Genomic DNA, 55,851 nt, shown 5'->3' on the forward strand with positions numbered 1-55,851 from the left:
GTTCACCAACCACGCCAACTTCGAAGCCCGCGGCATCCTCGCCACCTAACCTGATGCCACCGATCCCAGCAGCCCCATCCCACAAAAACGCGAAGGCTCTCATTGTTGTCCTCCTCCATGTGCGTGTATGGACAACGCAGACCATGACGGCCGAACCTGTGAGAACCCTCAGATGGGCCTGAGAGACAGATGCGAGTTGTGGCGCGGTACGGGGATCGCGCCCTGCAAATGCGGGTTAGCTCGCCGGGGGTCCGGCGCCGAGGCGCCGCAGGTGGCCTGACCGGATGTCGGCGGTCTGGCCCTGCACGAGCAGGAAGAGCGCTTCACGGGCAAGACGCTGTGCGTGGTGGGCGAGCGTGATCGCCCGCCCGCCGACGGATGACACGAGAGCGCTGGTTGCTCGAACGCCGATGTAGCCCACTTGGGCCCGGCGATCGGGCATCTCTTCCACCTCGGCGGCTTGCAGCGCAGTGCGTGCCGCATCCAGCTCGGCGTCGAGTGGGGACGGGCCGAGCAGCTTGAGCGCCCGCCCGGCCACGCCGAGCATCAGGGCCCCGTTGGTGCGCAACCCGGTCCGGTAGAACGACAGCCAGTCCTCGTAGTCGATGACTTCCACGACATCGTCGTGGCCCACGACGTGGCCGTCGAAGTGCAGCTCGACGGTGACCGATGAGTCCACCGCCGCGAGGCGCAGCCGCTGTGAGGTCAGCGTCGGGGCTTCGTCCGCGGGCAGCAGCATCCAGACCAGGCGGTCCGCCTCGTGGGCCGCCACCAGCACTGCGTCGATGTGGCCCCACCCGGTCACGAACGGCGCCACGCCGCGCAGCACCCAGCCGTCGCCGGAGCGCTCGGCGAACAGGCACGGCTCGGGCCGCAGGATGTGTGCGAAGGCCACCCCGCTGCGAGCCTGGCCGGTTGCAAGGGCTCGGGCCCAGCGCTCGTGCAGCGGCGATCCGGACGGCATCCGTGCCGCATTGGCAGAGCCGCCGCCGTGTTGCGCCCACACGAATGCAGTGGTGAGACAGCCGCCCGCCAGCGCTTCGAGAATCGGGAGCCGCTCGAGCTCGTCGAACCCGCAGCCGCCTACCTCGCGGGGTGTCCACAGGCCGTAGAAGCCGGCGTCGCGGAAGAGGTCCAAGTTCTGCGCAGGCACCTCACCGGACATATCCACGTCGAGGGCACGCTCGAACAGCACATCGTCAGCGAGCTGCTGCGCAGCGCTCAGGAATTCGGCGTGCACCACATCAGCGCATTGCGGCGCATGATGGCCACCAGCGTGTCGTCTTGGTTGTAGGCGCGGTGCTCGAACAGCACGATTCCCTGGCCGGGCTTGCTCTTCGAGGCGCGAGCCGAGACCACTTCGCTCTCGACTCGCAGCGTGTCGCCGTGGAAGACGGGTGCAGGGAAGTCCATCCGTTCGAAGCCGAGGTTGGCCACGGTGGTGCCGTGCGTGGTCTCGTGGACCGAGATGCCGACCACCACCGCAGCCGTGAACATCGAGTTGACGAGCGGCTTGCCGAACTGGGTCTCGTTGCGGGCGTACTCGAAGTCGAGGTGCAGGGCCGCCGGGTTCATGGTCATGGTGGTGAACATGACGTTGTCGGCTTCGGTGATCGTGCGGCGCAGCCGGTGATGGATCACGAGTCCGGGCGTCAGCTCCTCGAACCACAGCCCTCCGTGGGGACGGGGTGCGTCGTTCATCAGGCTGTTCCTCCTGCAACGTCGGCCCAGGGCACCTCGCACGCTTGGTCGAGGTCGATCTCGGCGTGGACGACTGGGTTCTGGTGCGGGCCGGCGCACCACGACGGCATCACCATCGTGTACAGGCCCGAGCCGCCCGCCTGGAACACCACGATCCGGCTGGGGTCTTTCAGGATCGGGACCAGCTCGTCAGGCGGGCCGTCCCGGTTGAGGTAGAAGGCCGACCCGACATGGGCGAGCGTGGCTGCCGTGTTGGTTGCACGGGCAGCCAGCTCGGCCTGGATGTCCTCGCGGGTCAAACCCGCGCGGGCCAGCACCGTCGTGTGATCAGGATTCATGATCACCGTGACCGCGCCGTGTCGCAGGTGCGCATTGTTGCTGCCCGGGTTGGCCATCACGGCGGCGATCACATTCAGCAGCCTGTTGGCTGATTCGGGATCGTCGGCGTCGCCGGTGAAGATCGTGGAATGTGGCGCCTCGGCACCGACGACGACCGCTGCGCTGGCGTCCTCGTCGTACCCGTAGGTCGTGTGCAGCGGCGGGAACGGGCTGTTCTCGGTGTCCTCGGCGAGGCAGTAGGTGAACTTGCCGGGATGGCCGTGCAGCGCCATGTCCGACACGCCGGGTTGGGCACCGCCGATGTTCATCATCGCCAGCCGCAGCGCCCGGCCGATGGTGGCATTGGCCCGATGGCCGGGTCCGAGCGCTCCGAAGCCAGACGCCACCTCGCCGCACTGGTGCCGTGCCGGCCCGCACACCACGATGAGCGGCGCGGTGCAGTGGGTGGTGCTCTGCATCTCGGTGAGGTCGAACTCTGGCTGGCATACCGCACGCACCGCGGCCACGACCACCGGGATGTGATCGGGAAGGCAACCTGCCATCACCGCGGCAGCAGCCACCTTCTCGACGCTCGCCACGCCGTGCGCGGGTCCCATCACTCCCAACTCGAGGTCGGGGTCGAGGCCGGTGGCCAGCGCCATCATGGCCACGCGCTCAGGAGTGGGGATGACGACCGGCAGGCCGTCGGTGAGCCCCAGCGCGTGCAGCTGCTCGAGCGCGTCGGCCTCGTTGCGGGCCTCCAGCAGCGTCACGACTGTTCTAGTTGGAAGAAGCGCCGGTCAGGATCGAAATGATCTGCGGCGCGATGTCGGCGGCCACCTTGGCCATGTTGTCCTCGCCGCTGCCCGCAACCGGGTGGGGAAGGCGGACGCGGGGAACGCTCGGCATGCCGGTGGCGTTGGCCACGAAGTCGCCCTGGGGCCAGAACGCATCGGTGACGAGTGCGATGGACGGGATGCCCGCTCGGGCGGTGGTGATGCTGTCACGCACGGTGCCAGATGTGCAGCTGCCTCAATGGCCGTACGCGGCGATCACCGCACCGCACTCGGAGCTGATGTCGCTGAGCATTCCCTCGCCGACCACCGACGACGCGTCGCCCTTGTCGTAGCGGTTGAACGACGCCGACGGCAGACGCTCGGCCAGCGCCTTCTCGACGTGGTCGAGGAAGCGGACGCTGTCGGGGAAGCCATTGGCGACCAAGCCGATCGTGATCGGCTGATCGAGTGGTGTGCTGAGCGTGTAGGGCTCAGGCGCAGTCTTGGCCTCGCCTCGCGGATCGTGGAAGGTGAGGGTGCTCATGGGTCCAGTCTGACACCCGCGCAGCGCAGGCGCGTGCTGTGCGGCGGCACGATTACTGGCTGCCGGGATCAGCGGCCCGGGCCACGCCGATCATCGAGTCTCTGGTCACTAGGTCGGCCAAGCGTTCGACAGGCCATCCCTCAGTACCTGCGGGCCGCTCCGGCAGCACCAGAAACCGGGTCTCAGAGCTGGAATCCCAGACGCGCAGCTCGGTGCTCGGGCTGAGTTCCAGGCCCATTTCGGACAGCACAACCCGGGGTTCGCGCACCACGCGAGCCCGGTATTCGGGGCTCTTGTACCAATTGGGCGGAAGACCCAGCAGCGCCCACGGGTAGCACGAGCACAGCGTGCAGACGACCACGTTGTGAACGCCCGGCTCGTTGAACTTCACCTCGATGTGCTCGATCTCAGCGCCGCGGATGTCCATATCGGCCAAGACGGCATCAGCGTCGGTCAGCAGCTGCTGTCGCAAGCCAGGGTCAATCCACGCTTGGGCCACCAATCTGGCGCCGATCATCGGGCTGATGTCGTGCTCGAACCGCTCGATGATGGCGTCGATCCGTCCCCGGTCGGCGATGCCGCGCTCCACCAGCAGGTCTTCCAGCGCCTCGACGCGGATGTCCGGCGATGAGGCGTCGTGCCGATTGCGGTGGTCGTGATCGCCGTGGCCGCTGCCGTCGGCATGGTTGTCGTTCATGCTCTCCTCCGTCAACCGCGCCTCAGCAGTCAGCCTTCACCGCAGTCAGGTAGCACTCGTAGAGGTCGACATGAATGGTGGTGTTCGGCTCAGCCTCATCGCCCCACAGCGTCTGGGCGTCGTAGCCCACGCAATAGACGTGCTGGGGCCGCTCACCCCTGTTGTGCGCTGTGCTGTCGGGCAGCACCTCCGCGGGGTGGAGCTTCACGACGATGCCGAGCTTGTTCTCTGCATAACCCGGCAGCCGTGTGTGGCCCGGTTGCGCAGGCGCCGCAGCGACGACGTGATCGCCGACGTTGAATCGGGGCGGATCAGCGAGTTCGCGCCGAACCGTGCGGCGTTGCGGCGTCGGAGTCGGTCGGTCGGGAGGCAGCGATGCCGGATTGCGGTCAGCGACGGGGGCGACCCGCCGTGCCGGCGTCGCCTGAGAGGTCGCGGTAGGGATCAGGTCTCTGCGTCCGGCCTCCAGCAAAGCCACATCCCTCAGCTCGGCCATCCGGAGGGCCAGATCGCTGCGACTGACTACGCCGTACTCGTCAAGCAGTACCTCGAAACCGGCCAGCCAGCGCCCGAAGTAGCCGTTCTTGAAATAGTCGTCGGGATGCAGGCGCTCCAGGGCGTACCGGAATTCGCCGGGTCGGCGAGCGGTGGCGGAGGTGACCGCGCCTAGCAGGCCGAACACGCGCTTCTCCCAGTCGGCGTGGAACGGCGGCTCCGCCGGATCGTGCGGCACCGGCCCGTATCCGGTCACGCCGCCGAGGTCGTGAACGCTGCGCTCTCCGGCATCGGTCTGCATCCGCCACAGCTTCGCACCCCGGCGGCGTGCAGCGCCGCCGAATGCGCGAGTGGCGGAAACGGCGGCGACCGCGCCGGTGCAGGAACCACGGCAATGCGCCCGAGCGAACACAGGCCGCGTTGTTAGGTTGCAGAGATGCCTGCGTTCGTATTGGCAGTGGACCTCGACGGCGTGTGCGGGATGCACACCGAGGCCTTCCGCCGCGTGGTGGCGGCCGAGCGCGGGGTCCCGGAGGACTCGCTGCCGCTCGTGCGTGGCTGGAACTTCACCGAATGGGGTCTGGCCGACGGCGAGTTCGAAGAGCTCCATCGCATCGCCGTCATCGACTACCGCATGTTCCGTGAGATGAAGCCGATGGCGGGGTGCTCTGAGGCGCTGTGGCGGCTGTCTGACGCAGGGGTGTGGATTCGGATCGTCACCCACCGCCTGTATGTGAGCTGGGGCCACCGCGTGACGGTGAGCGACACGGTCGAATGGCTCGACCGCGAGCGCATTCCCTATCGCGACATCTGTTTTGTGGCTGACAAGGCGATGGTGAACGCCGACGCCTATATCGAAGACGCTCCGCACAACGTGATCGACATCCGTGCCGCGGGCGGGCACGCGATCACGTTCGACCAGCCCTACAACGCTCAGGTAGACGGACCCAGGGCGCATGACTGGGCCGAAGTCGAGGAGATGGTGGTGGAGCTGCTGGCGAAGCACAGCGGCTACGTCTCGCGCCCGCTGCCCGGCATGGACGCCGGCTCCGATCGCTTGGAGTTGCGAACCCGGGATACCGCGTAGGCCGGCCGCATGACTGATGCCCCCGCAGCGCCGCCCGCGCCGATCGACGCGGCGACCGTCGTGGTGCTGCGCGACGGCACACCTGCGGCTGCGCCGGGTCACGGTTTCGACGCCGCGGCGAGCGACGCGGGAGCGCACATCGAGGTGCTCATGCTCCAGCGAAACTCACGAGGGTTCTTCGGCGGTATGTGGGTGTTTCCCGGCGGCCGAGTGGACCCGCCTGATCGTGACACCCCCGGCGATGTGGTGGCCGCGTGCGACCCTCGCACCGCTGGCGCAAGTGGCCTGCATGACGGCGACCGGCGCGGCTTTCGAACCGCAGCAGTGCGGGAGGCGCACGAAGAAGCCGGCATCGACTTGTCTCGCGCCGAGCTGACCCACTTCGCCCACTGGCTGCCACCGCCGATCCGCCCCAAGCGGTTCTCGACGCACTTCTTCATCTGCGAGGCGCCAGCCGACCTTGAGGCGGTGCGCGTCGACGGAAGCGAGATCCTCGATCATGCTTGGGTGTCACCGGCGGCCGCGTTGGAGCGGCGCGCAGCGGCCGAGATCGAATTCGTCACGCCCACGTTCGTGACGCTCACGTGGCTGTCAGGGTTCACCCGCACTGCCGATGTGCTGGCCTCGATCAATGGCCACACGTGCTTCCACACGCAGATCATCCCGTCGCCGGATACCGATCCGGGCCACATTGCCGTCTATGTCGGCGATACGGCCTTTCCCGACGGCGATCTGGATGCCCCCGGCCCGCGCCGCCGCTGCATCATGGTCCGCTCAGGCTGGCGCTGGGAAGAACACGACGGTGCAGACACCGCCGTGGCTTGAGCAGCCTCAACTGCTCGGGCGCAGCTGTCTGGCTCTGGGGACGAGGCGAGCGATCTGGCGTTCTTGGGGAGGACCGTCGGGACCTCCGCCGGGACGGGCCGCCCGGAAGTCGACAGCAGCGATGGCCGGGTCGGCGCCGAAGGCCACCATTGTCAGGATCCCGATCACCGCCGTGCGAGCCATGCCGGCACCGCAATGCACGAGGACGCTGTCGCCGCGGTCGAGCGCTGCGACGACTGCCTCTACGAGTTCGAGCACCGGCCCGTCCGTCGTCACGCCGCCGTCGGGCGTGGGCAGCCAGAGTGCCCGGGGGCTTCCGGCGCTGTCGCTGTGGGTGGCGAGCCACTCGCCGTAGTCGGGATAGCGCAGCTCGATCTCGTGCGGCGTCAGCATGCACGCCACGACCGATGCGCCCACGCGATCCAGCGCGCCGCCCGGATCTGGCCCGACCGCGGAAAAGTTGGTCACGAACAGGCGGCCCGTCCGCACAGCGGCCCGAAGCGGGATCTCGTCGATGCGGTGCAGCACGGTGTTCGCTACTGGTCGCCCTTGCGGAACCGTGCGAAACGCCGCTTCGGCTCCTCGGGCGGCTCTGGCAGGGGCGGCCAGGCTCCCGACAGCTCCTGCTGGCCGGAACGGCGCACCTCGTCGAGCTCGTCGCGGGTGTAGGGCTCCGGACGGGGATCGAGTGCCCGGTAGCGGGCCTCGGCACTCGCGAAGTTCTCGTCGGTGATCAGTCGGTGCCGCCTCGCCCTTCGGGCGAGCGTGAGATCAGCTCCTCGACCCGTTCGGTGGCGGCAGTGTCGGCCACAGTGCCGTGGAACACGACTCGCCGGCATCCGTCGGCCATCCAGCGCCACAGGAGGTTGCCTGCGGACGTCGTCGGTGCGCCGTCGACCCACTCGACGAGGCCGGTGGTGGTGGCGGCGGCGCTCATGTACACGAGCGCACGCTCTCCCCGGCGGAGTACCTCGGCGGTGAGCACGCTGGCGGCATGAAACGCGGACATGTCGCGGTAGTGCCCGCCGAGCGACCAATTCCGCAGCCCCAGCTCGGCGGCAGAGCGGCCGTCGAGCAGGTCGGGGTCTTCCACGTAGGTGGGCAGGCCGAGCGCGATCACGCGGATGGGCCGCCGGTCGTCATCGCGGCAGCGCTCTGCTTCGTTGTGCTTCCAAACCGCGTGGAGCACGTCGGCGTACTCCTGGTAGCCGAACCCGGCACCGAGCAAGTCGACGAAGAGGTCGGCGCAGGCTCGTCGGTCCCACTCGGGCGCTTCGATCAGGGCGTCAAGCTCGGCTTGGCGGCGTGAGTTGGTGAACTCCCAAGCGAGATTCTCCACGCCGTTGTCGGCCAGCTCGGCGAGCGCGCTCGCCAGAAAGCCCAGGTGCTGGCGGACTCCGACCTGATCGCCGAGCAGGACGATCTGGTGGCGACCGCAGAGGTCGCCCAAGTACTCCTCAGGCGACTGGAGCGCGGACGTGGGCCGCTCGTCGTCGGTGGGGTCTTCGGGCGGCACCGCCCATGAGTCTGCCCGCTGGCGGCCCGGAATCTGACAGTGCGCCGAACTAGAGCACTTGTGTCCAGGCCAGCTCTGCTGCCGCTGCCGATTCGGACACGGCCGCTGCGAAGTCGCCAGGAGTAGATTTCTCGTCTCGCAGCGCTGGATCGAGGGCATACCGCCGGGCGTAGTTCACGTACACCGCAGGCACCGGCTCGGCCAACGGGGTCGGCGCCCGGCGCTCGTAGTCGGGTTCGAGGTAGATCCAGCCGGTGGCCAGGCTGCCGAGCGGCCCGCGATCGAGGCTCGTCGTGCAACCGAGCCGGGCTGCAGGCCCTTGATCGACGTCGAAGGCGAGCGGCACGGCCAAGTCGTCGTGCATGGCAAACGCCGCGTCGAGCACACCGTCGGCAACCAGCGCGTAATCGCACAGCTCGCCGTCGGCCGGCAATGGTTCGTGGATCAGCACAGTGACGGCACGGTCGGCCACCACTTCGTACACGCGGTTCGCTGCGCCCACCACGTGACCTCCCACGATCTCGGCATCGATGGCGTCCCACACCCGGTGCGGCAGCCGCCTTGCCCGGGTCAGCGCGTGAGCCGTGCGGGCAAGCACGAGCGCGCGATGGCCCGGTTCGATGACCTCGGCGAGCAGCACGTCGCACATGTGCGCCGACACCGGGCCGCGGCTGCGCAGATGCGGCCACGCGTACGAGGTCCGCAGGTCGGCTGTGTCGGTGACTGCGTCGAGATCCAAGTCGTAGTCGAGCGCCAGGACACGCATGGGCGGCCCGTTGCCGACGAAGCGGCGGTTCACCTCCCAGACAGCGCTCAGCACATGGAGGTATTCGCGGTAGGCGAAGTTGTGGCGAATGCCCCAGCGGAGCAGTGCATCTCGCGCAAGCTGTTCGTCGAAGGTCGCGCCGGTAACCACGGCGTCAAGCCGCGCTTGGTCATCGACGCACGCGTACTCCATCGCCACGATGCCCACGCCTGACCGGTACGCCGCGGCCACGAGATCCTGCAGGAACAGCCCCGCGCGGCGCGTGGGGGTGTGGTGGCCGACGAAGACCACCTGGTGACGCTCAAAGAGATCGCACACATAGGTGAGCGGGTCGGCGCCGTGGGTTCTCAGCCATTCGGCAAGCTCATCGATGACCGCCGGTTGCAGTGGCGGCAGCCCACGACGATGCCGGTACAGGGCGATCCGCTCGAGCAGCGCCCGATCGCCTCCACGCTTGTCCACCCGCTCCGACAGTACCGTGTCGGGCCGTGGGAATGCGCATCTACGACACAGCGCAGCGCTCCATCGTCGAGATGGAACTTGACGACCACGTCGGTATGTACGTCTGCGGCATCACGCCCTATGACGCCACCCACCTCGGGCACGCCGCCACCTATCTGGCCTATGACCTGCTGATCCGCCGCCTCGAAAACATGGGCCACACGGTCACGCTGGTACGCAACTACACCGATGTCGACGACAGCATCCTGCCCAAGGCGGCCGAGCTGGGCGAGCACTACTTGTCGCTGGCCGAGCGGGAGATAGATCGCTTCGAAGCCGACATGGCCGCACTTCGAACACGGCCCGCGGCGCACGAGCCGCGGGCCACCTGGTCCATTGACGCCATGATCACCATGATTTCCCAGCTGCTCGATGCCGGGCATGCCTACATCTCGGAGGACCGGGTTTTCTTTGACGTCACCACCTTCCCCGACTTCGGGAAGCTGTCCGGCTACAGCGCCGACCGCATGATCGAGCTGGCCGCCGAGCGCGGCGGCACCCCCGATGACCCCCGGCAGCGCAGCCCGCTCGACTTCGTGCTGTGGCAGGCCAGCGCAGACGGCGAGCCCTCATGGCCGTCGCCGTTCGGCCCGGGACGGCCTGGCTGGCATATCGAGTGCTCGGCCATGAGCTACGCGGCGCTCGGCGAGACCATCGACATACATGGCGGGGGCGGCGATTTGGTGTTTCCCCACCACGAGTGCGAGATTGCCCAGAGCGAGGCACTGCACGGTGCTCCGCTGGCCCGTTACTGGGTGCATGCGGCTCTGGTCTCGTACCAAGGGCACAAGATGTCGAAATCGCTCGGCAACCTGGTTTTCGTCTCGGATCTTCGTGCCCGCATCGATCCCAGGGCCATCCGGCTGGCGCTGATGGCGCACCACTACCACACCGAATGGGAGTGGTTCGATTCGGAGGGTCTTACTGCCCAGCGCGACTTGGACACGCTGGTGTCAGCCGGCGCGGGCGCCTCGCCTGCCGCTGGATCAGGTGACGGGTCATCGGGCCTGCTCGCCGAGGTGCAGGCTGTGCTGGATGACAACCTCAATGCACCGATGGCGCATGCTGCGCTGCTCGACGCCGCCGCTGCGGTTCAGCGCGGGGCCGCGGGCGTCACGCTGCGACGCGAGCTGGCGGCCGCGGCGGACCTGTGCGGCATCGACTTGTCCTCGCCGCTGGCCACTGCAGCGCCGTGACATGGTGCTCGCCCACGCTGGGGTAGGGAACTGGCGATGACGACACTGGCTGTGGTCAACCAGAAGGGCGGCGTGGGCAAGACCACGGTGGCACTCGGCATCGCCGAGGCAGCATGCGCTTCGGGGCTGAGCGTGCTCGTCGTGGACCTCGACCCACAGTCCAACGCGTCGGCTGGCCTCGGCGTGTGGAACGGGTCGCCGAACGTCGACGACGCACTCGCCGATCCGACGCCGGGTGCGGCGCTCGCGGCGGTCACCGACGCTCGCTGGCCGCCCGAAGGCCCGTGCCCGCAGCTGGTACCGGGCAGCTATGCGCTGGCGAGTCGGGAACCGCAGATGGCTGCCGACCTGGTGGGTGCACAGGATCGGCTGCGAATCGCGCTCGCCGGCGTGAACCACGATCTCGTTCTCATCGATTGCCCGCCGTCGTTGGGGCTGCTGTGCATCAACGGTCTCTTCGCAGCCGACCGTGCGCTGGTGGTGACCGAACCGGCTGCCTGGGCAGCCGACGGCGTCGACCTCATGCGTTCCACCGTCAGTCGAGTCGCGCAACGCCAAGGCACGCCCACCATTGCCGGTGTCGTGCTGAACCGAGTGGGGCGCACCCGTGACAACGCCTATTGGGCCCAGCAGCTCGTTGAACGCTTTGGCGCGGACATGCTGCCGCCCGTCCCGCAGCGGGCCGCCATCGCCGAGGCCTCCGGGCAGTCGCAGCCGCTGCGGTCGCTCGGCCGCCGACCTGGTGCACCCGAAGCGGTGGGGGCGTTCAACGAGCTCTGGGCCGACCTGCAGAGCCGATTGGCATGACGGGTCGGCGGTACGCTCGGATTGCTCGTCGCTGCAGGGTTTGACCATGGCCAACTACGACCCGAACCGACCCCGACCGAGCGTCGACGGCACGGCCGCGCTCCCGGGCGACTTGCCCGCGGCTGAGCCCGCCGAGACACCAGCTGCCCCAACCGCCGCAGGTGCTCCGGTTGCCGACACCGATGCCGATCCGGCTCCGGCGCCTGCATCGCACCTCCTGCCGCGCCAGGCCGAGCCGGTCGACCGGCGCCTGCTCGCCGCATTCGGTGGGGCGGTCGCCGTCGGATGGCTGATTGCGGCAGTCGTGGCGTGGTGGCTGTGGCGGCGCTGGCGACGCCGTCCCTAACCCATCCACGCGCTCCATGATCGGATGGGCCACGCTGTGAAGGTGGAACCCCGCACCGGCAGCGTCGCTGCCGACGATGCGCGAGAGATCGAGCTTCCGCGGAGCCTGAGCCCTTCAGGCGCGTCGACGTTCCGGCAGTGCGCGCGGCGCTGGAAGTTCCGCTACGTCGACAAGCTGCCCGACCCTCCCGGAGAGCCGGCGCTGCGCGGCACGTTCGTGCATCACGTGCTGGAGGAGCTGCTCGCGGTCGCACCCGCGCAGCGAACGCTTGAGCGAGCTCGTGCCATCTGCCGGGATCTGTGGCCGCAGCTTGCGACCCGCCCCGATTTCGCGGCACTGGAGCTGCCCGAAGCCCAAGAACGGGCCTTTCGATGGAACGCATGGACCGACATCGAGGGGTACTTCCAGCTGGTGGATCCCGCGGAGGTCGACGTGCTAGATCGCGAGCGCGATGTCCATACGTCGCTGGAGGGTGTGCCGTTTCGGGGCATCGTGGATCTCGTCGACCGGGTGCCCGAAGGTGTGCGCGTCACCGACTACAAGACCGGCCGACCGCCCCCGCGGCGCTTCGTCGACAGCCGCCTGTCGCAGGTCTGGCTGTACGCAGCTGCGCTGGAATCGGTCGGCGACGACGTGAGCGAAGTGCGGCTGCTGTACCTGGGCGAGACGGGCGCTGGCCGCGACGAACGTCGGCCCACCGAGATCGCCCGCCCATTCGATGCCGACGCCGTCTCGGCGGCGGTCGGCGAACATCGCGACACGTGGGGTCGGATCACGGAGGCCGCTGCCACCGACTGCTTCGAACCCACCCCGGGCCCGCTGTGCAGTTGGTGTCCCTACCGCCACGACTGCCCCGAAGGCCAGCTCGAGCACCAGCGGAGGACCGGGTTGGCTGCGTGAGACAGCCCGCATTGAACACTCATCGCTGCGTGAGCAATGCTGCGCGCACAGCGGCCATGCTGTAGCCCGATCCTGCGAACTTGGGAGTATCGACATGGAGTACGAGCAGATCACCGTCGCCGACCGCGACGACGTACGGGTGGTGACGCTGAACCGGCCGGAGAAGCTGAACGCGTGGACGCCACGCATGCACGTCGAGCTCACGCACGCTGTGAAGGCCGGCAATGCCGACCCGTCGGTCGGCGCATTCGTCGTGACCGGTGCGGGCCGCGGCTTCTGCGCCGGCGCCGACATCGCCGAGGTCTTCGCGGCCCGCATCGACGCAGCCGACGAAGCGGGCAGCAGCGTGGGCGAAGCGGCTGCCCACGACGACTCCGCCGCAGACGACTGGGTCGAGCTCGTGCGCAGCTCCAAGCCCATGGTGGCGGCAATCAACGGCGCATCGATCGGCATCGGCCTCACCATGATCCTGTCGATGGACTTCCTCATCGCCCACAGCGAGGCCAAGCTGTCGTGCCGTTTCGTGAAGATGGGCGTCACGCCGGAGCTGGCGTCGTCGCACATCCTCATCCAGCGCTGCGGTTGGGGCTCCGCGTCAGACCTCGCGCTGTCGGGCCGGATCGTCACGGGTGCCGAAGCGGGCCAGATGGGCCTCGTCGACGAGGTCACCGACGGCGACGTGCTCGAAGCGGCGCTCTCACGGGCGAGCAGCTACGCGGAGAACCCGCCCACCATGTTGCAGCTCACCAAGCAACTGCTTTCTGCCAATGGTTCCGACACCGATCTGGGTGCCGTGCAGCGCCGTGAGCTGGAGGCGCTCAACGTCGCCCGTGCTTCGGACGATCACCGCGAAGCCGTTGCCGCATTCTTGGAGAAGCGCCCGCCGAGGTTCCGGTAGGCCCATCTGCGAGTCCGCGTTCGCCCGCCGCGGACTCGCACAGTGCCCCTGAGTCGCCGGCGGCGCAGCGATGCCTGAACTGCCCGAAGTCGAGGTGATCCGGCGCCAGCTCGCCGGGCCGCTGGTCGGACGCCGGATCACCGATGCATGGGCTCATCCCTCGCACAAGTTCGCTTCTGGTGCCGATGCCGTCGGCAGCGAGTTCGAGACACTGCGGCGGCGCGGCAAGTACCTGATCGCCGAACTGGACTGCGGCCGTGACCTGATCGTGCACCTCGGCATGACCGGACGGCTGTGCTTCGCGGCGGCCACTGCGGCTGGCGACGTGCCCTCGATGCCTGCGGTGCAGCCCCGGGACGGGCCGGCGGCCGAGGTCATGGCACAGAACGCAGTGAGCGCTGGCGACCCGTATGTGCGGGCGTGGTGGCGTCTCGACAACGGCGAGACGCTCTGCTTTCACGATGTGCGCCGCTTCGGCCGCATCGCCGTTTGCGACCGGGGCGATTATCGAGGTCTGCCCACCCTTGCCGCCATGGGTCCTGAGCCGCTCGAGGGGGGCTTGGACGCGGGCACGTTCTGGCAGGCGAGCCGGCGGTCCAGCCAGCGCATCAAGACCCAGCTGCTGAACCAGCGACTGGTCGCCGGTGTCGGCAACATCTATGCCGACGAGGCGCTGTTCCTGGCACGCATCAACCCGTCAGCCCGGGCGATCTCCAAGCCGCGAGCCGAACGGCTGCTGGCAGCGCTGCGAGATGTGCTGACAGCGAGCATCGAACGCGGTGGCAGCACGCTGCGCGACTACTACAGCCTCGAAGGCGCAGGGGACAATCAGAAGTACTTCGTCTGCTACGGCCGGGTGGGCGAGCCGTGCGTGCGCTGCGGCACCGAATTGCGCCGCCGGGTGCTGGACCAACGCTCCAGCACCTGGTGCCCCCGTTGCCAGCGACGCTGAGAGAGCAGCGCGCCTGCTGACATCCCGCGGGCAACACCAACAAGCACGGCAGCACCGTTGACGCGGCAACGGCCTCGTTGGGGCGGGGCATACTGGCACCACGTCCGACGAGGGGGTTCGGGTGGACAACGAACTGTGGCGATGGGTCTGGGTCGCTGTGGCGATGGTCATGGGCATCGGTGAGATCTTCACCGCGGGCTTCTTCCTGCTGCCGTTTGCACTCGGTGCCGTGCTGGCGGCGGCAGCGGCATGGCTGGATTTCCATGGCGCCGTCCAGTGGCTGCTGTTCTTCGGCGGCACGGCAGTCTCCATGCTGGTGCTGCGCCGCTTCATGGGTCGCCAGGACCGCCCGGATGACCTTCCGGTGGGCGCGAACCGGTACATCGGCATGTCGGGACGCGTTGTTGAGGTCATCGATCCGGTGAACAACACGGGCCGGGTGCGCGTGGAATCCGACGAGTGGCGGGCGGCCTGCCAGGAAGCGGGCCGCATCGAGGAGGGCTCGCTGGTGCGGGTTGTGGCGCTCGCCGGTACCAAGCTGCAAGTCGAGTTCGTCGAGCCGCCCCCTGACGACTACGTGCCTCATGTGGATCCGACCGCGGCAGCGCCGAGCTCAGATGCTCCTGTGTCACCGGCCGACCACGATGCCGGTGACGGCGGCAGCGACGCCGCCGGCGCCGACCAGCCGACCGCCCCAGACGACGAGACCGCCACCCCAAGGAGCGACTGATGGACAGCATCAGCCCCGGAGTGATCCTCCTGGCAATCATTGCGCTTGCGATCTTCGTGATCGCTGCGAAAGGCCTGCGCATCGTGCGCCCCTTCGAGCAGGGCCTCATCGAGTTCTTGGGCAAGTACCGGATGACGGTCGAACCAGGACTGCGCTTCGTGATCCCGTTCGTGCAGCGCATCTTGAAGGTGGACATGCGCGAGCAGGTCGTGGACGTGCCGCCGCAGGAGGTGATCACCAAGGACAACGTCGCGGTCACCGTCGATGCCGTCATCTACTACGAACCCACCGACCCGGTGAAGCTGAAGTACGCGGTGGGCAACTTCATCATCGCCGTGACCAAGCTGGCGCAGACGAACCTGCGAAACGTGATCGGCGACCTGCAGCTCGACGATGCGCTGGTGTCGCGCGAGGTCATCAACTCCAAGCTGCGTCAGATCCTCGATGACGCCACCGACAAGTGGGGCACCCGTGTGGTGCGCGTGGAGATCCAGCGCATCGAGCCGCCCGCCGACGTGACCACCGCAATGCACCGCCAGATGAAGGCCGAGCGCGACCGGCGTGCCGCTGTCACCGAGGCCGAAGGCGAGAAGCGTGCGGCAATCCTGCAGGCCGAGGGCGTGAAGCAGTCGCAGATCCTGCGGGCCGAAGGCGAGGCTGAGGCCATCAAGCGGGTGGCCGACGCCGACAAGTACCAGAAGCTCACCGTCGCCGAAGGCGAGGGCCAAGCCATCGAGCGGGTGTTCCTGGCGATCCACAACGGTGATCCCACCGACGACCTGATCGCGATCAAGTACCTCGAAGCGCTGGAAGGCGTTGCGAACGGCCAGGCCACCAAGATCTTCCTGCCGCTTGACACCAGCGGCGTGCTCGGCGCCGTCGCCGCGATGGGCGAGATGTTCCGCGAACGCAGCGACGCCGCTGCCGTTTCCGGCGGCGCTGAGCCCCCCGAATAGCCGGCGAATCAGTCCGAGCGGAGGGCTTCGGTCGGCGACACTCGGGCGGCCCGGATTGCCGGGTAGAGGCCGGCGATCGCTCCGATCAGGACCGCCGCGGCGAGCCCGCCGACGAGTGCCGCCGTCGGGATGATCACCCGCCATCCCTGCGCGGTCGCGTACACGTAGGTCACCGCCACTCCCATCAGCACACCGACGGCACCGCCCAGCGAGGCGAGCGTCAAGGCCTCGGTGAGGAACTGGCGACGGATGTGCGCCCGAGTCGCTCCGATGGCTCGGCGCAGGCCGATCTCGCCTCGTCGTTCGATGACGCCGATCACCATGACGTTCGCTACGCCGATGCCGCCCACGAGCAGCGCAACTGCACCCAAGCCCAAGAACAACCCGGTGAAGGAACTCTCGGCCGCCGATCGTGCCTCCAGCAGGTCTGACGGCCGGCTGATCTCGACTTCTTCTGGATTCTCGGGGTCGATCGTTCCGGCGAGCACGTCACGGGTTGCATCGATGTGGTCTTCGTCGACACGCACGTACACCACCGTCGGCGCGAGTTCGACGTCGTAGTAGGTCTCCGCTGCGTGGTCGCCGATCAAGACGGCCCGGTCGAGGTCTGCCGCCAGCGCGAACGGCTCGAGAACTCCGAGCACTTCGACCCAGCGTCCGCCGAGGTAGAGCTCGACGGGAGTGTCGAGATCGCGAATACCCAGGCGTTCCGCAGCCACGGCGCCGACGACGGCGACCGGGTGCGCCCGCGTGGCATCGGAAAGGAAGGCGCCGTGCGCGATGCTGCCATTCAGCGTGCCCATCAGCCCTGGATCCGTCGCGACCACGCTGATCCCGCCCGTTCGGTCCTCGGGCACGAGGTCGTTGCGGTAGACGCCGACGCCGACGCTGTACACAGCCGCCGTGGCCTCGACGGTCGCGACCCGCCCCACGGTTGCGACGGCTGTGCCGGGCAGTGCCGCATCGCCAGCGCCGAACCCTGATCCGGCCTCGACGGTCAGCAGGTTGGTGCCGAGGGCGCCGATCTGGTCCAGCAGTGCCGACTTGGACGAATCTGACAAGCCGAGCACGCTGACCAGCGACGCGATGCCGATGGCGATGCCCAGGGCCGACAGGACAGAACGCAGCTTGCGTGCTGCGAGCGAGCCGAGACCGACCCGGATGACCTCGGACAGGCGCAGGCGACTTGGCGCGATGGTGCCGTTGAGGGCGCTTTGATCCGACCGTGCGAGTTCGACGGTCACCAGATCACCGGAGACACCGGCGGTGTCAGCGTGCTGCATCGAAACGGGTGTCACGTTCGAGCCGTCCGTCAAGGATCTGCAGTCGTCGAGGCAGCGCTGATGCAATCGACTCGTTGTGGGTGACGATCACGATCGTGCGGCCTTCGGAGTGCAGTGAGTGGAAGAGATCCATGATCGACGCCGATGACGCAGAGTCGAGATTGCCCGTGGGCTCATCGGCCAGGATGAACGCAGGTCGATGGACCAGTGCGCGAGCAACGGCAACTCGCTGCGTTTCCCCGCCGGACAGTTCGTTGGGCCGGTGCCACATGCGGTCGCCGAGCCCAACGCGATCCAGCACGGCCTCCGCGGCTGTGCGCCGTTCCGAGCGCGAGGTACCGGTGTAGAGCAAGCCGTTTGCGACGTTGTCGATGGTGGGAATTCCGGGCAGGAGGAAGAAGCGCTGGAAGACGAAGCCGACGCGACGCCCCCGGATTGCAGCGAGACGGTCGTCGGGCAGCGCTGAGGTGTCGATTCCTTCGATCAGCACCGAGCCGCTCGTCGGCTGGTCGAGCGTGCCCATGACGTGGAGCATCGTGGACTTGCCGCTGCCCGACTGCCCGACGACCGCAACCATCTCACCCTGCTCGATCTGCACGGTCACCCGATCCAGCGCGATTACTGGCGGTGAGCCGGCGTAGCGCTTGGACACATCACGCAGCTCGATGGCCGGTGCCGCGGGATTCACCGCGGCACCACGATGCGCATGCCGGCCTCGAGCTCAGGGCTGATCACCTCGACATCGCCGTCGACGAACAGCCCGGTCTCGACGCCCACGAGACGCACAGAACCGTTGGCGTCGAGCACTTCCACAGCACTGCCGCCTTCGACGAGGGCGAGCAGGGCAGTTGCGGGCAGCACCAGGGCGTCGGGGATCAGCGTTTGGGTGATCTCGACGGTGACCGTTGCGCCGATCCACACGTCCGAGGCGGGTGCCGACAGCAGGATCGTCACCTCGACGACGTTCTCGCCTGTCTGGGCGTCGAGCAGGGGCGAGGGATTGATCGCTGTGACGGTTCCCGCGACGTCGGTGTCGTCGGGCAGTTCCACGTTTACCGCGACTCCGACCGAGACGAGGTCACGATCGCTGAGCGGCAGATTGGCTGCGACCCGCTGGGTGGTCGACATCCCGTCTTGCGCGGGCGTCTCGACCACGGTGAGCGAGGCGAGCGTTCTGCCGGCCTCCAACTCTTGGCCGAGCTCGATGCCTTGCTCCCAGGAGCCGATCACCGAGGGACCCGCGACAAAAAGCACATCAGTAGCGCTCACCATGCCGTCGACGTGCTGTCCGGATTCGCGCTGCCACTGTCGTACCGCGCCGGCGGTGTGCTGGTCGAAGACGCCGTCGACCTCGAACGCCTCGATGTCGCCGAAGCCCAGGTCGGCCAGGTTTTTTTCGAGTTGGAGTATGTCGTCGCCCTCCAGGCCCTCTGCCATGTTCCGGTACGCCGGGGTGGGGCCGTACATGACGAACAGCGGTCGGTAGGTCTCGGCATCGGCGGCCATGTCCGCCTGGGCGCTGACGAGCTCCGCTTGGGCGCTGGCCATGGACGCTTCGAGCGCTGCGAGCTCTGCCGGAGACACCTCAGCGAGCAAGTCGGCGAGGGCTTGCTCGGAAGTCAGGACGGCGGCCTCTGCGGCATCAGTCTCGGCTGGAGTCGGCCCGGCGCGCAGATCGGAGAGCGCCTCTGTGGCCGTGTCGAGATCCGCGCGCGCTTGCGCGTACTGAGCTTCGGTCGGATTCTCGAGCAGGTCCAGTCGTTCTTTCGCAGCAAGAACCTGGGCCTCGGCGTCGTCGATCTCGGCGTCGGTCGGGCCTGCCAGCAGCTCGGCGACGGCCTCTTCGGCAGTGAGCACCCGAGCCTCGGCGTCGTCGATCTCGGCGTCGGTCGGGCCTGCCAGCAGCTCGGCGAGGGCCTCTTCGGCGGTGAGCAACTCTGCGCGGGCCAATTCGATGTCGACTTCGTTGTCGGAATCCTGGAGTTCGTCTCGGAGCCGCTCCCATGCAGCCAGCCGCACCGCCTCCGCCGTGTCGATTTCGGCTTCCGATGGCCCCGCATTCAGATCGGCAAGCGCCTGCTTCGCTGTTTGCACGGCCGCCCGTGCTGCGTTGATGTCTGCTTTGGATGGTCCTGCTCTGAGATCGGCCAGACCGACTTCGGCAGTAGCGATGTCGACCCGCGCAACCGCAAGATCAGCTTGCGTGGGGTTGTCCAGTGCGTCCAGGGCCTCCAATGCAGCCGCCACAGCGGCTTTTGCGCTGCTGATCTCGGCATCGCTCGGCGGTTCCGCCAGCCGGTCACGGGCTTCCATGGCTTCTGCCACCGCGGCCCGCGCGGCAGCGACGTCAGCTTCGTCAGGCCCGGCGGTGGCATCGCTCAGCTTGTCGGCTGCAATCGACAGTGCATCTCGAGCCGAGGCCACGCCGGCGAGGATGCGCGCTGTGCCTGCATCCGAGGGCTCATAGAGGACGAGGTAGATCTGCTCGCCTTGGCGCAGGACAGTTCCTTCTTCGGCGAGATTCATGAGCACGCCGTTGTTGCGTGCGGTGAGCGTGACCGTTCCCTCGTAGTCGAGTGTCCCGGTGATCTCCAAGTATTCGGTGAGGTCACGCTGGGAGACCATGGCCGTGCTCATGTCGGCCTCTGCTTGCTCGTCGGTGTCGCGGCCGGTTTCGTCTCCGGCGACGACCAGCGTGACGGCGACTGCGGCGACGACAACAACGGCCACCGCTGCTGCGGTGAGCAGTCGGCGCCTGCGCTCGGGGGTCACTGTCGGCCGCCGCGGCCTGGGCGAGAGGGCAGCTGTTCGCCGCAGACGTCGAATGCGGCGCTCACATCTGCATCGTCGAAGTCAATCTCTCCGAATGGCCCCCCGCCTCCGCTTCCGGGGCCGAAGGCATTTGGATCTGGGTCGGGAACATCGACGCCGTTGTCTCGCATGCACTGGGCGAATTCGAGCAGACGATCCATGAGCTCGACCTGACTCTCGTCGAAGTTCTGCCCGCCCGGACCCAGAGCGAGGCCCTCGATGATCTCGAGGCACGCGTCTCGAGCGGCCGGCAGATCGGGATCACGGCCGATGGCCTGCAGGCCATCGCCGTCTTGTCCGCCGGAGCCCCTGCCGGGCCGAAGGCCGAAGGCGATGGTGCCGTCGGCTTCCACGACCGGATCGGGGAAGTCGACGCCGTTGTCTCGCATGCACTGGGCGAATTCGAGCAGGAGTTCCTCGTCGGTGAGGTCGTCGAACTCGTCTGCTGACTCAGTCTCGTCGGCCCCGGTCTCGTCGGCAGCGGTCTCGTCGGCCCCGGTCTCGCCGGCTGCGGCGGTGGCCTCAGTCTCGTCGCTGTCGGGCGTCGCGCCCGCCCCCGATGCGGGCTCATCGACGCCAGCAGCGGTGAGGGCCTCACCGGGTGCGGTGGTCGTCAACCCCTGCAGCGTGGCAAGGCCGCTGGAGTCATCACCCCCACAGGCAGCCGCAACGAGCGCGATGAGCGTCGCGATGACGAGTCGTGTCGTTCGCGAGTGCATGCGCATGGGGGAGGTCCTCCGAGTCGGGCGCGCCGCACCGTACGAATCGAAAGTGAGAGCCGGCTAAGAACTGGCTGAGAGCTGGCTAAGCACCGGCCAGATCGCCTGCATCGGTGGGACGGACCCAGATGGCTAGCCAGCGCGTAGGGTGCGCGGCCATGGCGTTGGGATTGCCGTCGGTGCTGGTCGGTTCGTGGACTGACGACGACGCAGCCACCGGCGTGACGGTGGTGCTCCCGCCGCCGGGCACCTTGGGCGCTATCGCCGTGCGCGGCGGCGCACCCGGGACTCGCGAAGCGGCGGCGCTCAGCTCGACTGGCGCCGGTGTGGAATGCCACGGCGTGGTGCTGTGCGGCAACAGTGTGTTCGGGCTCGCGGCAGCCGACGGCGTGGTGCGGTGGTGTTCCGAGCATGGTCGCGGGCTGGACATCCGCGACAGCATCGTGCCGGTGGTGGGCGCCGCTGTGGTGTACGACATCGCGGGACCCGACAGTCCACGGCCGACTGCCGAGGCCGGCTGGGCTGCCTGCGAGGCTGCGAGCGCTGACGAGCCCGTCACCGGACGGGTCGGCGTCGGGCGGGGCTGCACGATCGGCAAGGTCGCTGGTCGGGACTTCTCCGTGCCAGGTGCATTGGGGGTTGCCGTCGAGCGATCTGGAGATCTTGTGGTCGGCGCACTGGTGGCGGTCAACGCCTTGGGCGACGTCATCGATGCCGATGGGGCCGTGCTGGCCGGCTGTACTGCTGAGGCGGGCGCAGCGCGCTATCCCTACGACGCCGTTGAGGCGATTCCGGGCTTCACGGGCCGGGGCGATGCGGACGCAGACGAGCTCGCTCGGTCCAATACGACAATCGGCTGCTTGGTCACCAACGCTCGCCTGACCAAGCCCGAGGCGTGCCGTGCGGCCGACCTGGCGCACACGGGAATTGCCCGGGCCATCGAGCCCCCGCACACGAATTTCGACGGCGACGCGTTGTTCCTGCTTGCGACGGGCGAGGTGGACACCCAGCCTGACTTGGTGGCAACGCTCGGGGCTGCTGCTGTCGCGCGAGCGATCAGATCGGAATTCGCTTCCTGATCTGGTGCTGAGTGTGGCAATCTGGTTGCACCAGAGAAAGGGGGTGGTCCAAGCAATGCCGAAACGCAACAGGACTCTGGAGGTGGCCGGGCGCTGAGGCGACCCGCTTCCGAGAAGGGGACGTCTCCATCAGGTGGCGACTCCAACCCGGACCACCGAACCCCACAAGATCCGCGTGCTGGTCCTCACGCGGCCGCGGCCCCGCCGACCGGCGGAGGCGCGAACACGATCTTCGGGTAGCAGCAGGCCCCTGCTCAGTCGAGCGGGGGCCTGTTCGCGTCTGAGGGCATACCACTAGGGTCCGCACATGGATTTCGACTGGCCGGACGATGACGATCCTCGCCGCGTCGCCGTGCGCGACTGGCTCGACGATCACGACGGCAATCCGAGCCAGGAGGCGCTGGCACACGCCGGATACGTGGCACCGCACTGGCCCAAGCCCTACGGCCTCGAAGCCGACCCGATCACCCAGCTGCTGATCGACGAGGAGCTGGCCTCGGCCGGCGTGAAGCGCCTGGCCGGCGGCATCGGGCTGGGCTGGGCAGGGCCGACGATCATCTACGGCGGCGATCAGGCTCAGATGGACCGCTACCTGTGGCCGATCCTCACCGGTGAGGAGGTCTGGTGCCAGCTCTTCTCCGAGCCCGACAGCGGCTCAGACCTGGCGAACCTGGCCACCCGCGCCGTGCGCGACGGCGACCGCTACATCGTGAACGGTTCGAAGATCTGGTCCTCCGGTGCGCACCGCAGCAAGTTCGGCATCCTCATCGCCCGTACCGATCCCGACGTGCCCAAGCATCGGGGCGTGTCGTACTTCATCTGCCCGATGGACACGCCCGGCCTCGAACTTCGCCCCATCATCGACATGACCACCGCGTACTCGTTCAACCAGACGTTCTTCACCGACATGGAACTGCCGGTGGAGAATCGGATCGGCGACGAGAACGATGGGTGGCGGCTGGCCAAGGTCACGCTCGGCAACGAGCGGGTGTCGCTCTCGGGCGAGGGGGCGCTGTGGGGCAGCGGCCCCAGCGCGGCAGATTTGCTGGATGTCATCCGTTCTGCCGGTGGGTTGAGCGATCCGGTGATGCGCGATCGGGCAGCACGCCTGCACATCGAAGGCGAGGTGCTGCGCCTCATCCGGCTGCGAACGCTGAGTGCTCGCCTGCAGGGTCGCCAGCCCGGGCCCGAGGCCAGCGTGCGCAAGGCGCTCGCCGACGATCACGGCCAGCACGTGATGACGCTGGCCAAAGATCTCTCAGGCGCTCACGGGCTGCTGGCCGACACCGGTCCGCTGGGCACGTCGCCGCAGTTCCCCAAGACGCAAGCCGTGGTGGAGGGCTGGAACGGCTGGCACGGCGGCTACCTGTTCAGCCCGGCCCTGACCATCGGCGGCGGCACCTCGGAGGTGCAGCGCAACATCATCGCTGAGCGGGTGCTGGGCCTGCCTCACGACGTCGACGTGGAGTCCGGCAAGTCCTGGTCAGAGGCCCGAGCCTCCCTCGCATGATCCTCGCTGATCAGATCGGGATCGGCCCTGGTCAGCGGCCGGTGAACGTGGGCGGGCGCTTCTCGAGGAATGCCTTGACGGCCTCTTTGGTGTCCTCGGTGGTGAAGTTGAGCGACTGAGCCATGCCTTCGGCTTCCAGCGCCGCGGCGAAGTCGGCTGAGGCGTTGAGGGTGAGCAGGCGCTTGGTCATGGCGACGGCGATGGGCGGCCCGGCCGCGAGGCGGCCGGCCCAGTCGTCGACGAAGGCGTCGAGCTCGCCATGGGGCACCACCTTGTTGACGATGCCGAAGTCCTCGGCCTGCTTGGCATCGATCACGTCCGCGAAGAACGCCAGTTCCTTGGCGCGGTGCAGACCGATGAGCCGGGGGAGGATCCACGTGCCGCCGAAGTCCATCGACAGGCCGCGCCGGGCGAAGATCTCGCTGAAGCGGGCTTGGTCGGAGGCCACGATCAGGTCGCACGCCAAGGCGAGGTTCATGCCCGCGCCCGCGGCCACGCCGTTCACCTTGGCGATGACCGGCACCATGATCGAGTAGAGCGCCGACACGGTCTGGTGGATCACGTTGAGTCCCTGCAGCGCATGCCTGCGCGGGCCGTCTCCGCCGTCGGCGGCCAGGTCGGCGCCGCTGCAGAAGGCGTCGCCGGCGCCGGTCATCACCACGCAGCGCACTGTGGGATCACCGCCGATCTCGTTCCATGTCTCGCGCAGCTCGGTGAACATCTGCGGGCTCGCCGCGTTGAGGCGCTTGGGCCGGTTCATCGTGATGGTCACCACGCCGTTGTCTGCCGCATCGATGATGAGCGTTTCGAGTTCTGCCGATTCCATGAGCAGCGACGCTAGCGGTGGGACTCCCGTAGCGCCGGAGGGCTCACTGCTGCTGCTTGGCCCAGGCGGTGAGGCGTTCGACGGTCTGGATCATGTCGTCGTTGCTGCCCGCGAACGAGAACCGGATGTAGCGATGACCCTCAGCAGGGTCGAAGTCGATGCCCGGCGTGGTGGCGATGCCGAGTTCTGCGAGCCAGGTCGCGGCCAGATCGGCGCTGTCGTCGGTGAGGTGATCGACATTGGCGTAGATGTAGAACGCCCCATCGGGCGGGGCGATGCGGTCGATCCCTGCAGCGGGCAGGCCGTCGAGCAGGATCTGGCGGTTCGTCCGGTAGCGGGCCACGTTGGCCTCGAGCTCGTCGATGCTGTCGAACCCGCCGAGCGCGGCGTGCTGGCTCACGGTGGCGGCAGCAATGGTGGCGTTCTGGGCGAGGCGTTCGACCGGTGAGACCAGATCGGGCGGCAGCAGCAGCCAGCCCAGGCGCCAACCGGTCATCGAGAAGTACTTGGAGAAGCTGTTCACCACGACGGCACTGGGACTCGATGCGGCGGCCGTTGCCGCAGGGGTGTCGTAGGAGATGCCGTGGTAGATCTCATCGGAGATCAGCCGCACGCCGGCGCCGTGGCACCGGCGAGCAAGTCGCCCCAGTTCGTCAGCCATGAGCATCGTGCCGGTGGGGTTGGCGGGACTGGCCACGACCAACCCGTCGAGCGCGCCGGCGCTCTCGACCATGTCAGCGGTCAGCCGGAACCCGGACTCGGGTGTGACGGCGATCTCGACGACTTCGATGTCCAGCGCTTCGAGCGTGTTGCGGTAGCAGGGATAGCCGGGCGCAGTCACCGCCACCCGGTCGCCGGCTTCGAAGCACGCCAGGAATGCGAGTGTGAATGCCCCGCTGGCACCCTGAGTGACGATGATGCGGTCGGCCTCGGTGTCGTGGCCGTACCAGTCGGCGTAGTGATGGACCAGCCTCGTGCGCAACGGTTCGATGCCCACGGCCGACGTGTAACCCAGCACGTCGTTGTCGATTGCGGCCTTGGCAGCAGCGCGCGCCCCGGCCGGCGCGGGCGTGGATGGCTGGCCGACCTCCATGTGCACCACATCGCCGCCGGCCGCCTCCCTGTCGGCGGCAGCCCGCATCATCTCCATCACAAAGAAGGGCGCGATGTCCGCCCGCTCGGAGACCTTCAAGCCGCTCACGAAGCGCCGCCGTGCCGTTGCATGGCGTCAGTTTCCTCGACAGCTCCGTACCGCAGAGGTCCTCCGAGCTGGCAGCCGATTGCCGCGGCCATCGCCGTCTCGGCCACCCCCGCGTTGGGGGACGGATGCGCCGGTGCGTCGCGGCGCACGGTGACCATGAGTTGGTGCGCCCGTTCGAAGTGCAGCGCGGCCAAGAGTCCGGCAAAGATCCGCGCAGGAACGTAGTTGGCTGCGTCATCGAGGCGGGCCGCGGCCCAGCCGAAATTCGCGTACCTCTCATTGCGCCTTCCGACCATCGCGTCCATCGTGTTGACGGCCCGGTAGGCAGCCGCGCCGGGCGCACCGGCCACGACGGCCCAGAATGCCGGAGCAATCACAGCGTCGACGCTGTTTTCGGCTACCGACTCGATCACCGCGGCCGCGATCTGCGACGTATCCAACCCAGACGGGTCACGGCCTACCAGCGCAGGCAGCTCCGCACGCGCTGTGGCCAAGTCTCCCGCCGCGATCAACTCGCCGACGTGGGAAGCCACTCGACGCAGCTCCCGACCCGCGGCCGCCGCCCACACGGCGACCGCCGTCGACCCGGCTGCCGAACCCGCCGCCGCGCCCAGAGCTACGCCCGCCGCTGTATAGATCGCACCGTTCGATCGGCGGTCGGCCCACAGTGCTTGCTCGATGCGTTCCATCGTGCGGCCGAAGGCTGCCACTGGATGGACAGTTGCGGGCGGCTCGCCGAGAAGGCGGTCCAGCACCAACCCCGCCGCGACTGCCAGACAGCGCGGGCCCAGCCTGCTCAGGGCACGACCCCTGGAGTCGAGCCGGTCACCGGCGGCGACATGCTCCATGCCCGGGACCCGGCCCAAACTGCTTGGTACACCGCCCGGCCGATCCGCGAGCCCCACTGCGAGCGGGGTCCGGCGAACCGCTCGGCAGCGCCCTCTTCGGGCCATACCACGATCACGGCGTCGGTGGCTGTTCCCGTTCCCGGCACGCCTCGGTCCGCCAGAGCCTGCGCCTTGGCCTCGGTGGCGGTCATCACTGCGTTGACCGCAGCCCCAGGGTCCAACGCCACAGGCACTTGAACAACCAGATTGATTGTGCCCGGGCTGCTTTGAGCAGTTGCCACCTCAGCGGGATCGACAGCCCACGTCGGATGGCTGATCCCCACCGTGGCGTCGACGGACACGCCGTTGCCGTCTGCGCCGACCAGCCGGTCCAGGTCGACCGCGGTGAACATCGCGGCCCCTGAACCGCTCAGGCCCAGATCCGCCGTGATCTCGGCGGCGTGCCCGCTCAAGTCCGTGCGGCTGTAGTCCGAACCCACACCGATGTTGAGCGCCCAGTCCACCGGGCCAATTCCGCCGCCCACTGGTGCCGACGACACAGCAATCACGGATGCCGACCACTTCCATACGAGCACGCCGCGATGACCTGCGGCGGCGGCGACTCGGGAAGGCTGGACCCGGATGCTCAAGAGTCGGAACCGTCGCTCAGACAACCCAGAGCCCGGGTTGCCGAGTCGGGGTCCCGCGATACTGAGAGAGCCTGCGACAGCCGCTGGAGTGCTGCGTCCACGGGCGCGAATCGTACCGGTGGGCAGTCAGTCGCTCCGCGGGAGCCGAAGGCTCCGCCGCTAGTGCAGAGCTGTGACCTGAGACCGTGGTCGACTGTGCACTCGCCTGAGACCGGTGCGGGGCGTTTGTACGCTGCCGCGGTGGCCGGCCACACCCCTGACGCTCTGGCGCCTGGTTTGATGGTGTGCGGGACTTCCTCGAACGCGGGCAAGACGACCGTCGTCGCCGGTTTGTGCCGCCTGCTGGCGCGACGAGGTCTGCGCGTCGCACCGTTCAAGGCACAGAACATGGCGCTGAACTCGGCGGTCACCTCGTCCGGCCACGAGATCGGCCGAGCACAGTTCGCTCAGGCGCAGGCGGCCGGCGTCCCGGCAACTGTCGACATGAACCCGGTGCTGCTCAAGCCGACCAGTGATCGCGACGCGCAGGTGATCGTGGCAGGACGACCGATCGGCGCGATGAGCGCAGCGGCGTACCACGAGTACAAACCGGAGCTCTTCGAGTTGGTACTGGCTTCCTTGCAGCGCCTGCGGGACACCTTCGACGTGGTGATCGCGGAAGGGGCAGGCAGCCCGGCTGAGATCAACCTGGCCGCCGATGACATCGTCAACCTGCGGGTTGCCGAGCGGGCGGGCATCAGTGCCGTGCTGGTGGGCGACATCGATCTCGGGGGCGTCTTTGCTGCGCTCGCCGGCACTGTCGCCCTGCTCCCGACGGCACAGCGCGACTTGGTGCGGGGTTTCGTCATCAACAAGTTCCGCGGCGATCCGGCGCTGCTCGGAGATGGGCTCGACGAGCTCGAACGGCACTGCGGCGTGCCGACGCTGGGCGTGATCCCGATGCTCGACGACCTGCGTCTGCCTGCCGAGGACTCGGTCGTGCTGGCAGAGAACTGGCGGCCGCACGACACAGCGCAGTTGGATATTGCTGTCGTCGCCTTTCCGCGCCTGTCGAACTTCACCGATTTCGATCCCCTGACGAGCGAGCCCGACGTGACGTTGCGCCTGGTGCGCTCGGTGCGCGAGCTGGGCCGGCCCGACCTGATCCTGCTGGGAGGCTCCAAGTCCACCGTGGCCGATCTTGCGTGGATGCGCGAGCGGGGTCTCGCCGGAGCCGTGCAGGAAGCCGCCAGTGAACACGGCACCGTCGTGCTCGGGATCTGCGGCGGATACCAGATGATGGGCAGCAGCATTGCCGACGAGGTCGAGTCGGCAGCGGGTGTCGTGGCAGCGCTCGACCTGCTCGCCGTCGAGACCGTGTTCGAGCATGACAAGGTGCTCACTCAGCGGCACGGCGAGGCACTCGGGGCCGATGTCGAGGGCTACCAGATCCACCACGGCCGGGTACGACCGTGCCTGGAGGGGGCCGCAGATCCGTGGCTCTGGCTCGATGGCGAGCCGGACGGATTCTGCGATGGACCGATCATGGGCACCTCGCTGCACGGCGTGTTCGACTCAGACGCGTTCCGCCATGCGTTTCTCGCGCACGTAGCCGAGATTCGGGGATGCGATTTTGTGCCGGCACGCGGCTCATTCGCCGAACGCCGAGATCAGCAGTTCGATCGCGTCGCCGACGCCCTCGAAGAACATCTCGACCTCGGCACACTCTTCGAGATCGTCGGCCTCGGAGCCTGAGCGTCCACGGGCCAGCACGCAACCTTAGTAGTCGATGCCCTTCTTGGCCCGGATGCCGTCGTCGTAGGCGTGCTTGGTTTTGACCATCTCGGTCACCGTGTCGGCGAGCTCGATCATCCACCCGGGAGCGTCGCGGCCAGTCAGCACGAGCGAGACGCGCTCGGGCCGGTTGCGGAAGGTCTCCTCCACGTCGGCGGCATCGATCCAGCCCCAGTTGAGCGGGTAGGTGATCTCGTCGAAGATCACCAGCCGGTGGTCGCCCGCCTGCACCAGCTCCTTGCCGTGCCGCCACGCCTCCCGGGCCTCGGCCTCATCGCGTGTGAGGTCCTCGCTGTCCCAGGTGAAGCCCTCGCCGAGCGACCAGAAGTCGATGCCCAGCGGCTCGGCCATCATCTGCTCGCCGGTCACCCAGTTGTCGGACTTCAGGAACTGCACCACCGCAACCGGCCATTCCCGCGCTCGTGCTCGCATCGCCATGCCGAAAGCTGCCGACGACTTGCCTTTGCCATCGCCGGTGTTCACCACCACCAGGCTGCGCGCGGTGCGCAGCCCATCGGGGCGGGGATCGTCGGTGGGCGGCGCGTCGGTGGGCGTCGAGCCGTCAGGCTGTGATGCATTCATGAGTGGTCTCCATTCTGTGCGGTGCCGCGCTTCGCCGGCGCCGCCTTGGTGGCGTCTGATGTTGTCGTTGCTGTGGGAACGATCACCGGGCCCTCGGGATCGTCGATCACCCGGACTTGGGCGTCGAAGTGCTCTGCGATGTTGGCAACGGTGAGCACCTCGCCGGGCGTACCCCGTTGCGCAATGACGCCCCCCGCCAGGATGGCCACCTGGTCGCCATAGCGGGCAGCGAGGGTCAGATCGTGCAGCGTGGCGATGACCGTCAAGCCACGCTCGCGACGCAGCGCATCGACCAAGTCGAGCACGTCTTGCTGGTGCCCGAGGTCGAGTGCGGTCGTCGGTTCGTCGAGCAGCAGGATGTCGGCTTGCTGCACCAGAGCTCTTGCGAGCACTGTGCGCTGGCGTTCTCCCCCCGACAGCGACTGCACAGCACGGTCGCCGAATCCGACGAGGTCGAGACGCTCGAGCACGTCCGCAGCGATCTCACGGTCTGCCGACGTCTCGCCGGCGAAGATGCTGCGGTGGGGCGTGCGACCCAGCAGCACGTAGTCGGCGACGAGCATGCCCCGGGGAATGACCGGTGTCTGCGGCACGTAGGCGACCTTGCGAGCGCGCTCGGCGCGTCGCAGCTTCGTGAGTCCTTCGATGCTGATGTCGCCGTCGTAGGCCACGAGGCCCAGCACGGCGCGCAGCAGGGTGGTCTTGCCGGCGCCGTTCGGGCCGATGATGTTGACCCACTGGCCGTGAGACACAGCCAGATTGACGCCCCCTAGGACGTGGGTCCCGTTGAGCCGGACATCGAGCGACTGCAGGTCGACGGCGGCGGTCACCAGATCTCCCGGCGGCTTGTGCGCAGCACGAACACGAAGAAGGGCGCTCCCAGGAATGCAGTGACCACGCCGATCGGCAGCTCGGCGGGAGACAGCACCGTGCGCGCGGTCAGGTCGGCAAGCACCAGGAACGCCCCGCCGAAAAGCACCGAGAGCGGCAGCAGAACGCGGTTGCTGCTGCCGAAGATCAGCCGGATCGCGTGCGGCACGATGATGCCGACAAAGCTGATCAGCCCGCTCACCGACACCGCGGCGGCCGCGCCGAGCGACGCCGCGATCAGGACGATCAGCCGGATCCGGCGGGGCTCGAGGCCGAGCGCGGCCGCCTCTTCGTCGCCGACGGCAAGCACGTCGAGCGCTCGCCGGTAGCGCAGCACCACGGCGGTCGTCACCACGAAGTACGGCAGCAGCAGCGCCGGCTCGGACCAGCCCGAGGTAGCGATGCGACCGAGAAGCCACGCGAGGATCTGGCGGAACGCATCTGCATTCGCCTGCAGCAGATATGTCTGGCAGGCCGCCAGAAAGCTCGCCACGGCGATCCCTGCCAGGATCAGCGAGGCCGTCGAGCGGCCGCCGATGTGTCCGGCGAGGTAGGCAACGGTGACCGCGCCGAGTGCGCCGCCGAACGCAGCGAGCGGAACGAGGTCGAACACGCCGGCACCGTCCCCGATGTCGTTGACGATGGCGATGGTCGCTCCCAGCCCGGCACCGGCGGCAATGCCGAGCAGGTACGGATCGGCGAGGGGGTTTCGGAATGCCGCCTGATAGGTGGCACCGCTCATGGCGAGCGTGGCGCCCACCAGCAGTCCCAGCACAACCCGCGGCAGCCGGATGTCGGTGACGATCGCCTTGTGCGCATCGTTGAGTCCCGACTCGACTGCGATGCCAGGCAGCAGATTGGCGAGCTCCATGAGCACCCGTGGAGCTGCGATGCCGGCCGGGCCGATGGTCAGCCCTGCGACGACCGCAATGATGACGGCAAGGATGCCGGCGACGAGCGCCGGGGCCCGCAGTCGCGATACCCCCAGCTCAGTGGGCACCGATCAGCTCGCTGCGCCGATCGAGACAACGGCATCAGAGATCGCCGCGATGAACTCCACGAGGCGTGGTCCCCAGCGCGACACGATGTCGTCATTGAGCTCGACGACCCGGCCGTTCTGCACTGCGCTCAGCAGGTTCCAGCCTGGGCGGGCAGCAACCGTCTCGGCGTTCTGGCCGCAGCACAGCGTGTCGGCTAGGAAGATCAGGTCGGGATCGGCGTCAACGATGTACTCGTTGCTGAGCTGCGGATAGCCGTAGGAGCTGCCGTCGGAGTCTGCAGGATCGGCAATGTTGTGCAGTCCGAAGAGCGAGTACACCTGTCCGATGAAGGTGCTGCTCGTCACCGAGTACAGGCCGTCGGTGAGCTCGTGGTAGTAGCTGAGCCCCGAAGCGTCGGGTGCTGCGTCAACGAGAGCGTCGATTTCGCTGCGCATATCCGAGATCAACGCAGCCGCTTCGTCGATTTGCTCGGTGGTCTCGCCGAATTGTGCGATCTGCACATACACCTCGTCGAAGGTGGTGGGGGCGTTGATGGCCAGCACCGCGATCCCCAGTGATTCGAGGTTGGCCTCGACGTCACCGTCGCTGCCCATGACGACAAGATCGGGGTCGTATGACGCAATGGCCTCGACGTTCGGCTGCCAGCCGCTCAAGTCGGTGACGGGCGCCTCGGGCGGGTAGTAGGAGAACTCATCGACGGCGACCACTCGATCCCCGGCACCGATGGCAAACAGGATCTCGGTGCCGGTGGGGGAGATGGAGACGATCCGCTGGTACTGGTACTCGGGCTCTGCGGGCTCGGGCTCGCTGTCTTCGGTCTCGTCGACCGACGCTGGCATCTCATCCGGCGCGTCCGCAGTCTCGGCGGCAGCCGATCCGGTCGTGGTCGTCGGCGCCTGTGTTGCAGCAGGTGCTTCGCTAGACGGTGTGGCGTCCGTGGCCGGCGCAGCCGTCGGGCCGCTGGCGGCGTTGTCGCTCCCACAGGCCGAGACGAGCAAGAGCACGGCTGCCAGTGACCACAACAGTCGAAGTGGCAGGGCGGCTCGCTTGGAGGCGGTGCGGTTCATGGTGTTCTCCCTTCTGCTCGAGTTCAGGGCCGAGCAGCGGGAGCACCCACCGCACGAGCCGCTCCTTACCTCGAGGAATCGGTTCGCGTGATGGCGGCCGGGAGGCGACCGGACTCGTCCCCCGGAGGGGCATCACCGTTGCGGGACAGTGCCGGGATCTCACCGGCTTCGCTCACGACAACCAGGCGTGAGTCTAGGAGCTGCCCCGTCGGCGCAGTGCCGAGTGGGATGCGGCAGACGAGCCGGTCTTGCGCATGCGCCAGTAGCTGACCGTGATCGGCACCGTCAGGATGACCAAGATCACGAAGTTGACCCGGCCGGTGATGCCCGGCGGGTACACCGGTTCCACTAGGTAGTTCGAGATGAAGCCGGTTTCATACGGCTCCCGACCGGCTTGGCGCAGGAACCACTTCTCCCACACCGTCAGGGGACAGTCCGAGCCGGTGATGTTCACCACAGCAGCAGCGCCGATGGCGCCGAGGTGCCACTTCATGAGCTTCGGCCAGCGCTTTGCCATGAAGCCGCCGATGAGCAGGAACACGATGTAGCTCAGGTGCGAAGCAGCCACAAGGCGCGATAGCCCGACAGCGACCACCGCCGCGACGCTACTGGCGAACAGCCTCCGGTTCGCGCCTGCGACGGTGGCTGCGAAGCGGCTGCAGAGCGCAGCCAGAACGTGAGCGGGCAGACTCTCGGCATGGGCACGGCGATGATGACCGACCTGTACGAGCTGACCATGCTCGATGCGGCCCTGCAGTCGGGCGTCGCGTCGCGCCGTTCATGCTTCGAGGTGTTCGCCCGGCGATTGCCGCCGGGACGTGGCTACGGCGTGGTGGCAGGTCCAGGCCGGCTGGCCGGGCTGCTGGCTGACTACCGCTTCGAGGCCGACGATCTGGCCTACCTGGCAGGGCTCGGCCGCTTCAGCGACGGTCTGCTCGATCATCTGGCGACGTTCCGATTCGACGGCGATGCCTGGAGCTACCGCGAAGGCGACTTCTACGTGCCCGGCAGCCCGGTGCTGCGGGTGGATGCCTCGGTCGGCACTGCGCTGCTCGTGGAGACGCTGGTGCTCTCGGTGCTCAACCACGATTGCGCCGTGGCCTCTGCGGCCGCGCGGATGCACGATGTCGCCGAGGGGCGCCACCTCATCGAGATGGGCGGCCGCCGCACGCACGAGCTCGCAGCCGTCGCCGCTGCGCGCGCCGCCTGGCTGGTGGGTTTCGATGCGACGTCCAACCTGCTGGCCGGCGAGCAGTACGGCATCCCGACGGCCGGTACCGCTGCCCACGCCTTCACGCTGGCGCACCACGACGAGGAAGCAGCGTTCGAGGCGCAGATGCGTGCGCACGGCCTCGAGACCACACTGCTGATCGACACCTTCGACCTGAGAACAGGGCTCGAACGGGGTCTCGCCGCGGCGAAGCGTCTCGGCGGGGTGCCGGGCGCCGTGCGCATCGACTCGGGAGATCTCACGGTCGAGGTGCCCCGGGTTCGACAGTGGCTGGATGACGCCGGCGCTGAGTCGACCCGCATCGTGGTGTCGGGCGATCTCGACGAGTACCGCATCGCCGACCTCGCGGACCTGCCGGTGGATGGCTACGGCGTGGGCACCCAACTCGTGGTGGGCTCGGGCCATGCGACTGCTGGCATGGTGTACAAAGCAGTTGCCATCGCCCGGCACTCCGGCACGTTCGAGCCGGTGGTTCCCGTCTACAAGGAATCAGAGGGCAAGGCCACCCGTGGCGGCGTGGTGCGGCCCTACAGGGTGGTGCGCGATGGCGAGGCCAATTCGGAAACTCTCGTCGAGCAGGATCGCCCCGGGCCCACCAACAGCCGGCCGCTGCACGTTCCGCTGCTGCGATCAGGCCACAACGCCTATCCCTACACGCTTGCCCAGGATCGGGTGTTCCACCAGCGCGTCCGCGCCGAGCTGCCCGAATCGATGCGCCGGCTTGACGGCGCCCCGGCTTTTGAGGCCGAAGTCGTCGCCGAATCCAGCGTCGATTAGGTGCCCGGCTGCGGCCTGTGCTGCGGAAGGTGCCGCAGCCTCGTGTCGCTATTCGTGACTACTTGCCCGGCTGCGGCACGAGGCGCAGGTACGGAAGCGGTGATTCCCAGCCGTCTGGGTACTTCTCGGCGGCGGCCTCGTTCGAGACCGCGGGCACGATGATGACGTTCTCGCCCTGCTGCCAGTTGGCCGGCGTGGCGACCTGCTCGGCGGCGGTGAGCTGGCACGAGTCGAGCAGGCGCAGGATCTCGGCGAAGTTGCGTCCGGTGGTCATCGGGTAGGTGAGCGACGCCTTGATCTTCTTGTCCGGGCCGATGATGAACACGGTGCGAGCCGTGGCGTTATCGGCCGCGGTGCGTCCCTGCGATGTGTCGCCCGCGTCGGCGGGAAGCATGTCGTACAGCTTGACCACGTTCAATTCGGGATCGCCGATGAGCGGGTAGTTGGCCTCGTGGCCGGTAGCAGAGGCGATGTCGGCCTTCCAGGCCACGTGGTCGCTCACCCCGTCCACGCTGATGCCGATGATCTTGCAATTGCGAGCGGCGAAGTCACCGGCCAGCGCTGCAACGGCACCCAGCTCGGTGGTGCACACCGGAGTGAAGTCCTTCGGATGGGAGAAGAGCAGTGCCCAGCCGTCGCCGATCCAGTCGTGGAAGCTGATCTCGCCCTCGGTGGTGTCGGCAGTGAAATCGGGAGCGGTGTCATTGAGACGCAGTGCCATGGTCGTACTCCTTGCGATGCGGTAAGTGCGGCGCTGCGCAAGTCGGCGCAGGCCGTGCCGCGGAGGATAGCCGCATTAGACGATAAATCCGACCGGATTAGTCAGGAATTGACTGGTGGTTCAGTCACCTAGCAGCAATCACGGATCGGGGTGCCGTCGGCGTGGTGGTAGTGAACCTTGGCGACTGCGTTGAGCGGACGGTCGCCGGTCGGCGCCCGAGAGGTCTCGAACACCCCGGCGGCAGCGCCCAATTCCAGTGCCCGATCCACGTCCACCACCCGGGGTCCGCTGCGCCGCACATCGGCAATTGCGGCTTCATCGGGACCGATCGTGCGCTCCCGGTCGCCGTCGAGCGACAGCACCGTCGGTCCCCGGAGTTCGATGGTCTCTCCCAGCTCAACGCCGCGGTGATCGATCACCGGCACCGTGCGGTACAGCCCGGGTGCGAGCGCCACGCGCATCGGGCGTCCGCCCGGGCCGCACTCCACCAGCACGCCCGCATCGTCGTCGAACGAGCAGGGTCGCAGCAGGCCCGCGAGCGAACTCAGCCCGATGCTGGCCGGATGGGCGCGCGACACGAGCACCTGCCGCATGCGAACCCCGTCCGCGGGCATGCGATTGCCGACGAAGTCATTGGCCAGCGTGACCGCATCGATCAGTGCAATCTCGGTCCAACCTCGCGCCAGCTCCCCCTCCTGCGATGTGCCCTTGCCCGATGTGCCCTTGCCCGATGTGACAGTGATCAGCTTCGACCGGGGCGCACACGCTTCAGGGTCGACCACGCCGCTCGCCAGCAATCCCGCGGCGGCACCAGCGACGGTGGGCTCGGTGAGGCTGGGGAACACATTGTTCGTGCCCGTGGACATCGGTACGAGCGTCGCATCGGGCCAGACCCCAGCGATCGTGCGGTTGGTGCCGTCACCGCCCAGCGTCACCAGCACGCTGACATCACGGGCTCGCATCGCCTCGACTGCCCGGATCGTGTCGGTGGGCGAGACGGTCGCCCCCACGTCGACGATCTCGATCTCGGCGTCGATGCGCAGGTCGGTGAGCGCCCCGGTGGCGATGCCGAACGGTTCTGCCATGGCCACGATCCGTGTGGCGCCTGCAGTGACGGCGCCGATGACTGCCCGGGCAATCCGGTTGCGCTTGTCCTCAGTAGTGGACACTGCTCCTCGCGCCGCCACCCGGCGAACGTCGCGTCCCGAAACCGGGTTGGCGATGATCCCCACTGTCCCGTCGGGGGAGATGCGGCCACTGCAGGAGGCGCCCTGTCCCGAGTGCTCCGCTCTCGACGCAGATCCGGCCATCGCCCGCCGACGCTAATCAGGGTGACCGCCGCGCGGCGAGCCCAACTGTTGTACTGGGGACATGGCCGGTGGGATTGCGAGCGAGAACCCCCGGCCGCCCGCGCAGCACGCATGGTGGCCCGCTGCGCTGACCATCGCGGGGGCAGATTCGTCTGGCGGGGCCGGTCTCGCGGCCGACCTGCGGGCGTTCGCGGCATGCGGCGTGCACGGGGCCTTTGCGGTCACGCTGGTTTCGGCACAGAACACGGCCGAATTCCGGGACGCACAGCCTGTCGACGCCGAGCTGGTGACCGCCCAGGTTCACGCAGTGCTCGACGACATGCCCATTGCGGCGTCCAAGACAGGCCTGCTGCTCACGGCGGAGATCGTCGCGGCGGTGGCATCTATTGCTGCCCGCTGGCTTCCCCAGTTGGTGGTGGACCCGGTGCTGGTCGACGGGGCCGGCGAGCCCCTGCTCAGCGCCGAGGCAGAGCGATCGGTCGCGACGCGCCTGCTGCCGAACGCCCGAGTCGTGACACCCAACCATCTCGAAGCGGGTCGACTGGTGGGCAGAGACCTCGGCGACGAGATCGAGGCGTGGATCGAAGCGGCCCACGAGCTCGCAGCTACGGGCCCAGAGGCCGTGGTCATCACCGGTGGCCGGCTCCGGATCGGTGAGACTATTACCGATGTCGTCGTCCGGGACGGCAGCGTCCGGCTGCTGTCGGCGCCGCGCATCGACACCCGCAACGTCAGGGGGTCGGGCGATGTCTTCTCGGCAGCCATCTGCGCCGAGCTCGCCGCAGGCACGGACGTGGACTCAGCGATTGATCGTGCCCACGACCTGACGGCACGCGCCATCTCGGCGGGCGCAGATCGCCGTCTCGGCAGCGGCCGCGGACCGGTCGACCCGCTCGCTCTCTGAGCCCAGAGGCTGGGCCGGCCCGCGGGCTCCTGCATACACTTCAAGCGTCGCAGGTGACGTTGATGCGAACGCATCTGGGCAGTGAAGAGGCTGCGGATCTCAGGAGGCCACCGGTGACACGCGAGCGCTGGCAAGCAGAGTTCGAGGCCACCCCGGCGCGCGACGCCGACTTCGAGACGATGAGCGGCCTTGAGCTGGAGCCGCTGTATGCGCCCGACGACGGCGAACCCGGCGCTGATGTCGGCTGGCCGGGCCAGTATCCCTACACGCGCGGCGTGCATGCCAGCGGCTATCGCGGCCGCCTGTGGACGATGCGCATGTTCGCAGGCTTCGGAACGCCCGAAGACACCAACAAGCGCTTCCACGAGATCCTCGAAGCAGGCGGTGGCGGGTTGTCGACTGCGTTCGACATGCCCACGCTCATGGGTCTCGACTCCGATGATGTCATGTCGCTGGGCGAGGTGGGCCGCTGCGGCGTCGCCGTCGATTCGATCGAGGACATGGCGACGCTGTATGACGGCATCGACCTCGAGGCGACCACCACGTCGATGACCATCAACGCACCGGCCGCCACGATCTGGGCGATGTTCGTCGCAAACGCCGAAGAGCACGGCGCGCATCGCAGCAAGCTCGGCGGCACGCTGCAGAACGACATTCTCAAGGAGTATCAAGCTCAGAAGGAATGGGTGTACCCGCCGCGGCCCTCGATGCGCATCGTCGCCGACACCATCGAATTCGCCACTGAGGAGATGCCCCGGTGGAATTCGGTGTCGATCAGCGGCTACCACATCCGCGAGGCGGGCTCGACGGCGGCACAGGAGCTCGCGTTCACCCTGGCCAACGGATTCGCATATGTCGAGGCTGCTGCCCAGCGGGGACTGTCCACTGACGAGTTTGCGCCCCGCCTGAGCTTCTTTTTCAACGCCCACATCGACTTCTTCGAAGAGATCGCCAAATACCGGGCCGCCCGCCGCATCTGGGCAAGATGGATCCGCGACCGCTATGGCGCTCAGAGCGAGCGGTCGATGATGCTGCGCTTTCACACCCAGACAGCCGGGGTCTCGCTCACCGCGCAGCAGCCGGAGATCAACATCGCTCGCACTGCCATCGAAGCGCTCGCCGGAGTGCTCGGAGGCACTCAGAGCTTGCACACCAACTCGATGGACGAGGCGCTGGCGCTGCCGACGGACAAGGCCGCCCGCATCGCGCTGCGGACGCAGCAGATCATCGCCCACGAGACCGGTGCTGCCAATGTCATCGATCCGCTCGGGGGCAGCTGGTTCATCGAGGAGCTCACCGACAAGCTCGAAGCCGAGGCTGAGGAGATGTTCGCTCACATTGACGCGGCCGGTGACGGCTCCATGCTCGAGGGTGCATTCCGCCTGATCGACGAGGGCTGGTACCAGTCCGGGATCGCCGATGCGGCATATGAGTTCGAGAAGAAGGTGAACGCCGGCCGCCGGGTCGTGGTGGGTGCCAGTGCCTTTACTGAGGGCAGCGAAGACGACGAGATCGACTTGCTGAAGATCACCAACGACGACGAGCAGCGCCAGATCAAACGGCTGGCCCAGGTACGGGCCGACCGGAGCCAGGCCGCCGTCGACGAAGCGCTGATGTCGCTCCGTCGGGCCGCGGAGACCGACGCCAATCTCATGCCGCACCTCATCGACACCGTGCGAACCCGGGCCACCGTGGGCGAGGTGACCAACGCCTTGGCCGACGTTTTCGGGCGATACACCGAGCGGCCCTTCATCTGATCGGCATCCGAATTCGCGTGAAGCGCAAGGCTCTGCAGGGGACGCGGATGACCTGTGATTTTGCCGGCTGTGAGAAGTACAGGTTGCGGCGTGGCGTTGGGCTATTGTCCCGTCATTCCTAGCCGGAGGCCCTCAACTTGACCAGACCGCTCGCGCCGGAGACAGCCTGTGCGCGGGGACGGTGGACAGGTGTGCATCGCATCGGCCGATGGGGCTGGATGGCTGTTTTGGCGGTGTTGACGGCAGCGGTGCTCGCGGCCTGCGGCGGCGGTACCGACCAGTCGCAGGTGGAGCGCGAAGTGCAGGATTACTTGCAGAGCGTGGTCGCACCCGCCGAGATCGCCGACATCGACTGCCCCGAGGACGCACCCATCAGGCCGGGATCAACGTTCCTGTGCGACGGCCTCGTCGAGGGAGCGTTCTATGAGGCGCAGGTGACGATCATCGACGAACAGGGCCGGCGCGAGATTCGACCCCGCCAAGCGGTGATGCAGACCAACGCCACCGAGACAGCGCTTGGTGCCGAAGCGGCAGCTGCGTTGGGATTCGGCGTCCAAGCCGATTGCGGCGACGACCAGTACCTGGTGGTTTCGGTCGGCCATACGTTCCTGTGCACGCTCGAGCGTTCCGATACCGGGGCAACACAGGACATCGAGGTCGAGGTTCAGAACGAGATCGGCGCCATCGAGTGGAGGCTGAAGGGCTAGGCCCAGCGCATGCCACGTCACCGTTATGACGCGATGGGCAACCTGCGCCCGCTGCGCCAGCGCCAGCCGGGTCTGTGGTGGACCGCAGTCCTTGTCGTTGCTGCGATGCTGCTGACTGGTTTCGCTGCGATCACTTCTGTGCTCTAGTCACCTGCGCGCATCGACAGACGCGCCGTCAGGCGCGCACATCGACGACGGTGCGCCCTTGCACTTCACCCGCGAGGATCTTCGGCCCCAGTTCGGCCAGATCGCCGAGACCCACCGTTGTGGCCATCGATGCCAGCAGATCCCGATCGACCAGCTCGTCCAGCCGTTGCCATGCCGCAGCGCGCGGCTCGTAGGGGCACATCACCGAATCGATGCCGAGCAGGTTCACGCCGCGCAGCAGGAACGGGATGACGGTGGTATCGAGCCCGTTGCCCCCGGCGAGGCCGCATGCTGCCACGCTCGACCCGTATGACATCTGGGTCAGTGCGTTCGCCAGCGTGGTCCCCCCGACGGCGTCCACGCAGCCGCCGAATCGTTCGCTGCCGAGCGGCCGCCCCGGCGGCTCAGACAGCTCCGCTCGGTCGATGATCTCCGAAGCGCCGAGGTTGCGCAGGTAGTCGGCGGTCTGCGGCCTGCCAGTGGAGGCAGCGACCTCGTGACCAGCCGCTGACAGCAGGTGCACTGCCACGCTGCCGACCCCACCAGCCGCGCCGGTCACGAGCACTGGGCCCGAGCCAATGCCGTGCTCCTCCAGCGCTTGGGCGGCCAGCATCGAGGTGAACCCGGCCGTGCCGATCGTCATCGCGTCGAACGTGGACACCCCGTCGGGCAGCCGCACCAGCCAGTCGCCGCTGACGCGTGCCCGCTCCGCGTAACCGCCCCAGTGGGTCTCGCCGACTCGCCACCCGGTCAGCACGACCCGATCTCCTGGAGCGAAGCGGCTGTCGTCGGATGACTCGACGACGCCTGCGAAGTCGATGCCTCCCACGTGCGGGTACGTGCGGACAAGGCGCCCGATCCCGCCCAGGATCATCCCGTCCTTGTAGTTGAGCGTGCTGTACTCCACGGCCACGGTGACATTGCCGTCCGGCAGCTGGCTGTCGTCGATGTCGGCCAGCTCGGCCGAGACGGCCCTCGACCCATCTGGACAGTCCTGTTCGTGCAGCATCAATGCGCGGAAGGCCATGAAGATCCCCTTTGTTGCGGGCTGCCTTCGACCTGAGAGGTCCAGCGAGCGCGCGGGACACTACCGCCAGGCTGCCCCGGGCTGCCCACGGACCCGCAGGGTGCCGTCAGTAGGCTGCCGATATGGCCCTGAGCGACCCGATGGCTCCCGCTGACGCAGTGCGCGAATCGATGATGGAGACGCGGCGCGAGACCTTCGACGTCACGCCGGCCGCACTCGAGAAGGTGGTCGAATTGCGAAACAGCGAAGTCGACGGCGACCAGCTGGCGCTTCGCATCGAGGTGACCGGCGCCCAAGGCGTCGACTACACCTACGACCTTGCCTTCGAGCTGCTGGCCGAAGCCGACGCCTCCGACGTGCCGTTCGCAGTCGGGGGCGGCCTGACGGTGCTGATTCCCGATCGCGATGTGCCCAAGCTCGACGGCGCTTCGTTGGATCTGCCGTCCAACCCGAACCAGCCGGGCCTGGTGCTGCGCAACCCGAACCGTCCCGACCTCGGCCCCAACGCCCAGCTCGACCTCGATGGGACGGTGGAGGACAACGTCCGCGAGGTGCTCACCAAGCGGATCAACCCCTCGATTGCCGCGCACGGTGGGTTCGCCGAGCTGGTGTCGGTGGAGGGCGACACGGTTGTCGTCAAGCTGGGCGGTGGCTGCCAGGGCTGCGGCATGGCCAATGCCACGGTCACGGCCGGCATCGAGCGCACGCTGCGAGAGCTGATTCCCGAAGTCGAGCGGGTCGTCGACCTCACCGACCACGCCTCGGGCGAGAACCCCTACTTCACCTAGCGGCTGAGCCGAACGGCGACGCCGTCGCCCGAGTGTCGGAGGTTGTGGCAGTGGGCGTGATCTTCACCGATCAGGGAGAGATCGAAGCGCCCGCGCGGGCGCTGATCATCGTGGCCCATCCCGATGACATCGACTTCGGCATGGCGGGAACCGTTGCCGCGCTGACCTCAGCCGGATGCCACGTGGCGTACTGCCTGGCGACAAGCGGGGAGGCTGGCGACGACGACATGTCCCACACGCCCGAAGAGCTGGCGGCGATGCGGCAGGCCGAGCAGACCGCGGCGGCAGCGAACGTGGGTGTGAGCGAGCTGCACTGGCTCGGCCATCCCGACGGCATGGTCGTGGCCGATCTCGGCCTGCGGCGTGACATCGCGCGGGTGATCCGGATCGTCCGTCCCGATGCTGTGCTGTGCCAGACCACGATCCCCAACTGGGACCACATCTACATCTCCCACCCGGACCACCTGGCGACTGCCACTGCTGCGCTGGCCGCCGTGTACCCCGATTCGCGCAATCCGCGTGCGTTCCCGGAACTGCTCGACGAGGGCCACAAGCCACACAACGTCAGCGAGATCTGGCTGATCGGCACAGAGCCGAATCGATACATCGACATCACCGACACCTTCGAGAACAAGGTCGCAGCACTGCGCGAGCACCGCAGCCAGACCGAGCACATGGAAGACCTTGACGGCCGGTTGCGCGAGTGGTCCAGCGAGACGGCCCGCGCCGGCGGATTGCCGGAGGGCCGGCTCGCCGAGGCATTCCGCGTCGTCGCCGCCGGCTGACTCAACACCCGAGGGCGCATCCTCGTAGGCTCCTGCGCTGGCTGGGGTGAGCCAGGCGGCCGTACGTGCCGACGGCATCGGAACCTGGCTGAGGATTCGTATCGGGGAGAGACGACATGGCGGAACGAGGGATCATCGGGTACGGCACCTACGTGCCCTACTGGCGGCTCGACCGGTCGAGAATCACAGCGGCCATGGGTGCCGGCGGCGGCCGCGGTCACCGTGCCGTGGCCAGCTACGACGAGGACACCACCACGCTGGGCGTCGAGGCGGCGCGCAACTGCCTGCGGGGCGGCAGCGGCGACGCCTCTGTCGACCGCGTGATCTTCTCGACTTCGAATCCGGCCTACCTCGACAAGACCAACGCCACTGCCATCCACGCGGCGCTCAACCTGCCGTCTTCGGTGACGGCTCTCGATCTCAACGGCGCCCCCCGTTCGATTGAGGCCGCCCTAGGGCTGGCGCTGAACGCCCCAGGTGACAACTTGATGGTCCTGTCCGATATTCGCACCGGTCGGCCGACCAGCGGCGACGAAGCCAGCGGCGGTGACGGCGCGGCCGCGTTTCTGATCGGTGATGGAAGCTCGTCGCCGATCATTGCTCACGAACTCGGCTCGGCGACTGAAGTCGCTGAATTCCTCGATCGCTACCGACAACCCGGTGACGACTTCTCGCGCGTGTGGGAAGAACGCTTCGGCGAGCAGGCCTACCTGCCGCTTGCGCAGCGCGCCGTCGAACGTGCCCTGGCCGCTGCTGAGCTCACCATCGACGACATCGACGGTGTCTCGGTGACCGGCATGCACGCTCGGGCGGCGCGAGGCGTGTCGCGACTGGCCGGCGACAAGCTGGTGAACGACCTCACGGCCCAGATCGGCAACGCCGGCGGGGCACAGACGGGCCTGGTGGTGGCATCGATCCTTGACGACGCTGAGCCCAACCAGAACTACCTCATCATCCGGCTGGCAGACGGCGCTACTGCAACGGTGATGCACACCACCGATGCCATCGCCGACTACGAGCCGTTCCGCACCGTTGGGTCCCAGATTGAGGGCGGCAACGACGCGCTCGACTACAACCAGTATCTGACGTGGCGCGGATTCCTGGATCGTGAGCCCCCCCGGCGTCCCGACCCCGAACGGCCTGGCGCGCCCCCCGCATTCCGATCAGAGGACTAGAAGTACGCCCTGATCGGCTCGCGTGACCGCAGCTCGGGCGCCATCCACATGCCCCCCATGCGAGTGTCCATGGAGGGCGGCGCCGTCGACGACATGGAGCCGGTCCGCATGGCTGACATTCCGGCCACCATCGCAACGTTCACCGTGGACCGGCTGGCGTTCTCGCTGTCGCCGCCCATGGTGGCCGTGGTCATCGACTACGACGGCGGTGGGCGCTTCCAGGCCGAGATGACCGATGTCGATCCCGATGAGGTGCGCATCGGCGACCGCGTCGAGATGACCTTCCGTCGGTTGTACACAGCCGAGGGAATCCACAACTACTTCTGGAAGGCTCGCCCGGCTGCGGCTTGACGCAGCACGAACTGGCTGCCAGCGGCCATAATGTCAAGTACCCACAACTCACCACAAGGCAGGCACACATGAGTTCACATGGCATTCGCGACAAGGTCGCGATCGTCGGGATGGGTTGCACCCAGTTCGGCGAGCACTGGGATCGCAGCGTCGATGACATGCTCACCGACGCCGCGCACGATGCGTACGCATCCGCTGGCGTCACCCAAGACGACATCGACGCCTTCTGGCTCGGCACGATGGGCTCGGGCGTCTCCGGCCTGACGCTGTCGAAGCCGCTGCAGCTCGACTACAAGCCGGTCACCCGGCTCGAGAACATGTGCGCCACCGGCTCTGAGGCATTCCGCAACGCTGCTTACGCAGTGGCTTCGGGCGCCTATGACATGGTCATGGCGATCGGCGTGGAGAAGCTGAAGGACTCCGGCTACTCGGGTCTGACAGGCGCCCGCCCGCCCAGCGACGGCACAGATTCCACCATCACTGCACCGGCCACATTCAGCCTGCTGGCACCGGCCTACGCCCACAAGTACGGGCTCGACGAGGACACCATGAAGGAAGTCCTCACCCGGATCGCCTGGAAGAACCACCGCAACGGTTCGCTGAATCCCCGAGCGCAGTTCCGCAAGGAAGTCGCCAAGGAGACCATCGCCGGCTCGCCGCTGATCGCTGGTCCGCTGGGCATCTTCGACTGCTCGGGCGTCAGCGACGGCTCGGCGGCTGCAGTCCTGGTACGGGCCGAGGACGCCCACAAGTACTGCGACAACCCGCTGTACATCAAGGCCCTCAGCTTTGCGTCCGGTCCTGCGACCGGCGCGCTCGACAGCACCTACGACTACACGACCTTCCGTGAGGTCGTAGCGTCCGCGACCGAGGCCTACAAGCAGGCTGGCATCACCGACCCGCGCTCGCAGATCGCGATGGCCGAGGTGCACGACTGCTTCACGCCCACCGAGCTGGTCCTCATGGAGGACCTCGGATTTGCCGAGCGTGGCTTGGGCTGGAAGGAAGCCATGGCCGGCACGTTCGACCTCGACGGCGACCTCCCGGTCAATCCCGACGGCGGTCTGAAGAGCTTCGGCCACCCGATCGGTGCATCCGGCCTGCGGATGCTCTTCGAGTGCTGGTTGCAGCTGCGCGGTCAAGCCCCGCCTGAGCGGCAGATCCCCTCGGTGACCGAGCAGGGCAAGACGCTGGGGCTCACGCACAACCTGGGCGGGCAGCCTGGGGCGGCGGTGAGCTTCGTCTCGGTTGTTGGTTCCGAGCTGGGCTGACCCTCGCTGTATCTGATGCCCGCAGCATTGCTGCGGCGCAGGAACAATCCAACGCTTGACGGCCCGGGGCATCGGCTCCGGGCCGTTGCGCGCCAGCTAGGCGGTGATGCGAGCGAGGGTCTTGGTGACTGCGGCCGCAATGCCCTTGGCGTCTAGGCCGAGTTCGGCGTGCAGTTCTTGGGCGGTGCCGTGGGGGAGGTAGGCGTCGGGGGTGCCTAGTTGGGTGATGCGTGGGATGGTCGGGGTGTCGAGCTGTTGGAGGGCGTCGTTGACGAGGCTGCCGAAGCCGCCCACGCGCACACCGTCCTCTGCGGTCACCACCAGCGGGTGCGCCGCGGCGTCCAGCAGCATGGCGCGGTCGAGCGGCTTGAGGATCCGTGGGTCCCACAGCGAGACTTCTACGCCTTCGGCACTCAGCAATTCGGCGGCTTCGATCGCTGCGCCGAACGTCTGGCCGGCGGCCAGGATGCATGCGTCTGGGCCTGAACGGTGTTGGCGGGCCTGCGCGCGTATGTCGCTCGTCACGGCATCTGGTTGCCGGACCGTCCCGCTTACTGGGCCTTTGCCGCGGGGCCATCGGATTGCTACGGGGCCGTCGGTGATCTCGAGGGCTTGGGCGAACGCTGCCGGCAGCTCGTCGGGTCCCGATGGGGCGAACAGGGTCATGCCGGGGACGCGCGTGAACATGGCAATGTCGTACAGGCCGTGGTGGGATGCGCCGTCGGGGCCGGTGATGCCGGCGCGGTCCACGCACAGGATGACCGGCAGGCGGTGCAGGCCGATGTCATAGAGCGCCTGATCGAAGGCCCGTGCCAGGAATGTCGAGTACACCGCCACGACCGGTCGGAGACCGGCGCGTGCCATGCCGGCAGCCGATGTGAGTGCATGCTGCTCGGCGATGCCCACGTCATAGAAACGATCGGGAAACTCTCGCTGGAAGGGCAGCAACCCGGTGGAGCCGGGCATGGCGGCCGTAATCGCGACGATGTCGCGGTCGCGTCGTGCTGCCGCGATGAGCGTCTCGGTGAAAACGGCCGTGTAGTCGCGCTCCTGAGGCACGGTCTGCTGAGCTTGGCGTGCCGGTTCATCGGGCACCGTCGGAGCAAGTAACGGCTGGTCGGTGCTGAGCGCTGGGGCACTGCCCGTGGCAGGGTCGAAGAGGCCGATGTCGTGCAGGTGTTTCTCGGTGTCGTGCTCGGCAGGGGCGTAGCCGCGCCCCTTCTGCGTCACGACATGAACGACAATGGGACCGCCGGCGTAGGCGGCAGCGTCGCGGAATGCCGATTCCATGGCCGAGATGTCGTGCCCGTCGACCGGGCCGACATAGCGCACGCCGAGCGTCTCGAAGAACGCCGGCGGCTCCCACATTTCGCGCATCGCGGCGGCAGCGCTGTCCAGGCCCCGGCGCACGCCGTCGCCCAGCGGCACACGCTCGAGCAGGTGATCCACCGCTCGGCGGCCCTGCACGTAGTGGGGCGACTGTCTCAATCGCGACATCACTGTGGACAGCCGGCTGACGGTCGGGGCGTAGGAGCGACCGTTGTCGTTGAGCACGATCAATGCCCGCTGGGCGTAATGGCCGAGGTTGTTCAGTGCCTCGAAGGCCATCCCGCCGGTCATGGAGCCGTCGCCGATGACTGCGACGACTCGTCGGTGCTCGTGACCGGTGAGCTGGAATCCGGCGGCGAGCCCAGATGCCCAGCTCAGCGAGGTGGAAGCGTGGCTGTTCTCGACGACGTCATGGGGCGACTCGGATGTGCTCGGGTACCCCGACAGGCCATGCCGCTGGCGCAGTTTCTCGAAGCCATCCCTCCGACCGGTGATGAGCTTGTGCACGTAGGCCTGGTGGCCGGTGTCCCAGATGATGACGTCGCGTGGCGATTCGAACACCCGGTGCAGCGCAACGCTGAGCTCGACTGCGCCGAGGTTCGAACCGAGATGTCCGCCGGTCTGCGAGACAGCCTGCACCACGAAGTCCCTGATCTCCGCGCAAAGCTCATCGAGCTGAGATGGGCTGAGTGCTCGCAGGTCAGCCGGGCTGGTGAGCTTGGCGAGGTGCATTCGCGGCCCAAGGGTACTCAGCTTCCGGCGGGCACTTCGGCGGGCACCTTGCTGCGGTTACGACGGCCGCCGAGCGCCAGCGCTGGGGCTCCGGTCAGGCTCACCAGCAGCGTCAGCGCATATACCAAAAGGCCCAGCAGCACGGCTTCGCCCTCATTGACACCATGGGCATCGAGGAACAGCACGAGCGCCCCCTCACGCACTCCGAGACCGCCGATGGCACTCAGATTCTGAACGATCAACACCATGGGCGCGAAGGCCAACCAAGCTCGAAGACCTGGATTCACACCGATTGCGGCCCCCGCCAAAGCCGTCGCTACTACGAGCAGGAATTGATACGCCAATCCGACTGTGAGCAATCGGCCGGCGGCCCCCGGATGTCGCCGGAACACGCTCAGACCCGTGTGCACCGCGCCGAGCGCTTCCCTGATGCGGGTACCGCCCGCAAGCCGGCCAAGTCCGCGGGGATGTTCTGCCACCCAGACGATGAGTGCGAGCACCACCAGCGTCCCCAGCGCTAGCCCGCCGGCGATCTGGCCTCCGGAGTGTCTCAGCAGGCTCGGCTGCGAGATCAGCGCCGCCAAGGTGAGCAGTGGCAGGACGACCCAGCCCGTCAGGCGTTCGATGATGACCGTGGCGAAGGCGTTGGCCTGACTGCCGCAGATGCGAGCCAGCCGGTTGACGCGCAGCACGTCGCCCCCGATGGTGGTGGGCAGGAAGTTCCCGACGAACAGCGCGGCGAGATAGATGGACAGCGTCGAGCGCCCCGACACCCGGACGTCGAGCGTGTCGGCCACCTGCCACCAGCGCACTGCGGCCATGACGAACGCTGCCGCGATGACGAGGGCGGCACCAGTCAGCCACGCAGCTGCAGCGCTCTTGGATCCGACGTCGAGCGCCGACAGTTCATCGCGGCTGATGATGATGAGCAGGGCCAAGAGACCTGCGCTCGCGCCAACGCGCAACGCCGTGACGAGGCCGTGCGGGATGCGCGCCCGCCGCTGCGATGGCGGAACTGGTGCTGTGGCGCCGCGCATCGCCGTCAGTCTGCCGAGCGGGAGTCACGCTCAGGCTGCCCTCCGCAGCGCTCGCCCAGCGCGTCGCCCTTGGGGGTACGGCGACGCACATCGGTTCCGAAGCGTTTCACGTGGCTTCGCACAATAGTGTGGCGACGGCGCGACCCACATACGGTCGTGCCGCGGATGCAAAACGTCTCCGCGCCGAATTCTGAGATTCTTGGCAGCTTCATGACACGCACACCCGACACGACGGCCGCAGCAGAGATCACAGCAGAGCCGCTCGTTGACTTCGATGTCGTCGATGCGACCTTGCGGGTGGCACTGGACGCGGGCGGCGAGTGGGCAGAGCTGTTCGCCGAGGACCGGGAATCGGCCAGCGTGGTCTTTGACGAAGGCCGGGTGGAGGAGATGAACTCGGGCCGCGACCGCGGTGTGGGCATCCGGGTCACTGCAGGTGAAGTCACGGGCTACGCGCACACGTCGGACTTGAGCGCTCACGGTTTGGCAGATGCCGCTCGTACCGCTGCCGCGGTGGCGACACGTCAGTCGCAGGGCGGCACGGTGGACATGACGTCGCTCGGGGGGGTCGCTCTCGCTGAGCCACGGGTCGCTGTGCTGCCAGCATCCATCGGCGCCGAACGCAAGGTGGCGCTGCTGCGTGCCGCAGATGATGCCGCCCGGTCCACCCACAAGGCCATCACCCAGGTGACTGCCCGCTATGGCGAGAGTCGCCGCCGGATCATGGTGGCCAACACGCATGGTGTCTGCGCGGCCGATGACCAGGTGCGGACGCTGTTTTCGGTGGGATGCGTCGCGAGCGGCGACGGCGGCTTGCAGACCGGCCGCGAGACCGTCGGGTACACGGTGGGCTGGGAGCTGTTCGACGACCACGACCCTGCTGAGCTCGCCGAGCGTGCCGCGCAGCGTGCCGTCACGAAGCTCGCGGCCCGTCCTGCGCCGAGCGGCGAGGTGCCCGTGGTGATCGCCCGCGGCGGGGGCGGAGTCCTGTTCCATGAGGCATGCGGGCATGGGCTTGAAGCTGATCTGGTGCGCAAGGGTGCGTCAGTGTTCGCCGGCCGGGTTGGCTCGCAGGTGGCGGCCAGCGGGGTGACGCTGGTCGATGACGGCACGATGGGGCCTGAGTGGGGTGCGCTGGCCATCGACGACGAAGGCCACCCCACTCAGCGCAACGAGCTGATCAGCGACGGCGTCCTCACCGACTACATGTGGGATTGGCTGCGCAGTCGAGATGACGGTCGGGTGCCGTCGGGCAATGGTCGGCGTCAGAGCTACACGCATCTGCCAATGGTCCGGATGACCAACACGTTCGTCACCAACGGCAACATCGACCCGGCCGACATCATCGCTGACACGCCGTGGGGTGTGTATGTGGCGCATCTCGGCGGCGGTCAGGTCAACACCGCCACCGGCGACTTCGTGTTCGGCATGACCGAGTCGTACCTCATCGAGGACGGCGTGATAACTGAACCGCTTCGGGAGGGAAACCTGATCGGCAACGGTCCCCAAGTGCTGCTCGACATCGACGCCCTCGGGAATGACTTCGCCATGGGGAGTCCTGGCACGTGCGGCAAAGATGGCCAAGGCGTGCCCGTCGGCGACGGCCAGCCCACGCTGCGCGTACGGGCACTCACGGTCGGAGGAACCGCCGCGTGAGCGGCGGGGTGTGGCTGCGCGTGAGCGGCGGGGTGTGATCTCGCATGAACGGACGGCGCCAGTACGACACTGACGAATTGGCCCAGCTCGCGCAGCAGGTGTGCGAGCAGGCCCAGCGGACCGAGCAGATCGAGGTCTGCGTGTCGACGGGGCGCTCAACCACGGTGCGCGCGTACAACGGGGATGTCGAGTCGCTGCGCTCTGGCCACAGCGCGGCCATCGGCGTGCGCGTGGTTGAAGACGGCCGCCAAGGCTTCGCATCGGCCGGCTCGCTGGACGCCGACGTCGTAGCCGACACGCTCGCCGCCGCTCGGAGCAACGTGAGATTCGGCGAGCCTGATCCCCACCAGGGACTTGCCGAACCCGACGACGTGGCCCCGCCGGGCTTGGATCTCAGCGACCCGGCAGTGCTCGGCGTGTCCGATGCCGACAAGATCGCGGTGGCCATCGACCTCGAACGCCGTTGCCTGGCAGCGGATCCCCGCATCTCGGGCGTGCGCGTCGCGGCCTGGAGCGACGGGTGGTCGCAGTCCGCGCTCGCGTCGAGCACCGGCATCTGCGTGCAGTCCGAGCACGGGAGCTGCTCGGTCGGTGCTCAACCGCTGGCCACCGATGGCGACGAAACGCAAATCGGCTACGCCGGCGACGCCGCATGGCGGCCCGATGAGCTTGACATCGACCGTGTGGTCACAGAGTCGACATCGCAGGCCACCGGTCAGCTCGGCGCGACGAAGCCGCCGAGCGAGCGTGTCACCGTCGTGCTGGCCCCCCCGGTCGCTGCAGCGTTCATCGGGGTAGTCGCGAGCGTGCTCGCCGCTGACAGCGTGCTCAAGGGTCGCTCGCCGTTCGCTGATCGTGTCGGCGAGCAGATTGCCGACGAGCGGCTCCACCTCGTCGACGATCCCACTGACCCGACGACGCTCGGGGCCGCGAACTTCGACGGTGAGGGGCTTGCAGCACGCCGCAACGCGCTGATCTCAGCCGGTGTGCTGAGTGGTTTCCTGCACAACGCGTACACAGCGCGCCGATCAGACACCGCGTCCACAGGCTCGGCAGTGCGCGGCACGCGGTCCATTCCTGGCGTCGGCACCCACGCACCCGTCGTCGCCACCGGCGACATCGCCGCTGGCGACCTGCACGCCTCGGTCGGTGACGGTGTGTTGGTACGCGGCGTCAGCGGCCTGCACAGCGGCGTCAACCCCACCAGCGGAGACTTCTCGGTGGGAGCTTGGGGACACCGGATCGCGGGCGGCCAGCTCGCTGAACCGTTCCGTGAGGCGACGATCGCCTCCACCCTGCAACGGATGCTGCTCGGGATCTGCGGCGTCGGCGCGACCGCCGAGCCACTTGCCGGGGGGATGTCAATGCCGCCGCTGGTTGTTGCCGACATAGCGCTCTCGGGGGTGTGAGCGATGCCGCGCCCGCCCGCACCAGCAGCCGTCGAACGGCATCCGCACTTGGCCGACAGCTGCCCGGCGGGCTGGGTGCGTGTTGACTTCCACACTCACACCATGTGGTCCGGTGACTCGACGACGACACCCGAAGAATTTGCGCAGTGCCTGTCCGAATGCGGCATCGACGTGGTGTGCATCACCGACCACAACGCGGTGCGAGGTGCCCAGCAACTGCAAGGCGAGCTGGATGCCCGCGTCGTGATCGGCGAGGAGATGAAGACTCACGCCGGAGAGATCATCGGGTTGTTCCTGGCCGAACGCGTGCCGCAGGGCCTGGCACCGGTCGCGGCCGCACAGGCAGTGAAGTCTCAGGGCGGACTCGTCTACATCCCGCACCCGTTCGACCCGCTCCGCAACAACCTGCGTCACGACGTGCTCGACGAGCTGGTCGGCGAGGGCCTGGTCGATGGCATTGAGGTGCTCAACGCAAAGACGAGCCTGTCCAGCCTCAACTCGCGGGCATCCCGATACGCCAGTGAGCACGGCTTGGCGCCGGGCGCGGGCAGCGACGCTCATGTCGCCGAGGCACTCGGGGGCGCATATCTGGAGATGCCCGACTTCCGCGACGACGATCCCGCCGGCTTTCTGGCATCGATGCGTCAGGGTTGGGCCGTCGGCCATCACTACGACCCACCCCGTCGCTGGAAGCCGCGCATCGTTCCTTCGGTGGGGAGCGGCGACTAGGGGCTGCAGTGCCGGACCCGGCCGTCGCGATCCTGCTTGGCCTGCTGCAGGGACTGACGGAGTTCTTCCCAATCTCGTCGAGTGCCCACCTCGAAGTGGTGCCCTGGCTGGCCGGCTGGGATCTCTTCGACGGCGACAGTGAGCTGGAAAACGCCTTCGATGTCGCCGTGCACGTCGGCACGCTGGCCGGAGCAGCCTTGTTCCTGCGTGCCGACATCGCCCGCTACGCCGCGGCACTCTGGCGCGGCATCCGCGGGCGTGCCGAGCGCGACACCTTGGCCGCAGTGAGCTTGGCGTTGTCGGCGGTCCCCGCAGCCGTGGTAGGCGTCGCCCTGGAAGACCGGCTGCTCGACCTCGCCGAGCAGCCGCTGCTGATCGCAGCGCTGCTGGCCGTCTTCGGCTGGCTGCTGTGGCGGTCCGATGTTGCGGCGCACCGACGGGGCGCGCAGCGGCCTCAAGACTCCTACCGGGTACGGGACGCCCTCGGCATGGGCCTCGCGCAAGCGACAGCGCTGCTCCCGGGCGTCAGCCGATCGGGAGTGACCATCACGGCAGGTCGGTGGCTTGGCTTCGACCGAGCCGCAGTGGCGCGGCTGGCCTTTCTCATGAGCCTGCCGCTCATCGCCGGGGCAGGCGTGTATCGCTTCGCGACGCTCGGCGATGCTGCGCCGACCAGTACAGAGCTGTGGCTGTTCATCGTGGGGGGCCTAGCTGCGGCGGTGTCGTCGTGGGCAGGCGTTGCCGCCATGGTGTGGTTGCTGGATCGGACCGGTCGCCGCCCGCAGCGCAGCCCGTTCGCGCTGTTCGCCGGCTACCGGCTAGCACTCGCAGCCGCTGTGGCCGTAGTGGCTGTCAGCGGTCTGCGCTGACCACCACGGGTACCACGACGCCCGTGGCGCTGGCCCGTGCCACCGCGTCGAGGTGGACCGGCTCAATCTCGACAAGCCACCGATCCCGGGATGCGGCGAGGACAAATGCCGGCACGCGAGCTGCATCGGCATCGCCCGCGTCGGGATCGAACGGATCGAGATCAGCGAACAGCATGAGCTCGACGGGGGTGCCGGGCTTCACATCGGGGGCATGCGGCACGACGCTGATGCCTATGCCGCGGCGTCCTGGGCTCACTCCTGATGCGGGGTGGAAGTCGAGCTCGGTCAGCAAGGCGCCCTGCGGGACGGCCCGGGTCAGCTCGCCGAGACCGAACGCACTCGTGAGCGCCCCGGCAGGCACGAGATGAGCTGGTACGTCGACGAGATCGACATGCTCGGTCGGCGAGCTACCCACTGCCAGCGAGGTCTGCGCGGCCAGCACTCGCACCGACGTTCCCCAGGCGGCTGCTGCCGAACGCGCGCGGCCGGCCGTCCCTGCGACCAGCAAGAGCGCCACGAGCGCGACCACGCCGACCGCGGCCCAGTGCACTGTGTTGGGGCGACGTCTCCACATGTCGCTGAGCTGTGAGATGAACGTCATGAGAGCCTCCGTCGCGAAGCCATGGCAGCGGCTGGGCCGCTGCGGGCTTGTCTCGATGCTGGAGGCGTCAGCCTGACGCCGAGGCGGCCCCGACGGTTGAACTCGACGAGTCTTTCGACGCTTTCGACGAGTTGCTGTCCGAAGAGGCCGATTCTTTGCTTGCAGAATCGCTGGTGGTGCTTGAGTTCGATGAGTCCGACGAGTCATTGCCAGGAGCCTTCGACGTGCTCCGGCCCTCGGACCTGCTGTCGTTCCGGTAGAAGCCGCTGCCCTTGAAGCTGATCCCGACGTTGGAGAACACCTTGCGGACCTCACCGCTGCACACCGGCACTGCTCCGTTGGTCTCGGCCCCGTTGAGCGCTGCCATGTTGTCAGGCAGTACGGCTGCTGGCAGCGGGCAGACGGTGATGGGGTCGTCGGAAAAGCTCTGGTAACGCTCGAACATCCGCCCGCAGACGGTGCAGCGATACTCGTAGGTCGGCATGAAGTCCCGTCCGGTGTCCCTTGGGGCCAGTCGCTCTGGTCACCGCAGTACCCGAGCCGCCGAGCAGTGTAGCCTTGGGCTGAAGCGGGCAGCCTCGAATTCCCGACTGCCGTCAACAGTCCACCCAGCCTCTAGGTTCTGGCAGCGTGCTCGCCTCGGACTTGGCAGACCGGTACGGCATCGACAGAGCGGTGGCCGAGACGCTGGTGGCATACGGCTTCGAGCCCGAAACGTTCGACGGCCTGCGCAACCGGCTGACCGCTCGACAGGCGTCAACACCGGGCCGCACCGATGCCAACTGGGTGAGCGGGAGCATTGAACCCCCGCAGCAGGGTGACCTGGTGCCGCTGCCCCCGTCGGGCTCCATTGAACGCCAGCAGCTCGCTCGCGCCGGTCGCGAAGCGATCAGCAGCGGGCAGGTGGGCGTCTTGCTCTTGGCCGGGGGCATGGCCACTCGCTTCGGGGGCGGGGTGAAAGCGCTGGCCGAGGTACTCCCAGGCCTGACGTTTGCGGCCGCAAAGCTGGCCAACCTGTGCCACGTCGCCGGTCAGCTGGGGTGCTCCGTTCCCTTGTGGCTGATGACCAGCTTCCAGTCCGATGGCGTGCTGCGCGACTGGGCAGCCGCGGCGGCGACGCCCGACGTTCCCATCGACATCGCCCCTCAGGGCGTCTCGATGCGACTCACACCCGCCGGTGGCGTGTTTCGAGATGCCTGCGGCGCTGTCTCACTGCACGCACCAGGGCATGGGGACGCTCCATGGGCGCTGCAGCGGAGCGGCGACCTGAGCCGGTTCGCACAAGGCGGCGGGCGCTGCCTCTTCGTCACCAACGTCGACAACGCTGCGGCAACACTGGATCCTGCGGTGATCGGAGCGCACCTTGCCGGGGCGAGACCGCTCACCTGCGAAGTCGTCCGGGGCGACGCTTCGGGAGGCTCGCCGTGGCGTGTGGACGGGCGGCTGCAGATCGTGGAGTCGTTTCGACTGCCACCCGGCGTTGACCCGCTGGCGCCTGGCGCGGTGAATACGAACTCCCTCGTCGCCGACGTAGAGGTGTTCGCGGCCAGCTGGCCGCTCACCTGGTTCGAGGTGCACAAGCAGGTCGATGGCGCCGAGGTGGTGCAGTTCGAGCGGCTGATCGGCGAGCTGTCGGCGTTCGCGGAAACGGCATTGCTGCTGGTCGAGCGCGATGGGCCCGACGGCCGCTTCCAGCCCGTCAAGGATCCAGCAGAACTCCAGGCGCGCCGACCCGAGATCACTCGGATCCTCTCCGGACGAGGCATCGAGATCGCCGACTGAGGTACACCCGCATCGAGATCGCCGTGCCCAGTACATTGCGTCCGATGTTGCCCTTGGAATCCGTGCGCGAATTCGTGCTCGACCGATGCCCCGCGCGAGCGCCGCAATCGGTGCCTGTTGCCGACGCACTGGGCTTGGTAACTGCCAGCGAGATCATCTCGTCTGAAGCCATCCCGCAATTCGCCAACACGGCTATGGACGGATTCGCTGTCCGGTCTGCCGACGTGGCCGATGCGCCGTGCGAACTGCGGGTCGTCGAGACGATTGCCGCGGGACATGCCCCTCAGGTGACGGTGGGGCCGGGCGAGGCCAGCCGCATCATGACGGGCGCGATCATCCCGCCGGGCGCCGATGCGGTGGTCATGGTGGAACGGACCAGCCTCGTGACTCCGAGCAGCACAGCGAATCCGAACAGCACGGCGGCCGACGGGTCCGCTTCCGGAAACGGTGCAGCCGAGACCGTGCGCGTCGAGGTGAGCGTTCCGCCGGGCAACCATGTGCGGCCCGTCGGCGACGACCTGCATGCCGGAACCCATGTGTTCGCCG

The 55,851-nt window shown here is 67.8% G+C and carries 58 protein-coding genes and 1 riboswitch (1 of these 59 only partly in view); of the genes, 29 read left to right on the forward strand and 29 right to left on the reverse strand.

Going from position 1 to position 55,851, the window contains the following annotated elements; genetic code table 11:
• Positions 1 to 235 precede the first annotated feature (235 nt).
• The 6 genes from VI480_RS06135 to nthB are packed head-to-tail and all read right to left on the reverse strand — an operon-like array spanning position 236 to position 4,832.
• Positions 236 to 1,240 carry an acyl-CoA dehydrogenase family protein gene (locus VI480_RS06135; RefSeq protein ID WP_323671940.1) on the reverse strand — a complete coding sequence of 335 codons (1,005 nt, stop codon included), beginning with the start codon at positions 1,238 to 1,240 and terminating at the stop codon, positions 236 to 238.
• Positions 1,222 to 1,701, reverse strand: coding sequence for a MaoC family dehydratase (locus VI480_RS06140; protein ID WP_323671941.1), 480 nt, complete (start codon positions 1,699 to 1,701; stop codon positions 1,222 to 1,224). The genes VI480_RS06135 and VI480_RS06140 overlap by 19 nt, the downstream gene beginning before the upstream one ends.
• Entirely contained in the window at positions 1,701 to 2,792 is a 1,092-nt protein-coding gene (locus VI480_RS06145) for a hypothetical protein (RefSeq protein ID WP_323671942.1), read from the reverse strand. The genes VI480_RS06140 and VI480_RS06145 overlap by 1 nt, the downstream gene beginning before the upstream one ends.
• Positions 2,793 to 2,799: 7 nt before the next feature.
• Positions 2,800 to 3,339: a UGSC family (seleno)protein gene (locus VI480_RS15630; RefSeq protein WP_416246653.1), complete on the reverse strand. Its 540-nt coding sequence runs from the start codon at positions 3,337 to 3,339 to the stop codon at positions 2,800 to 2,802.
• A gap of 52 nt (positions 3,340 to 3,391) precedes the next feature.
• Positions 3,392 to 4,036 (reverse strand): nitrile hydratase subunit alpha, encoded by a 645-nt coding sequence (nthA, locus tag VI480_RS06160; RefSeq protein ID WP_323671945.1) that lies wholly within the window; start codon positions 4,034 to 4,036, stop codon positions 3,392 to 3,394.
• A 22-nt stretch (positions 4,037 to 4,058) separates the two neighbouring features.
• Positions 4,059 to 4,832, reverse strand: coding sequence for a nitrile hydratase subunit beta (gene nthB / locus VI480_RS06165; protein WP_323671946.1), 774 nt, complete (start codon positions 4,830 to 4,832; stop codon positions 4,059 to 4,061).
• A 135-nt stretch (positions 4,833 to 4,967) separates the two neighbouring features.
• Here nthB and VI480_RS06170 point away from each other — a divergent pair, with 135 nt between their 5' ends.
• Together VI480_RS06170 and VI480_RS06175 are read left to right on the forward strand one after the other, a co-directional pair.
• Positions 4,968 to 5,618, forward strand: a complete 651-nt coding sequence (locus tag VI480_RS06170) for a 5' nucleotidase, NT5C type (RefSeq protein WP_323671947.1) — start codon at positions 4,968 to 4,970, stop codon at positions 5,616 to 5,618.
• A 9-nt stretch (positions 5,619 to 5,627) separates the two neighbouring features.
• Positions 5,628 to 6,443, forward strand: coding sequence for an NUDIX hydrolase (locus VI480_RS06175; RefSeq protein ID WP_323671948.1), 816 nt, complete (start codon positions 5,628 to 5,630; stop codon positions 6,441 to 6,443).
• 6 nt (positions 6,444 to 6,449) lie between these two features.
• Here the strand turns inward: VI480_RS06175 and VI480_RS06180 are convergent, their stop codons facing one another.
• The 3 genes from VI480_RS06180 to VI480_RS06190 all read right to left on the reverse strand — a co-directional run bounded on the left by VI480_RS06180 (position 6,450) and on the right by VI480_RS06190 (position 9,187).
• Positions 6,450 to 6,971 carry a hypothetical protein gene (locus tag VI480_RS06180; RefSeq protein ID WP_323671949.1) on the reverse strand — a complete coding sequence of 174 codons (522 nt, stop codon included), beginning with the start codon at positions 6,969 to 6,971 and terminating at the stop codon, positions 6,450 to 6,452.
• A gap of 205 nt (positions 6,972 to 7,176) precedes the next feature.
• A complete protein-coding gene (locus VI480_RS06185; RefSeq protein WP_323671950.1) occupies positions 7,177 to 7,959 on the reverse strand; it encodes a hypothetical protein in 783 nt (260 codons plus the stop codon).
• 49 nt (positions 7,960 to 8,008) lie between these two features.
• Positions 8,009 to 9,187: a hypothetical protein gene (locus tag VI480_RS06190; protein ID WP_323671951.1), complete on the reverse strand. Its 1,179-nt coding sequence runs from the start codon at positions 9,185 to 9,187 to the stop codon at positions 8,009 to 8,011.
• A 32-nt stretch (positions 9,188 to 9,219) separates the two neighbouring features.
• Between VI480_RS06190 and cysS the strand changes: the two genes are divergently transcribed.
• The 8 genes from cysS to VI480_RS06230 all read left to right on the forward strand — a co-directional run bounded on the left by cysS (position 9,220) and on the right by VI480_RS06230 (position 16,011).
• A complete protein-coding gene (gene cysS / locus VI480_RS06195) occupies positions 9,220 to 10,422 on the forward strand; it encodes a cysteine--tRNA ligase (protein WP_323672001.1) in 1,203 nt (400 codons plus the stop codon).
• A gap of 36 nt (positions 10,423 to 10,458) precedes the next feature.
• Positions 10,459 to 11,229, forward strand: a complete 771-nt coding sequence (locus VI480_RS06200) for a ParA family protein (RefSeq protein WP_323671952.1) — start codon at positions 10,459 to 10,461, stop codon at positions 11,227 to 11,229.
• Between the two features lie 46 nt (positions 11,230 to 11,275).
• Positions 11,276 to 11,575 (forward strand): hypothetical protein, encoded by a 300-nt coding sequence (locus VI480_RS06205; protein ID WP_323671953.1) that lies wholly within the window; start codon positions 11,276 to 11,278, stop codon positions 11,573 to 11,575.
• A gap of 24 nt (positions 11,576 to 11,599) precedes the next feature.
• A complete protein-coding gene (locus VI480_RS06210; RefSeq protein ID WP_323671954.1) occupies positions 11,600 to 12,475 on the forward strand; it encodes a PD-(D/E)XK nuclease family protein in 876 nt (291 codons plus the stop codon).
• A 94-nt stretch (positions 12,476 to 12,569) separates the two neighbouring features.
• Positions 12,570 to 13,373 carry an enoyl-CoA hydratase/isomerase family protein gene (locus VI480_RS06215; protein WP_323671955.1) on the forward strand — a complete coding sequence of 268 codons (804 nt, stop codon included), beginning with the start codon at positions 12,570 to 12,572 and terminating at the stop codon, positions 13,371 to 13,373.
• A gap of 70 nt (positions 13,374 to 13,443) precedes the next feature.
• The gene (mutM, locus tag VI480_RS06220) at positions 13,444 to 14,325 is read left to right on the forward strand and encodes a bifunctional DNA-formamidopyrimidine glycosylase/DNA-(apurinic or apyrimidinic site) lyase (protein WP_323671956.1); all 882 of its coding nucleotides are present in this window, start codon (positions 13,444 to 13,446) and stop codon (positions 14,323 to 14,325) included.
• A 121-nt stretch (positions 14,326 to 14,446) separates the two neighbouring features.
• A complete protein-coding gene (locus tag VI480_RS06225; protein ID WP_323671957.1) occupies positions 14,447 to 15,055 on the forward strand; it encodes an NfeD family protein in 609 nt (202 codons plus the stop codon).
• Positions 15,055 to 16,011 carry an SPFH domain-containing protein gene (locus VI480_RS06230; protein ID WP_323671958.1) on the forward strand — a complete coding sequence of 319 codons (957 nt, stop codon included), beginning with the start codon at positions 15,055 to 15,057 and terminating at the stop codon, positions 16,009 to 16,011. The genes VI480_RS06225 and VI480_RS06230 overlap by 1 nt, the downstream gene beginning before the upstream one ends.
• Positions 16,012 to 16,019: 8 nt before the next feature.
• Here the strand turns inward: VI480_RS06230 and VI480_RS06235 are convergent, their stop codons facing one another.
• From VI480_RS06235 to VI480_RS06250, 4 genes are read right to left on the reverse strand one after another with little or no spacing between them, the layout of a single operon-like run.
• Positions 16,020 to 17,294, reverse strand: coding sequence for an ABC transporter permease (locus tag VI480_RS06235; protein WP_323671959.1), 1,275 nt, complete (start codon positions 17,292 to 17,294; stop codon positions 16,020 to 16,022).
• Entirely contained in the window at positions 17,281 to 17,982 is a 702-nt protein-coding gene (locus tag VI480_RS06240) for an ABC transporter ATP-binding protein (RefSeq protein ID WP_323671960.1), read from the reverse strand. The genes VI480_RS06235 and VI480_RS06240 overlap by 14 nt, the downstream gene beginning before the upstream one ends.
• Positions 17,979 to 20,024 (reverse strand): efflux RND transporter periplasmic adaptor subunit, encoded by a 2,046-nt coding sequence (locus tag VI480_RS06245; protein ID WP_323671961.1) that lies wholly within the window; start codon positions 20,022 to 20,024, stop codon positions 17,979 to 17,981. The genes VI480_RS06240 and VI480_RS06245 overlap by 4 nt, the downstream gene beginning before the upstream one ends.
• 38 nt (positions 20,025 to 20,062) lie before the next feature.
• Positions 20,063 to 20,830, reverse strand: coding sequence for a hypothetical protein (locus tag VI480_RS06250; RefSeq protein WP_323671962.1), 768 nt, complete (start codon positions 20,828 to 20,830; stop codon positions 20,063 to 20,065).
• A 152-nt stretch (positions 20,831 to 20,982) separates the two neighbouring features.
• On the opposite strand from VI480_RS06250, the gene VI480_RS06255 reads away from it, so the two are divergent.
• Together VI480_RS06255 and VI480_RS06260 are read left to right on the forward strand one after the other, a co-directional pair.
• Positions 20,983 to 21,903, forward strand: a complete 921-nt coding sequence (locus VI480_RS06255; protein WP_323671963.1) for a P1 family peptidase — start codon at positions 20,983 to 20,985, stop codon at positions 21,901 to 21,903.
• Between the two features lie 307 nt (positions 21,904 to 22,210).
• Positions 22,211 to 23,413 carry an acyl-CoA dehydrogenase family protein gene (locus VI480_RS06260; protein ID WP_323671964.1) on the forward strand — a complete coding sequence of 401 codons (1,203 nt, stop codon included), beginning with the start codon at positions 22,211 to 22,213 and terminating at the stop codon, positions 23,411 to 23,413.
• A gap of 31 nt (positions 23,414 to 23,444) precedes the next feature.
• On the opposite strand, the gene VI480_RS06265 is transcribed toward VI480_RS06260, so the two are convergent.
• From VI480_RS06265 to VI480_RS06280, 4 genes are read right to left on the reverse strand one after another with little or no spacing between them, the layout of a single operon-like run.
• Complete coding sequence (locus VI480_RS06265; RefSeq protein WP_323671965.1) at positions 23,445 to 24,239, reverse strand: enoyl-CoA hydratase; 795 nt, start codon at positions 24,237 to 24,239, stop codon at positions 23,445 to 23,447.
• Positions 24,240 to 24,282: 43 nt separating this feature from the next.
• Entirely contained in the window at positions 24,283 to 25,440 is a 1,158-nt protein-coding gene (locus VI480_RS06270) for a pyridoxal phosphate-dependent aminotransferase (protein ID WP_323671966.1), read from the reverse strand.
• A complete protein-coding gene (gene cbiB / locus VI480_RS06275) occupies positions 25,437 to 26,288 on the reverse strand; it encodes an adenosylcobinamide-phosphate synthase CbiB (RefSeq protein WP_323671967.1) in 852 nt (283 codons plus the stop codon). The genes VI480_RS06270 and cbiB overlap by 4 nt, the downstream gene beginning before the upstream one ends.
• Complete coding sequence (locus tag VI480_RS06280) at positions 26,237 to 26,917, reverse strand: adenosylcobinamide amidohydrolase (protein WP_323671968.1); 681 nt, start codon at positions 26,915 to 26,917, stop codon at positions 26,237 to 26,239. The genes cbiB and VI480_RS06280 overlap by 52 nt, the downstream gene beginning before the upstream one ends.
• A gap of 240 nt (positions 26,918 to 27,157) precedes the next feature.
• On the opposite strand from VI480_RS06280, the gene VI480_RS06285 reads away from it, so the two are divergent.
• Positions 27,158 to 28,651 carry a cobyric acid synthase gene (locus tag VI480_RS06285; RefSeq protein ID WP_323671969.1) on the forward strand — a complete coding sequence of 498 codons (1,494 nt, stop codon included), beginning with the start codon at positions 27,158 to 27,160 and terminating at the stop codon, positions 28,649 to 28,651.
• A gap of 24 nt (positions 28,652 to 28,675) precedes the next feature.
• On the opposite strand, the gene cobO is transcribed toward VI480_RS06285, so the two are convergent.
• The 5 genes from cobO to VI480_RS06310 form a co-directional block, all read right to left on the reverse strand.
• Positions 28,676 to 29,272, reverse strand: coding sequence for a cob(I)yrinic acid a,c-diamide adenosyltransferase (cobO, locus tag VI480_RS06290; protein ID WP_323671970.1), 597 nt, complete (start codon positions 29,270 to 29,272; stop codon positions 28,676 to 28,678).
• Positions 29,269 to 30,105: an ABC transporter ATP-binding protein gene (locus tag VI480_RS06295; protein WP_416246655.1), complete on the reverse strand. Its 837-nt coding sequence runs from the start codon at positions 30,103 to 30,105 to the stop codon at positions 29,269 to 29,271. The genes cobO and VI480_RS06295 overlap by 4 nt, the downstream gene beginning before the upstream one ends.
• Complete coding sequence (locus tag VI480_RS06300; protein ID WP_323671972.1) at positions 30,099 to 31,142, reverse strand: iron ABC transporter permease; 1,044 nt, start codon at positions 31,140 to 31,142, stop codon at positions 30,099 to 30,101. The genes VI480_RS06295 and VI480_RS06300 overlap by 7 nt, the downstream gene beginning before the upstream one ends.
• A gap of 3 nt (positions 31,143 to 31,145) precedes the next feature.
• Positions 31,146 to 32,210: an ABC transporter substrate-binding protein gene (locus VI480_RS06305; RefSeq protein ID WP_323671973.1), complete on the reverse strand. Its 1,065-nt coding sequence runs from the start codon at positions 32,208 to 32,210 to the stop codon at positions 31,146 to 31,148.
• A 52-nt stretch (positions 32,211 to 32,262) separates the two neighbouring features.
• A riboswitch (adenosylcobalamin (AdoCbl) riboswitch) is annotated at positions 32,263 to 32,407 on the reverse strand.
• On the reverse strand, positions 32,404 to 32,805 hold the full coding sequence (locus VI480_RS06310) for a DUF2784 domain-containing protein (protein ID WP_323671974.1): 402 nt from the start codon (positions 32,803 to 32,805) through the stop codon (positions 32,404 to 32,406). (Overlaps the previous riboswitch by 4 nt.)
• 81 nt (positions 32,806 to 32,886) lie before the next feature.
• Between VI480_RS06310 and pncB the strand changes: the two genes are divergently transcribed.
• Positions 32,887 to 34,218: a nicotinate phosphoribosyltransferase gene (gene pncB / locus VI480_RS06315; RefSeq protein WP_323671975.1), complete on the forward strand. Its 1,332-nt coding sequence runs from the start codon at positions 32,887 to 32,889 to the stop codon at positions 34,216 to 34,218.
• Between the two features lie 58 nt (positions 34,219 to 34,276).
• Here the strand turns inward: pncB and VI480_RS06320 are convergent, their stop codons facing one another.
• Together VI480_RS06320 and VI480_RS06325 are read right to left on the reverse strand one after the other, a co-directional pair.
• The gene (locus VI480_RS06320) at positions 34,277 to 34,939 is read right to left on the reverse strand and encodes a peroxiredoxin (RefSeq protein WP_323671976.1); all 663 of its coding nucleotides are present in this window, start codon (positions 34,937 to 34,939) and stop codon (positions 34,277 to 34,279) included.
• Positions 34,940 to 35,067: 128 nt separating this feature from the next.
• Complete coding sequence (locus VI480_RS06325) at positions 35,068 to 36,249, reverse strand: NAD(+)/NADH kinase (RefSeq protein WP_323671977.1); 1,182 nt, start codon at positions 36,247 to 36,249, stop codon at positions 35,068 to 35,070.
• 61 nt (positions 36,250 to 36,310) lie between these two features.
• Between VI480_RS06325 and thiD the strand changes: the two genes are divergently transcribed.
• The 4 genes from thiD (at position 36,311) to VI480_RS06345 (ending at position 39,764) form a co-directional block, all read left to right on the forward strand.
• Entirely contained in the window at positions 36,311 to 37,153 is an 843-nt protein-coding gene (gene thiD / locus VI480_RS06330; protein ID WP_323671978.1) for a bifunctional hydroxymethylpyrimidine kinase/phosphomethylpyrimidine kinase, read from the forward strand.
• A gap of 62 nt (positions 37,154 to 37,215) precedes the next feature.
• Positions 37,216 to 38,910, forward strand: a complete 1,695-nt coding sequence (locus tag VI480_RS06335) for an acyl-CoA mutase large subunit family protein (RefSeq protein ID WP_416246654.1) — start codon at positions 37,216 to 37,218, stop codon at positions 38,908 to 38,910.
• A gap of 218 nt (positions 38,911 to 39,128) precedes the next feature.
• A complete protein-coding gene (locus tag VI480_RS06340; RefSeq protein ID WP_323671980.1) occupies positions 39,129 to 39,617 on the forward strand; it encodes a DUF4333 domain-containing protein in 489 nt (162 codons plus the stop codon).
• A 9-nt stretch (positions 39,618 to 39,626) separates the two neighbouring features.
• Positions 39,627 to 39,764, forward strand: a complete 138-nt coding sequence (locus VI480_RS06345; protein ID WP_323671981.1) for a hypothetical protein — start codon at positions 39,627 to 39,629, stop codon at positions 39,762 to 39,764.
• 28 nt (positions 39,765 to 39,792) lie between these two features.
• On the opposite strand, the gene VI480_RS06350 is transcribed toward VI480_RS06345, so the two are convergent.
• A complete protein-coding gene (locus VI480_RS06350) occupies positions 39,793 to 40,791 on the reverse strand; it encodes an MDR family oxidoreductase (protein WP_323671982.1) in 999 nt (332 codons plus the stop codon).
• 122 nt (positions 40,792 to 40,913) lie between these two features.
• Here VI480_RS06350 and VI480_RS06355 point away from each other — a divergent pair, with 122 nt between their 5' ends.
• The 5 genes from VI480_RS06355 to VI480_RS06375 all read left to right on the forward strand — a co-directional run bounded on the left by VI480_RS06355 (position 40,914) and on the right by VI480_RS06375 (position 45,161).
• Positions 40,914 to 41,579, forward strand: a complete 666-nt coding sequence (locus tag VI480_RS06355) for a NifU family protein (RefSeq protein ID WP_323671983.1) — start codon at positions 40,914 to 40,916, stop codon at positions 41,577 to 41,579.
• 44 nt (positions 41,580 to 41,623) lie between these two features.
• Positions 41,624 to 42,364: a PIG-L deacetylase family protein gene (locus VI480_RS06360; RefSeq protein WP_323671984.1), complete on the forward strand. Its 741-nt coding sequence runs from the start codon at positions 41,624 to 41,626 to the stop codon at positions 42,362 to 42,364.
• A 116-nt stretch (positions 42,365 to 42,480) separates the two neighbouring features.
• The gene (locus VI480_RS06365) at positions 42,481 to 43,539 is read left to right on the forward strand and encodes a hydroxymethylglutaryl-CoA synthase (RefSeq protein WP_323671985.1); all 1,059 of its coding nucleotides are present in this window, start codon (positions 42,481 to 42,483) and stop codon (positions 43,537 to 43,539) included.
• 48 nt (positions 43,540 to 43,587) lie between these two features.
• On the forward strand, positions 43,588 to 43,890 hold the full coding sequence (locus tag VI480_RS06370; RefSeq protein ID WP_323671986.1) for a Zn-ribbon domain-containing OB-fold protein: 303 nt from the start codon (positions 43,588 to 43,590) through the stop codon (positions 43,888 to 43,890).
• A gap of 68 nt (positions 43,891 to 43,958) precedes the next feature.
• Positions 43,959 to 45,161: an acetyl-CoA acetyltransferase gene (locus tag VI480_RS06375; protein ID WP_323671987.1), complete on the forward strand. Its 1,203-nt coding sequence runs from the start codon at positions 43,959 to 43,961 to the stop codon at positions 45,159 to 45,161.
• Between the two features lie 96 nt (positions 45,162 to 45,257).
• On the opposite strand, the gene dxs is transcribed toward VI480_RS06375, so the two are convergent.
• Positions 45,258 to 47,222, reverse strand: a complete 1,965-nt coding sequence (gene dxs / locus VI480_RS06380) for a 1-deoxy-D-xylulose-5-phosphate synthase (RefSeq protein WP_323671988.1) — start codon at positions 47,220 to 47,222, stop codon at positions 45,258 to 45,260.
• A 17-nt stretch (positions 47,223 to 47,239) separates the two neighbouring features.
• Positions 47,240 to 48,259 (reverse strand): lysylphosphatidylglycerol synthase transmembrane domain-containing protein, encoded by a 1,020-nt coding sequence (locus tag VI480_RS06385; RefSeq protein ID WP_323671989.1) that lies wholly within the window; start codon positions 48,257 to 48,259, stop codon positions 47,240 to 47,242.
• Between the two features lie 210 nt (positions 48,260 to 48,469).
• Between VI480_RS06385 and VI480_RS06390 the strand changes: the two genes are divergently transcribed.
• The 4 genes from VI480_RS06390 to VI480_RS06405 are packed head-to-tail and all read left to right on the forward strand — an operon-like array spanning position 48,470 to position 52,922.
• Entirely contained in the window at positions 48,470 to 49,915 is a 1,446-nt protein-coding gene (locus VI480_RS06390) for a TldD/PmbA family protein (protein ID WP_323671990.1), read from the forward strand.
• A 44-nt stretch (positions 49,916 to 49,959) separates the two neighbouring features.
• Positions 49,960 to 51,324 carry a TldD/PmbA family protein gene (locus VI480_RS06395; RefSeq protein ID WP_323671991.1) on the forward strand — a complete coding sequence of 455 codons (1,365 nt, stop codon included), beginning with the start codon at positions 49,960 to 49,962 and terminating at the stop codon, positions 51,322 to 51,324.
• A gap of 3 nt (positions 51,325 to 51,327) precedes the next feature.
• Positions 51,328 to 52,053, forward strand: coding sequence for a PHP domain-containing protein (locus VI480_RS06400; protein ID WP_323671992.1), 726 nt, complete (start codon positions 51,328 to 51,330; stop codon positions 52,051 to 52,053).
• 8 nt (positions 52,054 to 52,061) lie between these two features.
• Entirely contained in the window at positions 52,062 to 52,922 is an 861-nt protein-coding gene (locus tag VI480_RS06405) for an undecaprenyl-diphosphate phosphatase (protein ID WP_323671993.1), read from the forward strand.
• On the opposite strand, the gene VI480_RS06410 is transcribed toward VI480_RS06405, so the two are convergent.
• Both VI480_RS06410 and VI480_RS06415 read right to left on the reverse strand, forming a co-directional pair.
• Positions 52,906 to 53,523, reverse strand: a complete 618-nt coding sequence (locus tag VI480_RS06410) for a hypothetical protein (RefSeq protein WP_323671994.1) — start codon at positions 53,521 to 53,523, stop codon at positions 52,906 to 52,908. The genes VI480_RS06405 and VI480_RS06410 overlap by 17 nt on opposite strands.
• Positions 53,524 to 53,590: 67 nt before the next feature.
• A complete protein-coding gene (locus VI480_RS06415) occupies positions 53,591 to 54,007 on the reverse strand; it encodes an FmdB family zinc ribbon protein (RefSeq protein WP_323671995.1) in 417 nt (138 codons plus the stop codon).
• Positions 54,008 to 54,153: 146 nt separating this feature from the next.
• Here VI480_RS06415 and VI480_RS06420 point away from each other — a divergent pair, with 146 nt between their 5' ends.
• Both VI480_RS06420 and glp read left to right on the forward strand, forming a co-directional pair.
• The gene (locus tag VI480_RS06420; protein WP_323671996.1) at positions 54,154 to 55,305 is read left to right on the forward strand and encodes a UTP--glucose-1-phosphate uridylyltransferase; all 1,152 of its coding nucleotides are present in this window, start codon (positions 54,154 to 54,156) and stop codon (positions 55,303 to 55,305) included.
• Between the two features lie 44 nt (positions 55,306 to 55,349).
• On the forward strand, positions 55,350 to 55,851 hold the 5' portion of the coding sequence (gene glp / locus VI480_RS06425; protein WP_323671997.1) for a gephyrin-like molybdotransferase Glp. The gene runs 758 nt beyond the window's last position; only the first 502 of its 1,260 coding nucleotides appear in the window; the start codon lies at positions 55,350 to 55,352; the stop codon falls past the right edge of the window.

The sequence above is a fragment of the Candidatus Poriferisodalis multihospitum genome, assembly GCF_028283155.1.
GTDB classification, from domain to species: Bacteria; Actinomycetota; Acidimicrobiia; order Acidimicrobiales; family Poriferisodalaceae; genus Poriferisodalis; species Poriferisodalis multihospitum.

Coding starts and splice junctions, on each gene's coding strand:
- VI480_RS06390 (WP_323671990.1), top strand. CDS start 48,470: ATGACACGCACACCCGACACGACGGCCGCAGCAGAGATCACAGCAGAG.
- VI480_RS06375 (WP_323671987.1), top strand. CDS start 43,959: ATGAGTTCACATGGCATTCGCGACAAGGTCGCGATCGTCGGGATGGGT.
- VI480_RS06305 (WP_323671973.1), bottom strand. CDS start 32,210: ATGAACCGCACCGCCTCCAAGCGAGCCGCCCTGCCACTTCGACTGTTG.
- dxs (WP_323671988.1), bottom strand. CDS start 47,222: ATGCACCTCGCCAAGCTCACCAGCCCGGCTGACCTGCGAGCACTCAGC.
- VI480_RS06230 (WP_323671958.1), top strand. CDS start 15,055: ATGGACAGCATCAGCCCCGGAGTGATCCTCCTGGCAATCATTGCGCTT.
- VI480_RS06170 (WP_323671947.1), top strand. CDS start 4,968: ATGCCTGCGTTCGTATTGGCAGTGGACCTCGACGGCGTGTGCGGGATG.
- VI480_RS06400 (WP_323671992.1), top strand. CDS start 51,328: ATGCCGCGCCCGCCCGCACCAGCAGCCGTCGAACGGCATCCGCACTTG.
- VI480_RS06345 (WP_323671981.1), top strand. CDS start 39,627: ATGCCACGTCACCGTTATGACGCGATGGGCAACCTGCGCCCGCTGCGC.
- VI480_RS06255 (WP_323671963.1), top strand. CDS start 20,983: ATGGCGTTGGGATTGCCGTCGGTGCTGGTCGGTTCGTGGACTGACGAC.
- mutM (WP_323671956.1), top strand. CDS start 13,444: ATGCCTGAACTGCCCGAAGTCGAGGTGATCCGGCGCCAGCTCGCCGGG.
- VI480_RS06395 (WP_323671991.1), top strand. CDS start 49,960: ATGAACGGACGGCGCCAGTACGACACTGACGAATTGGCCCAGCTCGCG.
- VI480_RS06365 (WP_323671985.1), top strand. CDS start 42,481: ATGGCGGAACGAGGGATCATCGGGTACGGCACCTACGTGCCCTACTGG.
- VI480_RS06410 (WP_323671994.1), bottom strand. CDS start 53,523: ATGACGTTCATCTCACAGCTCAGCGACATGTGGAGACGTCGCCCCAAC.
- VI480_RS06200 (WP_323671952.1), top strand. CDS start 10,459: ATGACGACACTGGCTGTGGTCAACCAGAAGGGCGGCGTGGGCAAGACC.
- VI480_RS06370 (WP_323671986.1), top strand. CDS start 43,588: ATGCCCCCCATGCGAGTGTCCATGGAGGGCGGCGCCGTCGACGACATG.
- VI480_RS06340 (WP_323671980.1), top strand. CDS start 39,129: ATGGCTGTTTTGGCGGTGTTGACGGCAGCGGTGCTCGCGGCCTGCGGC.
- VI480_RS06265 (WP_323671965.1), bottom strand. CDS start 24,239: ATGGAATCGGCAGAACTCGAAACGCTCATCATCGATGCGGCAGACAAC.
- VI480_RS06320 (WP_323671976.1), bottom strand. CDS start 34,939: ATGGCACTGCGTCTCAATGACACCGCTCCCGATTTCACTGCCGACACC.
- VI480_RS06175 (WP_323671948.1), top strand. CDS start 5,628: ATGACTGATGCCCCCGCAGCGCCGCCCGCGCCGATCGACGCGGCGACC.
- cysS (WP_323672001.1), top strand. CDS start 9,220: ATGCGCATCTACGACACAGCGCAGCGCTCCATCGTCGAGATGGAACTT.
- VI480_RS06250 (WP_323671962.1), bottom strand. CDS start 20,830: ATGCGCATGCACTCGCGAACGACACGACTCGTCATCGCGACGCTCATC.
- cobO (WP_323671970.1), bottom strand. CDS start 29,272: ATGAATGCATCACAGCCTGACGGCTCGACGCCCACCGACGCGCCGCCC.
- nthB (WP_323671946.1), bottom strand. CDS start 4,832: ATGCAGACCGATGCCGGAGAGCGCAGCGTTCACGACCTCGGCGGCGTG.
- VI480_RS06385 (WP_323671989.1), bottom strand. CDS start 48,259: ATGCGCGGCGCCACAGCACCAGTTCCGCCATCGCAGCGGCGGGCGCGC.
- VI480_RS06415 (WP_323671995.1), bottom strand. CDS start 54,007: ATGCCGACCTACGAGTATCGCTGCACCGTCTGCGGGCGGATGTTCGAG.
- VI480_RS06140 (WP_323671941.1), bottom strand. CDS start 1,701: ATGAACGACGCACCCCGTCCCCACGGAGGGCTGTGGTTCGAGGAGCTG.
- cbiB (WP_323671967.1), bottom strand. CDS start 26,288: ATGGAGCATGTCGCCGCCGGTGACCGGCTCGACTCCAGGGGTCGTGCC.
- VI480_RS06325 (WP_323671977.1), bottom strand. CDS start 36,249: ATGGCCGGATCTGCGTCGAGAGCGGAGCACTCGGGACAGGGCGCCTCC.
- thiD (WP_323671978.1), top strand. CDS start 36,311: ATGGCCGGTGGGATTGCGAGCGAGAACCCCCGGCCGCCCGCGCAGCAC.
- nthA (WP_323671945.1), bottom strand. CDS start 4,036: ATGAACGACAACCATGCCGACGGCAGCGGCCACGGCGATCACGACCAC.
- VI480_RS06350 (WP_323671982.1), bottom strand. CDS start 40,791: ATGGCCTTCCGCGCATTGATGCTGCACGAACAGGACTGTCCAGATGGG.
- VI480_RS06215 (WP_323671955.1), top strand. CDS start 12,570: ATGGAGTACGAGCAGATCACCGTCGCCGACCGCGACGACGTACGGGTG.
- VI480_RS06355 (WP_323671983.1), top strand. CDS start 40,914: ATGGCCCTGAGCGACCCGATGGCTCCCGCTGACGCAGTGCGCGAATCG.
- VI480_RS06205 (WP_323671953.1), top strand. CDS start 11,276: ATGGCCAACTACGACCCGAACCGACCCCGACCGAGCGTCGACGGCACG.
- VI480_RS06235 (WP_323671959.1), bottom strand. CDS start 17,294: ATGCAGCACGCTGACACCGCCGGTGTCTCCGGTGATCTGGTGACCGTC.
- VI480_RS06260 (WP_323671964.1), top strand. CDS start 22,211: ATGGATTTCGACTGGCCGGACGATGACGATCCTCGCCGCGTCGCCGTG.
- VI480_RS06210 (WP_323671954.1), top strand. CDS start 11,600: ATGGGCCACGCTGTGAAGGTGGAACCCCGCACCGGCAGCGTCGCTGCC.
- VI480_RS06335 (WP_416246654.1), top strand. CDS start 37,216: ATGCGAACGCATCTGGGCAGTGAAGAGGCTGCGGATCTCAGGAGGCCA.